The sequence below is a fragment of the Micromonospora sp. BS32 genome, from assembly GCF_059089345.1.
This window is the reverse complement of sequence record NZ_JBSSHR010000020.1, coordinates 1-55,660: the sequence shown is the minus strand read 5'-3', so window position 1 is coordinate 55,660 and position 55,660 is coordinate 1. Positions and strand designations below refer to the sequence as shown.

Below are 55,660 nucleotides of genomic sequence, written 5' to 3'. Positions count from 1 at the left end.
CACGGCGAACGCGCCCGCCCGGTTGATCAGGAGCCCGGCCCAGAGGTACCAGAAGGTGGCGGGAAGCCCGCCGGCCGTCTCCCGCCACCAGCGCCGCACCACTCGTACCCGCCCCTCCAGGAAGGTTTGTTAACTGCTCCTTCCGGACCCTAGGGAGTGGGGCCCTGTCGCGCCAGCGTGTTCAAGCTCACCGGCCGGGCCCCGGTAGCGGGCGGGCGGCTCTCGGCGCGTACTCAGGCGGGGGTGCGGGCCGGGACGGGCTCGGCCGGCGCGGTCGCAGCGGCCTCGGCCACCGCGGGCGCCGGGGGCTGGACGACGGCGGCCGGCGTGACCGGCTCGCTGGGCACCCGGAGCTGGGCGGCCCGCCGCTCCCGCGCCGGTCCGGAGACCAGGTGGGCCACCGCCATCAGGCCGCCGATCGCGGCGCAGGCCAGCCAGAGCGTGGCGTTGCCGCGCTGCTCGCGGACCAGGCCGCCGAGGACCGGGCCGACCGCGGCGGCGACCTGCCAGGAGAGCGAGAAGACACCCTGGTAGCGGCCGCGCAGCGCGGCGGGGGAGAGCTCGGCGATCAGGGTGGAGTTGGAGGGCGAGTTGAGCATCTCGCCGAGCGTCCAGATCAGCACGGTGAGGCCGTAGAACCAGGCGGCGTCGGCGAACGCGGTGAGGCCGAAGCCGACGCCCATCACGACCGACGCCAGCGCCAGCACGTGCGACCGGCTCCGGCCCCGGATCAGCCGGGGTACGAAGAGCTGGCCGACCACGATCAGCACGCCGTTGAGCGCGATCACCGAGCCGTAGGTGGCCGGACTCAGCCCGGAGTCGCCCATCGCGATCGGCAGCATCGAGATGTGCTGGAGGAAGACCAGCGCGCCGAACAGGTTGAGCACCACGAAGCCCAGGTAGACCCGGTCGGTGAGGATGGTCCGCAGCACGCCGCGCGGGGCCCCGGCGCCCTGCTGGGCGGTGGGCGCGGCGGCCGTCCGGGTCTCCCGGACCCGGGTGAAGATGATCAGCGCGGTGATCACCGTGGTGGCCGCGTCGACCACGAAGAGCAGCAGGTAGCCGGCCTGGGCGGCGAACCCGGCGAGCACCGCGGCGCAGGCGAAGCCCAGGTTGATCGCCCAGTAGTTCAGCGAGAAGGCACGCAGCCGGTCCTTCTCCGGCACCACGTCGATCATCATCGCGCCGAACGCGGGCCGCGCCGCCTCGGCGAACAAGCCCAGCAGCAACGCCCCCGCGGCCACCGTCGGCAGTTCCCGGGCGAAGCCGAGCGCCAGCATCATGGTGGCCGCGCCGAGGTGCGCGGTGAGCAGGGTGGGCCGGCGTCCCCAGCGGTCGGCGAGGGTGCCGCCGATCGTGGTGCCGACCGCGCCGCCGACGCCCCAGAGGCCGAGCACCAGGCCCGCCTGGGAGGCGGAGAAGCCGCGCTCCCGGGTCAGGTAGATGGCGAGGAAGACCAGGACGAACGAGCCGAGCCGGTTGATCAGGGTGCCGGTCCAGAGGTACCAGAAGGTCCTCGGTAGCCCGCCCGTGGTGTCCCGGAACCAACCCCGCATCGTCCGCACTCCGGCGCCCCCGCTCCCCGTAATGACCGCATCGGTCCAAGCGCCTTACAACCTAGTGCCGCCCCGGAGCGCGGGTCATCGGTTTTTCCACGTGGTGGTCGTCACGACCACTGCCCGCGTGTCCTCCGGCGACGTGCGGCAGGATGATCCGTATGACTGCGAGCGAGGGGCCCACCGTCGGGACGCTGGTCCTGTTGCGGCACGGCGAGAGCGACTGGAACGCGAAGAACCTCTTCACCGGCTGGGTCGACGTCGACCTGACCGCCAAGGGTGAGGCGGAGGCGCGCCGCGGCGGCGAGCTGATGCGCGAGCACAGCCTGCTGCCCGACGTGGTGCACACCAGCGTGATGCGCCGGGCGATCCGCACCGCCGAGCTTTCGTTGAACGCCGCCGACCGGCACTGGATCGCGGTGCGCCGGTCGTGGCGGCTCAACGAGCGGCACTACGGCGCCCTGCAGGGCAAGAACAAGAAGCAGACCCTGGAGGAGTACGGCGAGGAGCAGTTCATGCTCTGGCGCCGGTCGTACGACACCCCGCCGCCGCCGATCGCCGACGACGACGAGTTCTCGCAGGTCGGCGACGCGCGCTACGCGCTGCTGCCGACCGAGCTGATGCCGCGCACCGAGTGCCTCAAGGACGTCGTCGAGCGGATGCTGCCCTACTGGTACGACTCGATCGTGCCCGACATCCTGGCCGGCCGGACGGTGCTGGTGGCCGCGCACGGCAACTCGCTGCGCGCCCTGGTCAAGCACCTCGACCAGATCTCCGACGAGGCGATCGCCAAGCTGAACATCCCCACCGGGATCCCGCTGCGCTACGACCTCGACCCGCAGCTGCGCCCGCAGATCCTCGGCGGGACGTACCTCGACCCGGACGCCGCCAAGGCCGCCGCCGCCGCGGTGGCCAACCAGGGCCGCTGACCGGCACGACGAAGGCCCCGGGATCCCCGGGGCCTTCGTCATGCCCGGCTCAGTTCGGCGAGGCCGTCGTCTCCCCCGTGATCAGGTAGACCACGTGCTCGCCGGCGTTCACCGCGTGGTCGGCGAACCGCTCGTAGAAGCGGCCGAGCAGGGTGGCGTCGATCGCGGTCTCCACCCCGTACGGCCAGTCCTCGCCGAGGAGTACCCCGAAGAGACTCTTGTGCAGGTCGTCCATGGTGTCGTCGTCGCGGTCGAGCTCGGCGGCGAGGTCGGCGTCGGGCTTCGCCAGCACCTGGCCGATCTTCTCGGCCATCCGGTCGGCGATCGCCGCCATGTCGGTGAAGACCGGCCGCAGCTCGGCCGGCACGGCCGGGGACGGGTGCCGGCGCAACGCCGTCTTCGCCACGTGGTCGGCGAGGTCGCCCATCCGCTCCAGATCGGCGGCGACGTGCAGCGCGGTGATCATCGCGCGCAGGTCGGAGGCGACCGGCGCCTGGCGAGCCAGCAGGTCGCAGACCCGCTCCTCGACGTGCCGGTAGAGGTCGTCGATCTCGGCGTCCCGCGCGATCACGGCCTCGGACGCCTCACGGTCGGCGGTGAGCAGGCCGCGGGTGGCCTGGCGCATCGCGGCGCGCACCCCCTCCGCCATGTCCACCAGCAGCTGGCTGACAATCTGCAGGTCGGCCCGGAACTCGTCGCGCATCGTCACTTCCTGGGGTCGGTGGCCACCGGGGGGCCGGATGGCCGGTCCCGAGGGCACGTGTGGGCAGGTGCGCGACCAACCGTAGGCGCAGCGTGCGGACCGGGGATGAACCCGGGTGAACGACGCGGGGCCCGGACGTGAACATTGCCGTAAGTGAGAGTGGTTCGTCCCGTTCTGTGCGGTCGCCAGGTTAACAATGACCCTACGATCGCCGGGTGGAGTGGGCGGTGGCGATCGTGGTGGCCGTGGCGCTGGTGACCGGACTGGTCACCGGCCTGCTGCTGCCCCGGTTCGCCGGATCGCGGTGGCGCCGGAGGGCGTCCCCGGGGAGTGACGGCTCCCGCACGAGCATGGGGAGGCTCGCGATTCCCGACGACCAGCAGGGCGGGCCCCCCGGGCTCGGCCGCAAGACGATCGACTCGCTGCGCGCCGGCGTGGTGGTCCTGGACCCGGACGACGTCCCGGTCCTGGTCAACCCGGCCGCCCGCGCGATGGGTCTGCTCCGCACCGGCGCCACCCCGGGCTCGATCGCCGCGCACCCGCTTATCCGTACCCTCGCCGGCCAGGTCCGGCGCACGGGGGTGCGTCGCGAGATCGAGCTGGACCTGCCCCGTGGTCGCGACAACGCCGGGGAGAACCCACTCGGCGTGCACCTGCGGGCGATGGGGCTCGGCGCCGGATTCATCTCCGTCGAGGCGGCCGACGTCACCGAGTCGCACCGGCTGGCCCGGGTCCGCCGCGACTTCGTGGCCAACGTCAGCCACGAGCTGAAAACCCCGATCGGCGCGCTGCAACTGCTCGCCGAGGCCCTGCTGGACGCCACCGAGCCGGCCGGCGAGGGCGCACCCGACCTCTCCGAGGACCTGGTCGCCGCCCGCCGCTTCGCCGAGCGGATCCAGCACGAGTCGACCCGGCTGGGGCGGCTGGTGCAGGAGTTGCTGGAGCTGACCCGGCTCCAGGGCGCCGAGCCGCAGCCGGCCCCCGAACCGGTCGCGGTGGACTGGGTGATCGCCGAGGTGCTGGACCGGACCAGGACGACCGCCGCCGCCCAGCGGATCCAGGTGGTCACCGAGGGGCAGAAGGGGCTGACGGTCTACGGCAGCGACAGCCAGCTCGCCACGGCCGTGGCCAACCTGGTGGAGAACGCCGTCAACTACTCCGGGGAGGGCACCACCGTCCGGGTCACCACCCGGGCCGACGACGAGCACGTGGAGATCTCCGTCACCGACCAGGGCATCGGGATCGCCCCCACCGACGTCGACCGGATCTTCGAACGGTTCTACCGGGCCGACCAGGCCCGCTCCCGCGCCACCGGTGGCACCGGCCTCGGCCTGGCCATCGTCAAACACATCGCCAGCAACCATGGCGGACGGGTGGAGGTGGCGAGCACTCTGGGAGGGGGCTCGACGTTCACCCTCCGGCTACCCGCCCGCCCCCCGGAGGACCTGGAGACGATACTGCCGTCCGCTGGTATCGAGGCCGGCCCGGCCGAGCTCCGGCAGGTCTGACCGCGTAAGGAAAGGAAACACCCCTTGAGCCGCGTTCTGGTGGTCGAGGACGAGGAGTCGTTCTCCGACGCCTTGTCCTACATGCTCCGCAAGGAGGGCTTCGAGGTGTCCGTCGCCGCGACGGGCCCCTCCGCCCTCACCGAGTTCGACCGGACCGGCGCGGACATCGTGCTGCTCGACCTGATGCTCCCGGAGATGTCCGGGACGGAGGTCTGCCGGCAGCTGCGGCAGCGGTCGCACGTCCCGATCATCATGGTCACCGCCCGGGACAGCGAGATCGACAAGGTGGTCGGCCTGGAGATCGGGGCCGACGACTACGTCACCAAGCCGTACTCGCCCCGGGAGCTGGTGGCCCGGATCCGCGCGGTGCTGCGCCGGCAGAGCCCCGAGGTCACCGAGTCGGGCGCCCCGACCCTCGCCGCCGGCCCGGTCCGGATGGACATCGAGCGGCACGTGGTGACCGTCGACGGCGCCGCGGTGCAGCTCCCGCTCAAGGAGTTCGAGCTGCTCGAACTGCTGCTGCGCAACGCCGGCCGGGTGCTCACCCGGGGCCAGTTGATCGACCGGGTCTGGGGCGCCGACTACGTCGGTGACACCAAGACGCTGGACGTGCACGTCAAGCGGCTGCGCTCCAAGGTCGAGCCGGAGCCGTCCGCGCCCCGGTTCATCGTCACCGTGCGTGGGCTGGGCTACAAGTTCGAGCCGTAGGCCGTCAGCCCACCCAGCTGTACCGACGCTCCGGGCGGCCCGCCGAGCCGTACCGGAGGGCGACCTCGGCGCGCCCGCTGTCGGCGAAGTGCTCCAGGTAGCGGCGGGCGCTGACCCGGGAGATGCCGACCCGGTTGGCGCACTCGGCCGCCGAGAGCGTCCCGGTGTGCTCCCGCAGGGCGCGTTCCACCAGCTCGGCGGTCTCCGCGCTGAGCCCACGGGGCAGCGCCGAGGTGGCGATGTGCGCTGCGCTGCGGTACAGCACCCGGTCCACGTCGGCCTGGTCGGCCACGGTGGTGGCACGCGGCGCGTTGCGGCGGGCGGCGTACTGCTCCAGCCGGGTGCGCAGCTCGTCGAAGCCGAACGGCTTGAGCAGGTAGTTGACCGCGCCGTAGCGGACCGCGCGGCGGACCGCTTCCGCCTCCCGGGCCGCGCTGATCACCAGCACGTCGCAGTCGTGCCGGGCGGCCCGCAGCCGGGCCACCACGTCCAGGCCGAACATGTCCGGCAGGTAGAGGTCGAGCAGCACCAGGTCGGGGCGGAGTTCGTCGACCGCGGCGATGGCCTGCTCGCCGGTGCTGGCCGTGCCGACCACCCGGAAACCGTCGATCCGCTCCACGAAGCCCCGGTGGATCCGGGCCACCATGAAGTCGTCGTCGACCACCAGTACGTCGATCACCGGACCCCCTCCAGGGTGCCGGCCACCGACATCCGGGCCGTGAACATCGCGCCCTCCTCGGTGTTCGTCACCGCCACCTCGCCGCCGCGACGGTGACAGACCAGCCGGGTGAGTGCCAACCCGATGCCCCGCTCGCCGCCCCGGGCCGCCTTCGTGGTGAAGCCGTGGGTGAAGACCTCCTTGGCCAGCTCCGGTGCGATTCCCGGACCGCAGTCGCGGACCACGATCTCCACCGACGAGGCGTCCCGGCGCAGCTCCACCTCCACCCAGGCGGGGGGCTCCGGGTCACCGCCGGTCGCGCCCTCCCGGCCGGCGGCCACCGCCTCCACCGCGTTGTCGACCAGATTGCCCAGTACTGTCGCCACGTCCGCCGCGACCTCCGGCGCCAGCCGGTCCAGGCCGGTCCGCTCGGAGATCCGCAGCTCCACCCGGCGCTCCGCGGCCAACGCGGACTTCGCCATCAGCAGCGCCGCCACCGCCGTGTCGTGGATCCGGCTGGTCACGGTGAGGTCCAGCGACGCCCGGTGCCGGCTGAGCGCGTCGACGTAGCGGACCACCTCGTCGTGCTCGCCGATCTGGATCAGCCCGGAGATGGTGTGCAGCTGGTTGGCGAACTCGTGGGTCTGCGCCCGGAGCAGCTCGGTGGTGCTGCGGAACGAGCCGATCTCCTGCTCCAGCCGGGCCAGCTCGGTACGGTCCCGCAGGGTGGTCACCGAGCCGAGCCGGCGGCCGTCCTTGGCGACCGTCATCCGGTTCATCACCAGCACCCGACCGCCCCGGACCACCACCTCGTCGCGGGCCTCCGGGCCGTTGCCGACGCCGGCCAGCACGTCCCGCAGCCGACCGGAGATCCCCAGGGCGGTGAGGCTGCGGCCGAGGCAGTCCTCGGGCAGGTCGAGCAGCCGGCGGCCGACCGCGTTGACCAGGGTGACCCGCTGCTGCGGGTCGAGCGCGATCACCCCCTCGGCGATGCCGTGCAGCAGCGCCTCCCGGTGCTCGGCCAGGCCGGCGATCTCCCGCGGCTCCAGGCCCAGGGTCTGCCGCTTGATCCGCCGGGCCAGCAGCCACGACCCGGCCACCCCGAGCAGGCTGGCGATGCCCAGGTAGGTGAAGAGGTACGACGAGGCGCCGACCAGCCGCTCCGACCAGGGCGGCGCGGCCTCGCCGATCATCACCACCCCGAGGTGCTTGCCGACGTTCTTCTTCACGAGGCCGTCGCTGCCGATCACCGGTACCTGGGCCACCAGCTCCGGCGAGTCGCCGACCGCCAGCTCGCCGAACCAGCTCCCGCCCTGGGCCACCTCCGGCTCCCCGAGCGGGAGCGGGCCGCCGACCAGGGTTGGGTCGGTGGAGCTGACCACCCGGCCCCGGGCGTCGGCCACGGTCACCGAGGTCACCCCGGACTGGGTCAGCGCGGTCTGCACCAGCGGGGCGACCAGCTCCGCCGGCGCCGGCTCGTCGAGCCGGTCGCGCAGCAGCGGGTTCACGGCGAGCTGTTCGCCGAGAGCGGCCACCCGCCGCCCTTCGACCCGGTTGAAGGTCGCCTCGGACTGGGCCAGCGAGACGGCGGCCACCGCCACCAGCACGACCACGATGATCGCGAGCTGGAGTACGAGCAACTGCCCGGCCAACGTGCGGCGGGGCGTGACCGCGACCACAAAGACCTCAATTTCCGCTGGTGACAGAAGGCAGACAGGGGGTCCGCCCGGGGGTCATCATCTTGCCGCCGGACTCCTTCGAAATGGAAGAGAAACATGATGGCAACTCGGAGAAAACTGCTGGTCGTGGGGGTCGCCGCCGCCACGGCGCTGGCGCTGGGCGCGTGCGGCGCCACCGCCGACAAGAACGAGGGCTCGTCCGGCGGCGGTGACGGCAAGCCGGCCACCGGGCTGCGGCTGATGGTGCCGAACACCCCCGGCGGCGGGTACGACACCACCGCGCGCACCGCGGCCAAGGTGATGGAGGACGCCAAGATCGCCACCGGGGTGCAGGTCTTCAACCTGCCAGGCGCGGGCGGCACGGTCGGCCTCCAGCGCACCGTCAACGAGAAGGGCAACGGCAAGCTCGCCATGCAGATGGGGCTGGGCGTGGTCGGTGCCTCGTACACCTCCAAGTCCAAGGCGACGCTGACCCAGACCACCCCGCTGGCCAAGCTGATCGAGGAGGCCGGCGCCATCGTGGTGCCGAAGGACTCCCCGTACAAGACGATCCAGGACCTGGTCACCGCCTGGAAGGCCAACCCGAAGGGGTTCGCGGTCGGTGGCGGCTCCTCGCCGGGCGGCCCCGACCACCTGCTGCCGATGCAGCTCGCCAAGACCGTCGGCATCGACCCGCGCCAGGTCAACTTCGTCTCGTACGACGGCGGCGGCGAGCTGCTGCCGGCCGTGCTCGGTGGCAAGGTGGCCTTCGGCGCCAGCGGCTTCGGCGAGTTCCTCGACCAGGTCGAGGCCGGCCAGATCCGGGTCCTCGCGGTGACCAGCGAGGCGCCGATCGACGCGCTCAAGGACGTGCCGACGCTCAAGTCCGCCGGCATCGACCTGGTCTTCACCAACTGGCGGGGCATCGTCGCGCCGCCCGGTATCAGCGACGCCGACAAGAAGGTCTGGATCGACGCGCTGACGAAGATGCACGAGTCGGACGAGTGGAAGGCCGAGCTGACCAAGCGCGGCTGGACCGACGCCTTCATCACCGGCGACGAGTTCGGCACCTTCCTCACCGAGCAGGACAAGGCAGTGGCCGACGTGCTCAAGCAGCTCGGGTTGGCATGAGCGGCATGACCACCCGACCGGACCGGGGCGGCGACCCGCCGCCCCGGTCGGCGACCGGCGCCGGGTCGGGCGTTACCCCGGTGCCGGCCCAGCCGGCCGGCCCGGAGGAGACCACCCCGGTCGGCGAGTCCACGGCGGCGGGCGCGGAGCGTACTCCCGCGGCGCCGGCACCGGCGTCGGCCGGGACGGGCCCGGCCACGCCGGCCGACCCGGAGCCGGCGCGTCGGCCGGACCGCGCCCAGTACGGGGTCTGCGCGTTCCTCGCCCTGGTCGGCGGGTTGGTCATCGCCGACGCCACCCGGATCGGACACGCGGTGAGCAGCGCCGACCCGATCGGCCCGAAGCCGGTGCCGATCCTGCTCGGGGTGCTGCTGCTCATCGTCGCGGCGATCTACGCGGTGGACGTGGCCCGCGGTGGCACCGGTGAGCCGGAGGCCGGCGAGGACGTCGACCTGAGCAGCCCGATCGACTGGCGGACCGTGCTGCTGCTGATCGGCGCGTTCCTGGTCAACGCGGTGCTGATCGACCGGCTCGGCTGGGTGATCAGCGGGACGCTGCTCTTCTGGGGCTCGGCCTACGCGCTGGGCAACCGCCACTACGTCCGGAACCTGCTGATCGCCGTCGCGCTGTCGCTGATCACGTTCTACGCCTTCGCCATCGGGCTCGGGGTCAACCTGCCCGCCGGCGTGCTGCAAGGGATCCTGTAGATGGACAACCTCGGCAATCTGCTCGACGGGTTCGCCAACGTGCTGACCCCGATGAACCTGCTGTTCGCGCTGCTCGGCGTGACGATCGGCACCGCCGTCGGCGTGCTGCCCGGCATCGGGCCGGCGATGACGGTGGCGCTGCTGCTGCCGGTCACCTACGGGATGGAGCCGATCCAGGCGCTGATCATGTTCGCCGGCATCTTCTACGGCGGCATGTACGGCGGCTCGACCACCTCGATCCTGCTCAACACCCCAGGCGAGTCCTCCTCTGTGGTGACCGCGATCGAGGGCAACAAGATGGCGAAGGCCGGCCGGGCCGCGCAGGCGCTGGCCACCGCCGCCATCGGCTCGTTCGTCGCCGGCACCATCGCGACCCTACTGCTGGTGGTGGTCGCCCCGCCGGTGGTGCGGTTCGCGATCAGCCTCGGCGCGCCCGACTTCTTCGCGCTGATGCTGCTCGCGTTCGTGGCGGTCACCGCGGTGCTCGGCGCGTCCCGGGTGCGCGGCTTCGCCTCGCTGCTGCTCGGCCTGATCATCGGCGTGGTCGGGATCGACCAGACCGGTCAGCAGCGGCTCACCCTCGGCATCCCGCAGCTCGCCGACGGCATCGACATCGTCGTGGTGGCGGTCGGCATCTTCGCCGTCGGCGAGGCGCTCTGGATCGCCGCCCACCTGCGCCGCCGGGCCGCCGAGGTGATCCCGGTGGGCCAGCCGTGGATGGGGAAGGAGGACTGGAAGCGGTCCTGGAAGCCGTGGCTGCGCGGTACCGCGTTCGGCTTCCCGTTCGGCGCGGTGCCGGCCGGTGGGGCGGAGATCCCGACCTTCCTGTCGTACGTCACCGAGAAGAAGCTGTCGAAGCACCCGGAGGAGTTCGGCCGGGGCGCGATCGAGGGTGTCGCCGGGCCGGAGGCGGCCAACAACGCCTCGGCCGCCGGCACGCTGGTGCCGCTGCTCGCCCTCGGCCTGCCCACCAACGCCACCGCAGCGGTGATGCTGGCCGCCCTCCAGCAGTGGGGATTCCAGCCCGGTCCGCTGTTCTTCGAGCGGGAGTCCGCGCTGGTCTGGACGCTGATCGCCAGCCTCTTCATCGGCAACCTGCTGCTGCTGGTGCTCAACCTGCCACTCGCCCCGGCCTGGGCGCGCCTGCTGCGGATCCCCCGCCCGTACCTCTACGCCGGCATCCTCTTCTTCGCCTCGATGGGCGCGTACGCGGTCAACGCCTCGCCGTTCGACCTGTTCCTGCTGCTGACCCTCGGCCTGCTCGGCTTCGGCATGCGGCGCTTCGGGCTGCCGATCCTGCCGCTGATCGTGGGCGTCATCCTCGGCCCGCGAGCCGAGCTGCAGGGCCGCCGGGCGCTGCAGCTCTCCGGCGGCGAGCTGCACGGCCTGATCGGCGGCTGGGTGTCCTGGCTGATGTACGCGATCGTGCTGATGGTGGTGCTCTGGCCGGTGATCGGCCGGTTCGTCGTGAGACCGATTCGTGAAAGGCGGGTAGCCGCATGACCATCCTCGTCGGATACGTGCCCTCTCCGCTCGGCGAGGCGGCCCTGCACGCCGCCATCGAGCAGGCGAGGTTCCGCGACGAGCCGGTGCTGGTGGTGAACACCTCGCGCGGTGACGCGTACGTCGACCCGCGGCTGGCCCAGGAGGGCGACCTGGAACGGGTGGTCCGCGAGCTGGCCGCCGACGGGGTGCCGCACACCGTCCGGCAACTCGTCCGGGGCAGGGACGCGGCTGAGGAGATCGTCGAGATCGTCGAGGCGGAGAACGTGTCCCTGGTGGTGATCGGGATTCGACACCGTACCCCGGTGGGCAAGCTGATCATGGGATCGACCGCGCAGGAGATCCTGCTCCGGGTGCCCTGCCCGGTGCTCGCGGTGAAGGCCGACTGAGTGCCGCCCGGGGACTCGGGGATCCCCGGGCGGGCCCAGGTCGGTCTGCTACTCACGCACACCGTCGTGGTGCAGGCGGTCACCTTCATGCTCCGCCCCGCGTCGACCTACCGGGCGCTCGACCTGGACGTGCCGGCGGCCTGGCTGGGCGTGCTCGGGGCAAGCTTCGCCGTGGTTCCGCTGGTGCTCGCGGTGCCCTCTGGCCACGCCGTCGACCGGTTCGGCGAGCGCCGGATCGTGCTGGCCGGTTCGGGCCTGCTCGCCGTGGCCGCCGCCTGCTTCCTGCTGCTCGCCGACTCGGTCGTCGGGCTGGTCGTCGCCAGCATGGTGCTCGGCACCGGTCACCTCTGCGCGGTGGTCGGCCAGCAGGCCCTGGTAGCCAACCGCACCCCGGCGGACCGCTACGACGCGGCGTTCGGCTACTACACCTTCGCCGCCTCGCTCGGCCAGGCGCTGGGCCCCGGGCTGATCGTGGCCTTCGGCGGCGACCGGACGATCCCGGACACCGGCGCGATCTTCCTCGGCGCCGCCGCGCTCACCGTGCCGCTGCTGGCCGCCGCCGCCTTCCTCCGCCCGTCGCCCCACCACCGGCAGCCCGCCGGCTCGACCGCCGGGGGAGTGGCCGGCCTGCTCCGCCAACCCGGACTGGTCCGCGCCCTCGCGGTCAGTTGCGTCGTCCTCGCGGCGGTCGACATCACCCTGGTCTACCTGCCCGCACTCGGTGCGGAGCGGGGCATCGCGGCCGGCTCGGTCGGCCTCCTGCTGGGTCTGCGGGCGGTCGCCTCGATGGCCTCGCGGCTGCTGCTCGGCCGGCTGGTCGCCGCCGTCGGCCGTCGGGCGGTGCTGATCGGCACCGTCGCGCTCTCCGCCGCCGGCCTCGGGCTGCTGCTGCCGCCCCTGCCGCTCTGGGCGATGGCCGTGGTGGTCACGGTCGCCGGGTGGGGCCTGGGCGCCGGCCAGCCGTTGACCATGTCGTTCCTGGCCGAGACGGCCCCGCCGGGGCTGCGCGGCCGGGCGATGTCCCTGCGGCTCACCGGCAATCGGCTCGGCCAGGTGGTGATCCCGAGCGCGGCCGGCGCGCTCGCCGCCGGCGCCGGGGCGGCCGGCGTGCTCGCCTGCACCGCCGCCGGACTGGCCGGCGCGGCCGTCGCCGCGACCGGCCTGCACCAGACACCATCCGACTGAGAGAGGGACCACCATGCCGACCCCCACCGCCGACCTCTACGACCGGTACGGCGACGCGCTGGGCTCCTGCGACACCCAGCTGCGTCAGTTCGGTGCCGTCCGCGCCTTCGCCGGGCCGGCCGTCACGGTCCGCTGCTTCGAGGACAACGCCCTGCTCAAGTCGATCGTCGCCGAACCGGGCGAGGGACGGGTGCTGGTCGTCGACGGCGGCGGGTCGGTGCACACCGCGCTGATGGGCGACCTGATCGCCGGGACCGCGGCGGGCAACGGCTGGGCCGGCGTGGTGATCAACGGCGCGGTCCGGGACGTCACCGCCCTGGCCGGGCTGCCGATCGGCATCAAGGCGCTCGGCGTCAACCCGCGTAAGAGCGGCAAGACCGGCGCCGGTGAGCGGGACGTGCCGGTCTCCTTCGGCAACTGTGACTTCGCGCCGGGCGCGCAGGTGCACAGCGACGAGGACGGCGTGGTCGTCCTGCCGGTCGGCACCCGGGCGGGATAGCCCGGGGCGGGGTCAGGCCCCGCTGGCCGGGTGGGGGGCGATCTGGCCCTGGCGGAGCCGGGCCGCGCAGAGCTCGGCGAGCTTCGCGTACGCGGGGGTGCCGATCAGCGCGGTCAGCTCCGGGCCGTACGAGACGTACATCGGGTCGGTGCCGACGTGCGCGTCGGTGGAGGAGGTGCACCACCAGTCGAGGTCGTGCCCGCCGGCACCCCAGCCCCGCCGGTCGAACTCCGACAGGGTGGAGACCAGCACCTTGGTGTTGTCCGGGCGCTTGCTCCACTCCTGGTCCCGGCGGATCGGCAGCTGCCAGCAGACGTCCGGCTTGTACTCCAGCGGGTGCACCCCGTCCCGGAGCGCCTGGGCGTGCAGCGCGCAGCCGCCGCCACCGGCGAAGTCGGCGTCGTTGAGGAAGACGCAGGGCGCGTCGGGCCCCTGGGTGGCCGTGCGCCGGGCCGGGTTCTTGCCGTCGATGGTGTCGTTCTCGGTCCAGTTCTTGAAGCCGCGGCGGAAGTGCTGCCAGGTCGACGGGCTGAGCCGCTTGACCGCGTTGCGGACCCGCTTCTCGTCGTCCGAGTCGGTGAAGAACGCCCCGTGCGAGCAGCAGCCGTCGGCGGCTCGGCCGGCGACGATTCCGTGGCAGCCCTTGCCGAAGACGCAGGTCCAGCGGGAGAGCAGCCAGGTCAGGTCGGCGCGGACCAGGTGCTTCTCGTCGGCCGGGTCGGTGAACTCGATCCACTCGCGGGGGAAGTCCAACCCCACCTCGCGGCTGCGCGGGTCGTCGGGGTCGTCCACCAGCACCCGCAGTTCCACCTCGCTCGTCACCCGGACCAGCCTACGCGGGGTGACCGTCGCGGGCCGGCGAGCCGCGCAAACGTGTTGGCCCTAGGGTCGAAGGATGCGACTGGGTGTCCTCGACGTCGGTTCCAACACGGTGCATCTGCTGGTGGTCGACGCCCACCACGGCGCCCACCCCTGGCCGGCGCACTCCGAGAAGGTGGTGCTCCGGCTGGCCGAGCAGATCGGCCCGGACGGCGCGCTGACCGAGGCGGGTGCCGACGGCCTGGTCAAGGCGGTCGGGATGGCCCGCGCGGCCGCCGCCGGGCTGGCCGCCGACGACCTGCTCGCCTTCGCCACCTCCGCGGTACGCGACGCCACCAACGCGGCCGAGGTGCTGGCCCGGGTCCGCGAGGAGACCGGCGTACGCCTGAAGGTGCTCTCCGGCGCGGACGAGGCGCGGATGACCTTCCTCGCGGTGCGGCGGTGGTTCGGCTGGTCGGCGGGGCGGCTGCTGGTGATGGACATCGGCGGCGGTTCGCTGGAGCTGGCCGCCGGCATCGACGAGGGCCCGGACGTGGCCGAGTCGCTGCCGCTGGGTGCCGGCCGGCTGAGCCGGGAGCGGCTGCGGGTCGACCCGGCCGGCACCGCCCCACCCTCCGCCGACGCCGTGGAGGAGCTGCGGGAGTACGTCGACGCCCAGCTCGACCGGGTGGTGGAGAAGCTGACCGGGGTGGGTTGGGAGCGCCCGGTCGCCACCTCGAAGACGTTCCGGATGCTGGCCCGGCTGGCCGGCGCCGCGCCGTCGAGCGCCGGTCTGTGGGCCCGGCGCAGCCTCAGCCGGCCCGGGCTGCGGCAGGTCATCGGCTTCATCCGGCACATCCCGCCGGCCCAGCTCGTGGAGCTGGAGGGGGTCAGCGCGGGGCGCGCCCACCAGCTGCTCGCCGGGGCGGTGGTGGCCGAGGCGGTGATGCGTCGGCTCGACGTGCCGTCGCTGGACATCTGCCCCTGGGCGCTGCGGGAGGGCGTCATCCTCCGGCGGCTGGATCAGCTGGAACCGATGTGATCCGCGCCGGCCGTTCCGAGCGATTTGGGGATGCTCGTCCTGAAGTGGTGCGGGAAACCCGGCTACCCTGAGGGGCGTGACTTCCCGCGTCCCGGTGCTCCTCTCCAGTTCCTCGGTCTTCCCTGAGCGGACCGCGGCGGCGTTCCAGCTGGCCGCTGCGCTCGGCTACGACGGCGTCGAGGTGATGGTCTGGACCGACGCCGTCAGCCAGGACGCCGGCGCGCTGCGCGGCCTCTCCGAGCACTACGGCGTGCCGGTGCTGTCGGTGCACGCGCCCTGCCTGCTGGTCACCCAGCGGGTGTGGAGCCCCGACCCGTGGGAGCGGCTGCGCAAGGCGGCCGAGCTGGCCGAGACCCTGGAAGCGCCGACCGTCGTGGTGCACCCGCCGTTCACCTGGCAGCGCGACTACGCCCGGAACTTCGCCGAGGGGCTGGACGAGGTCGCCGGGCGGTTCACCGGGCTCCGCTTCGCGGTGGAGAACATGTACCCGGTGCGGATGGCCGGCCGGCAGTTCGTGCCGTACGTGCCCGGCTGGGACCCGACCGAGACCGGGTACGCCTCGTACACCCTCGACCTGTCGCACTGCGCGGCGTCGCACACCGACTCGCTGGCGATGGCGGACCGGATGGGCGCCGGGCTGGCGCACGTGCACCTGGGTGACGGCACCGGCGAGGGGCGCGACGAGCACCTGGTGCCCGGGCGGGGCGGCCAGCCCTGCGCCGAGCTGCTCCGCTCGCTGGCCGGGCGCGGCTTCACCGGCTCGGTGGCCGTCGAGGTGACCACCCGCGGCGCGAAGAGCCGCGCCGTCCGCGAGGCCGACCTCCGCGAAGCCCTGGCATTCGCCCGCGCCAACCTGACCGCCCCCTCCCCAGTCGACGCCTAACCCCCCGCGGGCCCCAGCGAGCCCTCCGCCCCCGTTGATCAAGGAGTTTGCGGAAAAATACGGCCCGATTCGTGCGCAAACTTCTTGATCAACTCTGTCCCGGGCGGGGGCGGGGGGTCAGGCTGGGGTTAGGGAGTCGGCGGGGGTGGAGAGTTGTTCGCCGATGGCGGCGCGCTTGCGGGCGCGGTGGGCGGCGACGTGGGATCGGGTGGCGCAGCGCTCCGAGCAGAACCGGCGGCAGCAGTTGGACGAGGTGTCCAGGTAGACGTTGCCGCACCGCTCGTCGGCGCAGACGCCGAACCGGGCACTGCCGTACTCGCACAGCCAGACGGACAGCCCCCAGACGGCGCCGGCCAGGTATTCCGCGCTCACCGAGGCGCCCCGGCTGGTGACGTGCATATGCCAGTCGCTGGAGTCGTGGCCGGAGATCCGCGGCTGGACCGGGAACGCCTCCAGCATGGCGTTCAGTTCGGCGACCGCCTGGCCGTCCCGCCCGGAGGTGCCGTACTCGAACACGTCGCGGAGGCGCTTCTGCGCCCGCCGGAAGATGACCAGGTCGCGTTCGGCGACCTCGTCGCGCATCCACGCGTTCTCGTCGGGGAAGAGGGCGCGCAGGTCGTCGAGGTCGTCCAGGCGGGAGTTGACGAGGTCAACGCCGGTCCGGGCGTACGCGTCGAAGTTCACGACACCAACGGTAGACGACTCACGGGGTGCGCGGCGCGTCGATGTAGTGCGGCACGAAGCGCGCGTAACCGTCGGTGATCAGGCTCTCGCTCTCCCGTACGCCCACGCCGGCCGACTCGCCGTCGACGATCCAGCTGCCGAGCACCGTCCGGTTGCCGGCGAACTCGGGCAGCGCCCGGAACTCCTGGTAGCAGAAGCCCTCGTCGCCGTAGATGCCCGGATTGGTGATCTCGGTGTCGCCGGTGACGATCCGCACCGATCCGCCCTCCCGGCCGAGCAGCGGCTTGGCCACGTATTCCGACATGCCGCGCGGTGAGTCCAGGTACGCCGGGAGCAGCAACTCGTGGCCCGGGTAGAGCTCCCAGAGCACGGCGAGCAGCGCCTTGTTCGACAGCAGCAGCTTCCAGGCCGGCTCGATCCAGGTGGTCGGGGTGCCCGGGTCCAGCGCCGGCGGCCCGTACGGCTCGGCCAGCATCCACTCCCAGGGGTAGAGCTTGAAGCAGGTGGTCACCGGGCGGTCGTCGGCGTCGACGAAGCGGCGGCCGTCCCAGCCGACGTGCTGGATCGGCAGCAGCGTGACGTCCAGCCCGGCCTGCCGGGCGGTCTCGGCCAGGTAGCCGGCGGTGATCTGGTCCTCGCCCGACTCCTCCTCGTTCGACCAGGCCACGTGCACCCGGCGGTCGTGCAGCCCGGCGCCGATCTTGGCCCAGGCGCCGACCAGCCGCTCGTGCAGGCTGTTCCACTGGTCGGCCTCGGGCCGGGTCTGCTCCAGCCAGAACCACTGGATGATGCTCGCCTCGACCAGCGCGGTGGGGGTGTCCGCGTTGTACTCCAGCAGCTTCGGCGGCCAGCTGCCGTCGTAGGCGAGATCGAAGCGGCCGTAGAGGGTGGGAGGCGTCTCGCGCAGCGACCGGGCGACCGCCTCGGCGGCCCACGCCGGGATGCCGAATTCGGCGTACCGGCCGCGGGCCACCACGTGCGCGGCGGCGGCCACCGACATCCGGTGCAACTCCTCGGTCGCCTCCTCCAGCCGGAGCACCTCGTCCAGGTCGAAGGCGTACGCCGCGGTCTCGTCCCAGTACGACATGATCCCGCCGTCGGGCAGCTCGGTGTCGACGTACACCAGGCCCTGCGAGCGGATGGTGGCGTCCCAGTCCGGCCGGGGGGTGGCCGCCTCGCGCCGCACCTCAGCCGCCGCAGGAGGCGAGGTGGGTGCCGAAGCCGCCCCGCTCGGGCAGCGCGGCGGCCACCGGTCGGGGCTCGGCGGCGCGGGCGCCGGTGGCGACCGCCGGGACCCGCATGGCCAGCGCCACCGTGTCGCCGCCTCCGCCGGCCGGGCCGAGGGCGCAGTCGTCATCGTCGTCGTCGGACGTCATGTTGCAGCCGGAGAGGGCGAGCGCCAGGGCGGTGAGCGCGCCGAGCTGCACGGAGGCCGACCGGAGCCGGCGGCGAGGGTGTGGTTGCACGTCATCGTTGTAACCGATGAACGCCAGCGTGGTGGCCCCCAGGTGCGGCCTGTGATGCGGTTGGGACCTGCCGCCGGCGCTCCGGCCGCCCCCCGGCGCGGGGCCGGCGACGGGCGTTACGCTCGGCTCATGCTCCGTTCCGTCATCCTCGCCGCCTCCCGGTCATCCCAGGTCGAGCGGCTCGTCGCGACGGCCCCGTTCACCCGGGACGTCGTCCGCCGGTTCGTCGCCGGCGCCGGTACCGACGACGCGTTGCGCGCGACCCGCGAACTCGTCGCCGACGGCCTCGCGGTCACCCTCGACAACCTCGGTGAGGACACCGTCACCCCCGAGCAGGCCAACGCCACCCGGGACGAATATCTCAAGCTGCTGAAGCTGCTCTCCGGCGCGGGGCTGACCCCGGCCGCGGAGGTCAGCGTGAAGCTTTCCGCACTCGGCCAGAAGTTCGACGAGCAGCTCGCCTACGACAACGCCCGGGCGATCTGCGCGGCGGCCGACGAGGCGGGCACCACGGTCACCCTGGACATGGAGGACCACACCACCACCGACTCGACGCTGGACCTGCTGGCGAAGCTGCGCAAGGACTACCCGTCGACCGGCGCGGTGCTCCAGGCGTACCTGCGGCGCACCGAGTCGGACTGCCGGGAGCTGGCCGGCGTCGGGTCCCGGGTGCGGCTCTGCAAGGGCGCGTACAAGGAGCCGGAGTCGGTGGCGTACCAGTCCGCCCGGGAGGTGGACAAGTCGTACGTGCGCTGCCTGAACGCGCTGATGGCCGGCGACGGCTACCCGATGCTGGCCACCCACGACCCGCGGCTGATCGCCATCGGCGAGGACCGGGCCCGGTGGTTCGACCGGGGGCCGGACCGCTTCGAGTTCCAGATGCTCTACGGCATCCGTCCCGAGGAGCAGGCCCGGCTGGTCGGCGAGGGCTACACGGTGCGCACCTACCTGCCGTACGGCGAGGACTGGTACGGCTACCTGATGCGCCGGCTCGCCGAGCGCCCCGCGAACCTGATGTTCTTCGGCCGGGCGCTGGTCTCGAAGAAGTAGCCCCAGCGGTCCCGGTACGGGCCGGCGGAGACCCTCGTGTCCCGCCGGCCCGTTCCTGTTTCGCGACCGGTTCGGCGCTTGACGAGTGAAGCTAATGCAGTTAGCTTTATGGCTATGACGATTAGCCAGATGGAGCGGGACGGCGGCACGATCGCGTACGAGGTGCACGGGGAGGGCCCGCTGGTGGTCCTCTCGCACGGGATGGGGGAGAACCGGCGGGCCTTCCGCCACCTGATCCCCCTGCTGGTCGAGGCCGGTTACCGGGTGGCCTCGGTGGACGTCCGCGGGCACGGCGACTCCAGCCCGCACTGGCCGACGTACGCCCCGGCCGAGGTCGGCGCCGACCTGCTCGCCGTGGTCCGTACCCTCGGCGGGCCGGCCACCCTGGTCGGCAGCTCGTCCAGCGCGGCGGCCGTGGTCTTCGCCGCCGGTGACGCGCCCGACCTGGTCAACGGCATCGTCCAGGTCAGCCCGTTCGTCGCCCAGCCCAAGCCGAACCCGGTCCTGCGGGTCGCCCAAGCGGCGGTGCTGCGCAGCCCCCGGCTCTTCGGGATGTTCCACAGGACGCTCTTCCCCGGCCCCCGGCCGGCCGACGACGCCGCGTACCGCCGGGAGCTGGTGGCCGGGCTGCGCGGCCGGATGGACGCGGTGCGTGGGGTGATCGCCCCGGTCGCGCCGTACTGGACCGACCGGGCCCGCGACGTGCGGCAGCCCGTGCTGATCCTGATGGGCACGAAGGACCCCGACTTCCCGGACCCGGGCGCGGAGGCGCGGGCGGCCCGCCGGCTCTTCGCCACCGCCGAGGCCCGCATGGTCGACGATTCCGGCCACTACCCGCACGCCGACCAGCCGGCGGCCACCGCCGCGCAGCTGGCGGAATTCCTGGCGGTGACCTCCCGTGCCTAGGGCCGGGCTCACCCCGCACACCGTCGTCCGGGAGGCGGCCCGGCTCGCCGACGAGGTCGGCTACGACAAGCTGACCCTCGCCGCCGTCGCCGGCCGGCTCGGCGTCGCGCTGCCCAGCCTCTACAAGCACGTCCGCGGCGCCGACGCGCTGGGTCAGCAGCTCGCCGCCCTGGCCCTGGCCGAGCTGGCCGCCGAGATGACCTCGGCGGCCGCCGGTCGGGCCGGCCGGGACGCGCTGCGCGCCGTCGCCGACGCCTGGCGGGGATACGCCCGCCAGCACCCCGGCCGCTACCCGGCCGCCCAGCAGGTGCCCGACCCCGACGACCCCGCCCACGTCGAGGCCGGCCGGCTGGCGCTCGACGCGGTCTACGCGATCCTGCGGGGGTACGGCCTGACCGGCGACGACGCGGTCGACGCGGCCCGGACCTTCCGCAGCGCGGTGCACGGCTTCGTCACCCTGGAGGCGAGCGGCGGGTTCGGCCTGCCCCGGGGCATGGACCGCTCCTTCGACCAGCTGGTGGCCGCCCTGGACACCGCGTTCCGCAACTGGCCGGACCCCGCAGGTGCGCGGTGAAGGCGCTGCTGCTCACCCTCGCGTTCCTGCTGGAGCTGGCGATGCTCGCCGCCGCCGGCTGGTGGGGGTTCCACCTCGACGCGGGGCTCGCCGTGCGGCTGCTCGCCGGGCTCGGTGCGCCGCTGCTGATCGCGGCCGTCTGGGGCGTCCTCTGCTCGCCGAAGGCCGCCGTGCACCTGCCCCCGGCCGCGAAGTACGCCGCCCAGGCCGCCTGCTTCGTGACCGCCGGGCTGCTGCTCGCGCTGGCCGGCCAGCCGCTGCTCGGGACGCTCCTGGTCGTCGGCTGGGCGGCCGACCGGGCGATACTGAGCCGCGCCGGCCACCCGGCCTGAGCCGCGCCGGCCCGGGGCCTGGACCGGGCCGGGCCACCAGGCGAGCCGCGCGTCCGCGGGGGCGGCACGCCCGACGCGCGGGTGGGTCTGGCCGGATGGTTCGGCTGGTCGTACCCTTCGCCGGTGACCGACGGGGTGGACGAGCCGCGACCGCGCCGACGCTGGCCGCTCTGGACGGCGCTCGCGGTGGTCGTGGTGCTGCTCGGCTGCGGCCTGCCGGCCGCGGTGCTGACCGTCGTGATCGACCGCGGCACCAGCGACGGCCCGACCTGGAGCCCGCCCTCCGCCGCATCCGACGACCCCGCCAACCTGGCCGCCCGCCGGCTCGGCGAACGGCTGACCGCGCGACTCGACGGGCAGGCCACCGCCCTGCTCGGCGGGGACCGGACCGGCTTCCTCGCCGTCGCCGACCGGTCCGCCCAGCCCGTCCTGGCCCGCCGGTACGCGGCGCTGCGGGCGCTGCGGGTCACCGTCTGGCGGGCCGAGCGGGACGGCCCGCCCACCCCCGTCCCGGGCCGGCCGGGCCAGTGGCGCCAACCGGTCACCTTCCGCTACTGCTTCGTGGTGCCGAACTGCTCCCCGAGCCCGGTGTCGGTCAGCACCCGCTGGCGGGTGGCGGGCGACGCTCCGGTGCTGCTCGCCGTCGAGGAGTCCCAGTCGGGGCAGACCGCCGCCCGACCCTGGGAGGTCAGCGAGCTGGTCGCGGCCGTCGGCCCGCGCACTGTGGTGGCCACCACCCCCGCGCTGCGCGGGAAGCTGCCCGCCCTGCTCGCGGAGGCCGAGTCGGCCGCCCGGGTGGCCGACCTGTACGCGGTGGCCGGCCCGCCACCGGACCGGTACCGGGTGTTCTACGCCGGCCCGGCCGAGTGGCGGCGCTGGTACGGCGGTGGTCGCCCGAAGTGGACGGCCGGCTACGCGGTCGGGATCGGCGGCGGGCAGCACGAGGTGGTGCTGAACGCCGAGACGCTCCCCACCGGCGGCGCCGGCGCGCTGCTGCGGCACGAGTTGACCCACGCCGCCTCGCTGCCCGACCAGAGTTCCCCCGGGCGGGCTCTCTGGTGGCTGAAGGAGGGGCTGGCCGAGTACGCCGGCGCGAACGGGGCACCCGTGGTCCGCTACGAGGGGCTGGACGAGGTGCGCGCGCTGCTGCGCGGCTGGGACGGCCGGCTGGACAGCCTGGCGCCGGCCGCCGACGACCCGGCGGACCGGGCCGGTGGCGCCTACGGCGTCGGCTACCTCGCCGTGCACCACCTCGTCGACCGCTACGGCGAGCAGCGGACGCTGGAGTTCTTCCGGGCTGTCGTGCACGACCGCCGGTCCCTGGACGACGCCGCCGAGCAGGTGTTCGGCGACCCCTGGGGGCCGCTGCACGACGAGTGCGTCGGGTACGTCCGCGCCACCGCCGGGTGACATCGACCGGGCTCTTGACGATCTCTCCCCGCTAGAGGACCGAGATTCCCTCCACGCTGCGCGTGGAACACGCGGCGTCCGGGTGGATTACCGCTTCGCCGCGCGGTGCCACCATCGCTGGTGGTCTGATCCGCGCTCCACGGTCGTTTTGAAACTGCACACCGGACAGTCTCGCAGTGGCGTATGACAGATGTCGTCACGTCCGCGCCATCTCTTGTTGAGATCACCTCACTGGCGTTGCTGGAACCGCGACCACAGTCGAAGTCATCATCCTGTGTATCGTGGTCTGCTCCTTCAATCCGAATATCGTCGGCGCTTAGCGCAATGAAGGAGGTGGGGGCCGTTGAGTGAACTGGGCGTTAGTCGTCCCCAGAAGCATTGGCCGTGCCGCTACTTCTCCGTATCGCTGCCTTTCGGCGAAGACCAGGGGGATGTGGCTGCTCTCTTGCGGCGTGCAGCTGACTCCATCGACCGGCTTGCGGAAGACGGGGAGCTTGAGATCATTGGGCTCACGTACACCGACGACGAGGTGAACGAAAACGGCGATTGGCCGTCCATCACCGTCTTCTACACGCTTGAGTCCTAGCGAGACGACACACGGCAGTTCCGGGTTGGGTGTGGCGCACTCGTACGATCGACGGGTGCGCCGCACCCACTCGCCGCGGCTGCCCGTAGCCCCGCGGCCCCGCCTGCTCACCGCCCTGCTCGCCGTCGTCGTCCTCACCGGTACCACCGCCGCCTCCTGCGGCGACGAGAAGTCCACCGTCGCGCTGGCCCCGGCCGGCCGGTCCGCGGTCGCCGAGGTGATCGACGCCCCGGCCACCGTCACCGCCCGGGCCGCCGCCACCCTGACCGCGCCCGCCGACGGCACCCTGGCCAGCCTGCGGGTCCAGCCCGGCCAGCGGGTGACCCGCGGTCAGGTGCTCGCCGTGGTCGCCTCCCCCGAGGCCCAGCAGCGGCTCCGGCAGGCCCGTGACGCCCTCCGGGCCGCCGACCGGGCCGGCCGGGGCGTCGGCACGGGCGACCTCACCGGCCGCCGGCGCGGCACCGACAAGGCCGCCGACGAGGCGTTCGACACCGCCCGGGACGCCGCTGGGAAGATCGCCGATCCGCAGGTCCGCGACGCCCTGCTGGCCCAGGTCACCTCCGCCCAGCAGCAGTACGCCGCCGCGGCGCGCACCGCCGACCAGGCGGTCCGGTCGGTGCAGCGCGGCGTGGCCGGGCTGAACTCCGCCGTCGGCGCGCTCTCGGCCGCGCAGCGCCTCCAGGCCCGCCAGGCGTACGACCTGGCCAGGGCGACCGTCGACGCGCTGACCCTGCGCGCCCCGATCGGCGGCGTGGTGCAGCCCGGCGGCACCCCCGCCGGCGGCGGGACGGATCTCGCCGGGCTGCTCGGTGCCTCCGGCGGGCAGCTGCCCGCCGGGCTCGACCCGTCGACGCTCACCCCGTCCCGGTCCGGCCCGCCGGCCGGGGTGGACGACGCGATCCCGGTCGGCGGTCGGGTCACCGCCGGCACCCCCGTCCTGACCATCGTGGACACCGCTGCGCTCGGGCTGTTCGCCGAGGTGGACGAGACCGACGTGCTGCTGGTCCGCGCCGGCCTGACCGGCACCGTCGAGCTGGACGCGGTCACCGGCGCCAGCTACGCCGCCACGGTCCGCTCGGTCGACGTGCTCCCCACCAGCTCGGCCCGGGGCGGCGTCAGCTACCGGGTACGCCTCGCCCTGGGCGCCGGCCGGCTCGGCGAGGGGGAGCCGGCTCCGGCCCCCCGCCCCGGCATGAACGCCGTGGTCCACCTGCGGGTACGCGAGGCGGCCGACGCGGTCGCCGTACCGGCCTCGGCGGTCTTCTCCGCCGACGGCCGGGACGCCGTCTGGCTGGTCCGGGACGGCCACGCCGACCAGGTGCCGGTCACCGTGGGCGTCCAGGGGCAGGACCTGGTGCAGATCCTCGACGGGGTGTCGGCCGGTGACCGGGTGGTGGTACGCGGCGCCGACCAGGTCCGCGACGGCCAGGAGGTCGGGTGACGCCGGCGATCGAGGCGGTGGACGTCTCCCGGACGTACCAGCTCGACGGCGTCTCGGTGCCCGCGCTGCGCGGGGTGTCGCTGACCGTCCAGCCCGGCGACTACGTGGCGCTGGTCGGGCCCTCGGGCTCGGGCAAGTCCACCCTGATGCACCTGCTGGGCGGGCTGGACCGGCCGACCGGCGGCCGGCTGGTCATCGGCGGGCGGGACGTCGCCAGCCTCTCCCCGCCGGAGATGGCCACCCTGCGCAACGAGACCATCGGCTTCGTCTTCCAGGCGTTCCACCTGCTGCCGCGTACCTCGGCGGTGGAGAACGTGGCGTTGCCACTGGTCTACCGGGGGGTGGCCGCCCGGCAGCGCCGGGAGCGGGCGGCGGCGGTGCTGGGCCGGGTCGGCCTGGGGCACCGGCTGGGCCACCGTCCGAACCAGATGTCCGGCGGTGAGCAGCAGCGGGTGGCGATCGCCCGCGCGCTGGTCACCGACCCGACGGTGCTGCTCGCCGACGAACCGACCGGCAACCTGGACACCGCGACCGGCCAGGCGGTGCTGGCCCTGCTGGAGCGGCTGAACGCCGAGTCGGGGGTGGCGCTGGTGATGGTCACCCACGACAACGAGGTGGCGGCCCGGGCCCGGCGGCGGATCGCCATGCGGGACGGGGTGGTGGTCTCCGACAGCGCCCATGATCGACCGCCGTTCGAGGCCGGGGAGGCACCTGACACACTGGATGGCGCTCCCAGCGCGGAGCCCCGGTCCGCGTCCGGAAGCGGCCCGGGGCACCCGTCCGGTGGCTCCGGTGGGCCCACCGGAGCCACCGGACGCCTTCCGCGCGACATCGGCGGTGCGTCGTGAGGCTGGCCGAGGCGTGGCGGGTGGCGCTGGACGCGCTGCGGGCCAACCGGATGCGCAGCGCGCTGACCATGCTCGGCGTGATCATCGGGGTGGCCTCGGTGGTGCTCCTGGTCGCCATCGGCACCGGCACCAAGCAGCAGGTGGAGCGCCAGGTCGAGGGGCTCGGCTCCAACCTGCTGCTGGTCGTACCGGGGAAGATCGATGTGGGAACCGCGCCGGTGGTCTCCCCGCTGACCCTGCGGGACGTGGACGCGGTCACCCGGGTGGTCGGCGATCCCGGCCGGGTCGCCGTGACGGTGACCTCCGGCGCGACCGCCCGGGCCGGCAACCGGTCCGACTTCACCACCGTCCAGGGTGTGCTGGAGACGACCCCGGCGGTCTTCACCCGCTCGCTCGCCCGGGGCCGCTACCTCACCCGCGCGGACGTCGACACCAGCCGGCGGGTCGCGGTGCTCGGCACGTCGGTGGCCCGGGCGCTCTTTCCCGACCGGGATCCGCTCGGCCAGCAGGTGTCGCTGGCCGGGGTGCGGTTCCGGGTGATCGGCGTGTTCGCCCCGCTGGGGCAGAGCCTGGGCGTGGACCGGGACGACGAGGTGCACGTGCCGGTCACCGCCGCGCAGCGGCTCTGGGGCACCCAGCGGGTGGACGGCATCGCGGTCAAGGCCCCGGACCGGGAGCGGATCGGCGAGCTGGGCGACCGGATCGTCGCCGAGCTGGGCCGCCGGCACCCGGACACCGAGTTCAGCGCGGTCACCCAGCAGCAGATCCTCGGCGTGCTCGGCGACATCCTGGGCGTGCTCACCGGGGTGCTGGCCGCCATCGCCGGGATCTCCCTGCTGGTCGGCGGGGTGGGGGTCTCCAACATCATGCTGGTCTCGGTACGGGAGCGGACCCGGGAGATCGGCCTGCGCAAGGCGGTCGGCGCCCGCCCGCGGGACATCGGGGTGCAGTTCCTGCTGGAGGCGGTGCTGCTCACCTCGATCGGCGGGCTGACCGGGATGGCGCTCGGCGTGGGCACCGCGCTGCTGGTCGACGCGTTCTCGCCGATCCCGGCGGCGATCACCTGGTGGTCGCTGGCGCTGGCCTTCGGGGTCTCGGCCGCGGTGGGCATCGTCTTCGGGGTGGTCCCCGCGCAGCGGGCCGGCAGACTCGACCCGGTGGTCGCGCTGCGCGCCGAGTGAGGACGGTGGCACCGGTCCCGGCAACGGGACGTCGGGCGCGGCCAGGCGTAAAACCCCTGCTCACGGTCGGGTGAACCGCCGGTCAATCATGATCAGTTGTACGAAGGGATCGCGCCGGTCACAGCGGCCCCGCTACCGTACTGGTAACACGCGCGTTCGCCGGCCCGGGTGGGACCACCCGTCGGGTGGCTCGCGCCGGGCATGGGATGGGTCGGGTGAGCCATGGCCGGGTCACAGTCCGACGGTCGGCTGTCGGATGTCAAGTTCCTGACCGTCGCCGAGGTGGCGTCGGTCATGCGGGTGTCGAAGATGACGGTCTACCGTCTGGTGCACAGCGGTGAGCTCACCGCCGTCCGGGTCGGCCGTTCCTTCCGGGTGCCCGAGCACGCGGTGCACGACTATCTCCGGGGCGCCTTTCAGGAATCCGCCTGACCCGTCCCCCGGCGGCCCGCCGAGTACGACGTAACGGGCATCGACGGGGGCGCGTTGGTCCTGCTGATGCTCTCCGGCTACCCTGGAGCCGACCGTGACCGCTCGCCGGTGCGCCCCACTGCCACCAGGCTGGTCCGGTCCGTTGTCCGCACGCGGTCACCGGCGTCACCGCAGTGACGTCGCCCGTCCGCCCCGCACGTTCCATTGAAAGGCTGTCGTATGGGCTCGGTGGTCAAGAAGCGCCGCAAGCGCATGGCTAAGAAGAAGCACCGCAAGCTGCTGCGCAAGACCCGCGTCCAGCGTCGCCGTCTCGGCAAGTGACCGATGCCGGGCCACGGCCCGGCATCCGGTACCACTTGCCAACTGTCGACCCTCGGAGGCTCAGGTGATCAGGCCGCGGACATCCCGGCTCGGTCCCTCCTGCCGGTCAGGGCGTGCGCGATGACCCCCGGTGGCACCTCAGGTGCTCCGGGGGTCGTCGTCGTGACCGGGGTCGGTCGCTACCTCGGCGCGCACGTCGCCGCCCGGCTCGCCGCCGACCCGCGGATCGAGCGGGTGATCGGGGTGGACCCGACCACTCCCGGCCCCGAGGTCACCGACCTGCTCGACCGGGTCGAGCGGATCCGGCTCGACCTCGGCTCGCTCGGCGGCCTCCTCGCCGACCTCGACGTCGACGCCGTCGTCCACCTCGCCCTGGTCAGCGCCCCCGACCCGCAGCACGGCGGCCGGGCGGCGATGAAGGACCAGAACGTCATCGGCACCATGCAGCTGCTCGCCGCCTGCCAGCGCGCCCCCCGGCTGCGCAAGCTGGTGGTCCGCTCCTCGACCGCCGCGTACGGCGCGTCGTTCCGCGACCCGGCCGTGTTCACCGAGGAGACCGAGCCGCGCGAGGTGCCGCGCGGCGGTTTCGGCCGCGACATCCTCGACATCGAGGGGTACGTCCGCGGCTTCCGCCGCCGACGCCCCGACGTCACCGCCACCGTGCTGCGCTTCGCGCCGTTCATCGGCTCGACCGCCGACACCACGCTCACCCGCTACTTCTCCCAGCCGGTGGTGCCCACCGTCTTCGGGCGCGACCCGCGGTTGCAGTTCGTGCACTTCGACGACGCCCTCGAGGTGCTGCACCGGTCGATCGCCGAGGACCACCCGGGGACGTACAACGTGGCCGGTCCGGGCGTGCTCTCCCTCTCCCAGGCGATCCGCCGGGCCGGCCGGGTGGCGATGCCGGTGCTGGAACCGGGCCTGTCCGGGGCCGCCGCGGTCGCCCGCAACCTCGGCTTCGGCCGGTACGGCCTGGACCAGGTCGACCTCTTCGTGCACGGCCGGGTGGTCGACACCAGCCGGCTGGAGCGGGAGTACGGCTTCACCCCGCGCTCCACCGCCGCCGCGTTCGAGGACTTCATCCGCGCCCACCACGGTGGCGTGGTGGTCAGCCGGGACAATCTCGCCGCCGCGGAACAGTTGGTGCTGGAGAGCATCCGGCAGGTCCGCACGGCCGTCCGGGAGCGCTCGTCGTGACCGCCGAAGGACCCGACTCCGGCGCGCACGGCCGGTACGACGTACCCCTGACCGTGGCCGGACCGGACGCGGAGCCGGTGCGGCGCAACGGGCACCGGCGCCGGACGGCCGCCGCCGCGAGACCCGCCGTCGACCCGGCGGCGCAGGACGAGCCGGACACTGCCGCGACCGACGAGCCGGACACCGCCGCGACCGACCAGCCGGTGGCGACGCCGACGGCCGGCGACCTCCCGGCCCTGCCGGACGGGGCGGCGGTGGCGGACCGGCCCGGTGACCACTGGGACCGCAAGGTCGCCTCCGGCCTGGCGTTCCTGCGCCGGCGGCTCTCCGGCGACTACGAGGTCGACGAGTTCGGCTTCGACCCGGACCTCACCGGCTCGGTCTTCCACCCGCTGCTGCGGGTGCTCTACCGGGACTGGTTCCGCACCGAGGTCAGCGGGCTGGAGAACGTGCCCGCCGACGGGCCCGGCCTGGTGGTCGGCAACCACTCCGGCACGGTCGCGCTCGACGCGCTGATCCTCTCCACCGCGCTGCACGACCAGCACCCCGAGCACCGCTACCTGCGGCTGCTCGGCGCGGACCTGGTGTTCCGGATGCCGGTGGTCTCCGAGATCGCCCGCAAGACCGGCGGCACGGTGGCCTGCAACCCGGACGCGGAACGGCTGCTCGGCAACGGCGAGCTGGTCGGAGTCTTCCCGGAGGGCTTCAAGGGCGTCGGCAAGCTCTACTCCGACCGCTACAAGCTGCAACGCTTCGGCCGGGGCGGATTCGTCTCGGCGGCGCTGCGCACCGGCACCCCGATCGTGCCGGTCGCCATCGTCGGCGGCGAGGAGATCTATCCGATGCTCGCCGACGTCAAGCCGCTCGCCCGGCTGCTCAAGCTGCCGTACTTCCCGGTCACGCCGACGTTCCCGTGGCTGGGGCCGCTGGGCATGGTGCCGCTGCCGAGCAAATGGCTGATCGAGTTCTGCCCGCCGATCCCGACGGCCCACCTGACCGACTCGGCCGACGATCCGCTGGTCGTGTTCAACCTGGCCGACCAGGTCCGGGAGACCATCCAGCACACCCTGCACAAGCTGCTGGAACGCCGCCCCGACCCGTTCGGCCCCTGACCTGCGGGGTCAGAGCGCGCGGCGGCGGCGGTGCGCCGCCAGGCCCGCGGTGACCGCGCCGGCCAGCAGCCCGGCCGCGGCGGTCGACGGTACGGCGATCTTGGCAGCCCGCCGGCCGGTACGGAAGTCGCGGACCTCCCAGCCCCGCTCCCGGGCCCGGCGCAGCAACGTGCCGTCCGGGTTGATCGCCACCGCCCGGCCGACCGCCGAGAGCATCGGCAGGTCGTTGGCCGAGTCGCTGTAGGCCGCGCAGCGGGACAGGTCGAGCCCCTCGACCGCGGCGAGCTGGGTGACCGCCTCCGCCTTCGCCGGCCCGTGCATCAGGTCGCCCACCAGCCGCCCGGTGTACGCGCCGTCGACCACCTCGGCGACGGTGCCGACCGCGCCGGTCAGGCCGAGCCGGGTGGCGATCACCCGACCGATCTCCACCGGGGCGGCGCTGACCAGCCAGACCCGCTCGCCCGCGTCGAGGTGCCGCTGGGCGAGGCGGCGGGTGCCGGCCCAGATCCGCGGGGCCATCAGCTCGTCGAAGATCTCCTCGGCGAGCAGCTCCACCTCGTCCACCCGCCAGCCCTGGATGAAGGCCAGCGCGGCCTCCTTGGCCTGCGACATGTCGCCGGCGTGCTCGGTGGCCAGCAGCCGGAACCGGGCCTGCTGCCAGGCGAACCGGGCCAGGTCACCGGTGGTGAAGTACTTCCGGGCGGCGAGCCCGCGGGCGAACCAGTAGATCGACGCGCCCTGCATCATCGTGTTGTCCACGTCGAAGAAGGCCGCCGCGGTCGGATCCGGCTCGACCGGGGTGGGCGGCGGCCGTTCCGCCTCCGCCCAACCGGCGGTGTGCCCGTGGACGTCGGTGCTGACCGTGACCTTGCGGGTGCGGGCCATGGCACCTCCCTCCGGTGAACCTGCCGCGCTGCCTACATCCCCGAGCCTAGTCGGGTGGTCGCGCGGGGTGATCGGCTGAAGGGAGAAGTGTGGCGGACTGCTCGCCGGGTCAGCGGTCGCCGGGGCAGGCGGCCGGGGCCGGCCCCAGCGCGTCGCTGCCGACCGGCCTGGGCAGCTCGCAGGCGATGGCGGCGCGCAGCCCGTCCGAACGCCTGCGGATCGCGTCGAGCAGGGCGAGCGACCGGCGGGTCCGGTCCCGCTCGGCGCGGCCGGCCCCGTCGAGCAGCCCGGTGACCGCCCCTCGCTGGCCGGTGACGAAGGTGTTCACCGCGTCCAGGCCAGCCGGGTCGGAACGCTCGACCGCGGTGGTGGTCAGCAGGCGTACGCCCTGGCGGGTGTCGGCGTCCATGTCGTCCAGCACCCCGCTGAAACCGGCCGGGTCGCCGTGCAGCGTGGCGGCCTCGTCCAGCCGGGTGCGGGCGAAGTCGAGGAAGAGCTGGCCCCGGCTCAGGTCCGAGCTGGCGAGCGCGAGCTGGGCCCGCTCCGTGGAGCGCTTCATGCCGTACAGCGCGTCACCGGGGACCGCGTTCTCGCTGGCGGCGGAGATGCCGGAGAGCGCGACCGCGCCAGCCGTGATGCCGACCAGGATGGCGCCGCGGGCTCGGGCCCGACGTGCGGTCACCCCGCCCAGCAGCGGGGTACGCGGGGCGGTGGCGGAGGACTGCGCTGCGGACTCCGTGGCGCCGGCGGTGCCCACCCCCTCCCGTACCGCCGTGGCCACGAGCATCGCCCGCAGCCCGCTGCGGAACTCGGGGTCCACCTGGACGTCCGGCCGTTCGGCGGTGAGCTGACGGCCGATCGCGACGAGGGCGACGAGCTGGTCGTCGGTCCGGGACCGGGCGTGATGGCGTCGCCCGCCGTTGGCCTCGTCGAGAAGCTGGGCGAAGCGTGTGGCCCGCCGACGGGAGAAGAGGTCGCTGTCCACCGCAGGCACCCCCTCTCGCTGGTCACGGCCGATCGGCCGCGGTGGTTCCCGGCGACCGGTGGCAGTGTGACGCCGACGGGCGGCGTGCGGTGACCACCCGTGCTGACCGGACCGGGTGGCCCGGGGGACGCCGGACAACCACTGGTCGCACCCGGAGAAACGGTTCGCGACGGGTGCCGGTTACGGGGGCAGCGGAGGCGAAATCACGAAGCGTGATCGCCGTCACTGGACGTGCGGTATCCTCGCCGGCCCGCCGCCGGCTGCACGAAGGCGCCCGATCAGGGCTGAAAGCCGTCCGGGAGCAGCCGGGCCAGGGCTCGCACCGCACGGTACTGGAGGGCCTTGATGGCCCCCTCGTTCTTGCCCATCGCGCGGGCCGTCTCGGCCACCGAGAAGCCCTGGAGGAAGCGGAGCACGATGCACTCCTGCTGCTCCGGGTTGAGCTGCTTGACGGCGGTGAGCAGGGCGACGTTGGTGATGTGCTCCACCACCGCCGCCTCCGGGCTGCCCTCCGGCCCGCGGTCCTCGCGGTCGGCGTCGAGCACGTCGCCGGTCGTCACCTCCAGCCGGTAGCGACCGGACTTGAAGTGGTCGGCGACCAGGTTGCGGGCGATGGTGACCAGCCAGGCGCCGAGGTCGCGGCCCTGCCAGGTGAAGCTGCCGATCCGCTTGAGCGCGCGGAGGAAGGTGTCCGAGGTCAGGTCCTCGGCGAGCTGCCGGTTGCCGACCCGGAAGTAGACGAAGCGGAAGACGGTGTCGACGTACCGGTCGTAGATCAGACCGAACGCCTCGGCCTCGCCGGCCTGCGCCCGCTCCACCAGCCCCCAGACCTCGGTCGCTGGGTCGGACGGGTCGGGCCGGCTGGGATAGCCGGTGGCGGGCGTGACGGAGGCCGGGACCGCGGGGAGCACGGCGGTGTCGCCGGCCGGCACCGCGGGGAGCACGGCGGTGTCGCCGGCCGGCACCGCGGGGAGCACGGCGGTCTCGGTGCCCGACGGGTCGGTTACCGGGGCCGGTTCGCCGGCCCGCCGGCTCTGCGCCGGCATGGTCGGGCGGGCCGGTGACGCCACCCGGCCGGCCGGCGCGGCGTTGCCGCCGGGCACCAGCGGGCGGGTCGGGGCCTCGTTGTGGTGCGGTCGTTGGTGGACCCGACGCCCGGCGCTGTCGGAGCGGCCGGCGTCCAGCCGCTCGTTGACAGAGCTGCGGGGGGCCGGGCCGGTCAGACCGGCGGGCCGCTCGGCGTAGCCGAAGGTGGTCACCGTGCCTCCCCGCTACGCTCCGCGGCCGGGTACGCGGGGCGACGCAGGGTCGCCGGTGCGTCCGGTCTGCCACGGGCGGGCAGGGCCGCGTGGGGGTGTGCCGACGTGCGGCAGATCCCCATGAGGTGCTGGTCCAATGCGCTCACAGGCACGGGGGCCTCCTCGGGCTGAGGGGTGTCGACTCACGGCAAATGGGGTGAGCCGACCCGAGTGATGATAGGGCCAACGTCACCCGCGTGTGGCAAGTCCGTTACACAGGGCAGAAGTATTTCCCTCGAGGTCGCACAGATGGCGGACCCGTTGTCCGTCGTGTGCGGTTGACTTTCACGTCGGTACTTGATCCCGAGTGGAACGTCCGAGTAGGTAGCGAATTGTTCCCGCGTTCGGCGTGTCGGGGACGGGGCGGGCCGGTTGCGTCCGGGCGCGGGCATGGTCCGTGGGGGTCCTGCTGTGCCAGACTCAGCCACCGTGCAGGATGCCGCCGACCGCGCCGCGCCCACCCTCGTCGACCGGCTCCGCCGGGCGGCCGCCGACCGGGGCGACCACCCGGCGCTGCACTGGCGGGAGGTGACCCTCACCTGGTCCGAACTGGACTCCCGGGTGACCGCCGTCGCGCACGCCCTGGCCCGGATCGCCGCCGGGGACGGTGACCCGCCGGCCCGGGTGGCCATCGCGCTGCCCAACTCGCCCGACTTCGTGGTCGGCTACCTCGCCGCGCTCCGCGCCGGGCTGGTCGTGGTGCCGGTCAACCCGGGCCTCACCGCCCGCGAGCTGCGGCACGTGCTGACCGACTCCGGGGCACGGATGCTGATCTGCACGACGGCGGTCCGCGACCGGGTGGCCGGGTTCGCCGCCGACCTGCCGGGGCTCACCGCCGTGCACACCGAGCTGCCGGTCGCTGAGCCGCCGGCCGGCGACGGGTCCGCCGAGACCCCGGCGGGGGTGGCGTTCCCGGCCCGGGGCGGCGAGGACCTGGCCGTACTGCTCTACACCTCGGGCACCGAAGGCTGGCCCAAGGGGGCGATGCTGCCGCACCGGGCGCTCGCCGCCAACCACGAGCAGGTCGGCCGGATCGACCCGCCGGTGATCGGCCCGGACGACACCGTGCTGCTCGCCCTGCCGCTGTTCCACGCGTACGGGTTGAACTCGGGGCTCGGAGCGGTCGTCCACCACGGCGCGACCGGGGTGCTCGTCGACGAGCCCGGCCCGACCTGCGCGCTCGACGAGATCGCCCGGCACCGGGTCAGCGTGCTGGTCGGCGTACCGTCGATGTTCCTGGCCTGGTCCACGGCGGACGCCGACGCGGTCGTCGCGGCGATGACCGCGGTCCGGGTCGCGGTCTGCGGCGCGGCGCCGCTCGACCTCGCCACCGCGGCGCGCTTCACCGAGGTCACCGGGCATCCGGTGCACGTCGGGTACGGCCTGACCGAGACCGCGCCGGTGCTCACCTCCACCCCTGGTCGGCGGGGAGCCGAAGCCGGGCTCGATCGGCCGGCCGCTGCCCGGCGTGGAGCTGCGGCTGGTCGGCGCGGACGGAGCCGAGCTGTGGCGGGACGGCGTCGCCGCGGCGGCGGACGAGGACGCGGACGACCCCTACCTGGCGGACTCCTCGCCCGGGACCGACCCGGGAGAGATCGTGGTCCGCGGAGCGAACCTCTTCACCGGCTACTGGCCGGACGGCCGGGGCGGCCCGGACGCCGACGGCTGGTGGGCGACCGGGGACGTCGGGTACGCCGACGACGACGGTGACCTCTTTCTGGTCGACCGGCTCGGCGAGCTGATCCTGGTCAACGGCTTCAACGTCTACCCGCACGAGGTCGAGCTGGTGCTGGACGCGCACCCGGGGGTGGCCAGCTCGGCCGTCCTCGGTGTGCCGCACCCGCGAACGGGCGAGACTGTCCGGGCGTACGTGGTGCCGGCGCCCGGGCGTCCGGTCACCGACGAGGAGCTGCTCGGCCACTGCGCGCGTAACCTGGCCCGGTTCAAGTGCCCGACCGCCGTCGAGTTCGTCGACGAGCTGCCGTACTCGGCGATCGGCAAGGTACGCAAGACGCAGCTGCGGTCGATCCCGGCCGCCCGCCCGACGGAGGTGCCCGATGTCCACTGACGCCCGGCTCGCCCTGATCACCCGCCCCGGTTGCCACCTCTGCGACGACGCCAAGGCGGCGCTGGACCGGGTGGTGGCGGTCACCGGCGACCGGTGGGTGGAGAAGGACGTCACCGGCGACGTGGAGCTGGAACGCGAGTACGGCGACCGGCTGCCGGTGGTGCTGCTCGACGGCAAGGAGCACGGCTACTGGCGGGTGGAGGAGGAGCGGCTGCTGCGGGACCTGACCACCCCGCAGTTGTGACCGGGCCTTATCGTGCTGTGATGACCCCTGCGCGCCACCACCTGGTGTGGGACTGGAACGGCACCCTGCTCAACGACCTCAGCCTGGTGGTCGAGGCCACCAACGTCGCCTTCGCCAGCGCCGGCGGGCCGTCGGTCGGCACCGACGAGCACCGGAGCCGGTTCCGTCGGCCGATCGCCGACTACTACGCCGAGATGCTCGGCCGGGCGGTCGACGACGAGGCGTTCGGCCGGCTGGACCGGATCTTCCACGACGCGTACCGGGCGGGGCTGGCCAGCTGCGCGCTGGCCGACGACGCGACCGCCGCGATCGGGGCCTGGCCGGGCAGCCAGTCGCTGCTGTCCATGTGGTTCCACGACGAGCTGGTGCCGACCGTGCACACGTACGGCCTGACCGGGCACTTCGCCCGGGTGGACGGGCTGCGGGCCAGCGTCGGCGGCGGTTTCAAGGCGCAGTGGCTGGAGAAGCACCTCGCCGAGCTGGGGCTGGACGGTCGCCAGGTGGTGCTGATCGGCGACTCGATCGACGACGCCGACGCCGCGGCGAGCGTGGGCGCGACCTGTGTCCTCTACACCGGCGGCCTGTCCCACCCCGCCCGCCTGCGCGCCTCCGGCCACCCCACCGCCGACACCCTCACCGAGGCGGTCACCCTGGCCACCACCCTCCCCTGAGGGTGGGCGTGGCGCGGTCGGCGGTGGGTCAGGGGCGCAGGTAGGCGAGGACCGCGAGGACCCGGCGGTGCTGGTCGGCGTCGGGGGGCAGGGCCAGCTTGGTGAAGATGTTGCGGACGTGCTTCTCCACCGCGCCGTCGCTGACCACCAGGGTCCGGGCGATCGCGATGTTGGAGCGGCCCTCCGCCATCAGCGCCAGCACCTCCCGCTCGCGCGGGGTCAGCTCCCGCAGCGGGTCGTCCCGACGCCGCCGGACCAGCAGTTGGGCGACCACCTCCGGGTCCAGCACCGTGCCGCCGCCGGCCACCCGGGTCAACGCGTCCAGGAACTCGTCGATCGCGGCCACCCGGTCCTTGAGCAGGTAGCCGACCCCGCCGCCGCCGACCCCGCCGGTGGTCGCCAGCAGGTCGTCGGCGTACGACGCCTCGACGTACTGGGAGAGCACCAGCACCGGCGTACGCGGCACCAGCCGGCGGGCCTCCACCGCCGCGCGCAGCCCCTCGTCGGTGTGCGACGGCGGCATCCGGACGTCCACCACGGACACGTCCGGCCGGTGCGCCACCACCGCCTCGACCAGGGCGTCACCGTCACCCACCGCGGCCACCACCTGGTGCCCCGACTCGGTCAGCAGCCGGGCCAGCCCCTCCCGGAGCAGTACGGCGTCATCCGCGATCACCACCCGCATGGTCCGGTGTCTACCACGCCGCCCCCGCCCCGTCCGCCCGCCCCGCCCGTCCCGCCCCGTCCGCCCGGCTCGTTCGGTGCGGCGGCGCGGCGGGTCAGCGGGGGAGGGCGGCGCGGATCTCGGTCGGGCCGCCGGCCGGGCTGACCACGTCGAGCGTGCCGCCGGTGGCCCGGACCCGGTCGGCGATGCCGGCCAGCCCGTGCCCCTTGGCCACGTGCGCGCCGCCCGCGCCGTCGTCGTACACGCTGATCAGGAGCCGGTCGCCGGTGCGGCCGACCGTCACCCGGCACTCGGCGGCCCCGCTGTGCTTGGCCACGTTGGTCAGCGCCTCGGCGACCACGAAATACGCGGTGTTCTCGACCGCCGGGTCGAGCCGGCCGTCCGGCGTGCCGAGCCCGGGGTCGACCAGCAGTTCGGTGGGGACCAGCGCGCGGCCGGCGAGGGCGGCCAGGGCGCTGGGCAGGCCGCGGTCGACCAGGACCGGCGGGGCGATTCCCCGGGAGAGTGCGCGCAGCTCGTCGAGGGTCTCCCGGGTCTGGGTGACCGCCTCGTCGAGGATCCGCCGGGCGGCTTCCGGGTCGGCGGCGAGCTGGTGCCGGGCCCGGCCCAGGTCCATGGCGAGGCGGACCAGGCGCTGCTGCGGGCCGTCGTGGATGTCCCGCTCCAGCCGGCGCAGCGCGCTGGCCTCGGCGGAGACGGCGGCCCGCTTCTGCTCCTCCAGCGTGGTGATCCGGTTGCGCATCTCGGCCACCCCGGTGAGCAGGGACCGGGCGAAGCCGGCCTGGAGCAGGGCGCAGGCCCGGACCACCAGGGGCAGGGTGAAGAGGCAGAACAGGCCGAGGGCGGTGTTCAGGGCGATCCGGGCGCCGGCCCCGTCACCCATCCCGAGGAGTTGGCTGAGGTCCTGGTCGTCGGAGCCGCGCGGGATCGCCCAGTCGTACGCCCCGTAGAGGGTGCCGGCCGCCGCCACCGCCCACCAGACGAGCGTCACCACGAAGGTGGGCAGGGTCGGGATCAGCTTGAACAGGCCGTGCACGAGGTCGAGCCAGGACTGGGCGTCGCGCATCGGCAGGAAGATCCGTCGCCACACCCGCGCGCCGGGCTCCGGCGTCCGGTACTCGGGGCGGACCCGGGGCTGGCGCAGCACGCCGGGCAGCCGTAGCCGCTCGATGTCGGCGAGGCCCCGGGCGGCGTAGAGAGTGCCGGCGAGGACCGGCAGGCCGACCACGGTCACCAGCAGGCCGGCGCTGAGCGAGATCCCGGCCACGGTGACCACGAAGCCGGCGATGGCCAGCGGCAGTCCGAGCAGCACGTAGCGGGTGTCGTGGAGGAGTTGGCGGACGACGCCGCGCAGCGGCGCCGGGAGCGTGGTGGCCTGGGGTACTGCGGTCATGGGTCGAGGCTATGGGCGTGGCGGCCTCGCTCCCATCCCGCTCACCGGCCTCTTCGGGGTGAGGTTCTCCCTACCGTCGGCCCGGCCGGAGAGTGAGCCTCGCCCCAGATCCACGGTGACTCAGCGCGACTGGGCGCGCGCGATTGGTCAGAGAAGTCGGGATTGAGCAATAATCGCCCAGCGGCGCCGGCGGAGGCCGCCGGATCGATCTTGCGGAATGGAGAAGCTGGTGGAGGGGCGTCGCGAGTCAGCAAGATCGCGATTTGTGCACGTCTTCACAAGCGCCTACTCTGTAGTTCCGACGCGCCCCGCTAGCACGACCGGCACTCTCGGTCGCGAGCGGGGGTCCCAAAATGGCCGGGCACCGGAGCTGGCCGAGGATCGCACCGCACGGAGTCTCATGAGTCAGCACCGTCACCCTGGCGCGCCCGGCCGCACCGGTGCCGTACCGGCGCTCCCGGACCTGCCGGAGGCGACCGTCGCGCGGCTCCCGGAATACCTCCGTGCCCTGCACAACCTCGCCGAGGCCGGCCACGAGACGGTCTCCAGCGAGGGGCTGTCCGGCGCCGCCGGGGTCAACTCGGCCAAGCTCCGCAAGGACCTCTCCCACCTCGGCTCGTACGGCACCCGGGGCGTCGGCTACGACACGGCGCTGCTGATCGAGCAGATCGAGTACGTGCTCGGGCTCACCCAGTGCCGGACGGTCGCGCTGGTCGGCGTGGGTAATCTCGGTCACGCCCTGGCCGGCTACGACGGTTTCGCCAGCCGCGGCTTCCGGATCGCCGCGCTCTTCGACGCGGACCCCACCCGGGTCGGCGAGGTGATCAACGGCCTGGCCGTCCGGCACGTCGACGAGCTGCCCCGGGTCGCCGCCGAGGAGTCGATCTCGATCGGCGTGATCGCCACCCCGGCCGGCGCGGCCCAGCCGGTGGCCGACCAGTTGGTCGCCGTCGGCGTGACGAGCATCCTCAACTTCGCGCCGTGCGTACTCTCGGTGCCGGAGGGAGTCGACGTCCGGAAGGTCGACCTCGCCATCGAGCTGCAGATCCTGTCCTTCCACGCACACCGCAAGGCGTCGTTGACCGCGCTCCCCGCCACCGGCGGGTCCGCCCTCACCGCTCTGCCCGGCGGGCGCGCGGCCACCGACACCCAGGAGGCGATCGGCACGTGAAACTGCTCGTCGTCGGCGCGTCCTACCGCACCGCTCCGGTCCCCACGCTGGAGCAGCTGGCGGTCGCCCCCGCAGACCTCACCCGCACCCTGGACCGCCTGGTCGCCCAGCCGTACGTCGCCGAGGCGGTGCTCGTCTCCACCTGCAACCGGGTGGAGGTCTACGCCGCCGTGTCCGGCTTCCACGGCGGCCTGGGCGACATCTGCGCCGTCCTCGCCGAGCAGGCCGGCGCCCCGCCCGCCGCGCTCGCCAACCACCTCTACGTGCACTACGACTCGGCCGCCGTCGACCACGTCTTCCGGGTCGCCGCCGGGCTGGACTCGATGGTGGTCGGCGAGGCGCAGATCCTCGGCCAGCTCCGGGACGCCTACCACTGGGCGAGCGGGGCCGACACCGCTGGCCGGCTGCTGCACGAGCTGATGCAGCAGGCGCTGCGGGTCGGCAAGCGGGCGCACGCCGAGACCAACATCGACCGGGCCGGGCAGAGCGTGGTGACCGCCGCGCTGGACCTGGCCGCTGGCCACCTCGACGGTGACCTCGCCGGCCGGCCGGCCATGGTGGTCGGCGCGGGCGCGATGGGCGCGCTGGGCGTCGCGACGCTCTCCCGGCTGGGGGCGGGGCCGCTCACCGTGACCAACCGCGGGGCCGACCGGGCGGTCCGGCTCGCCGAGTCGTACGGCGCCAGCGCCGTGCCGATGGCCGAGCTCGTCGACGCGCTCTCCACAGTGGACATCGTAGTGGCCGCCACCGCGGCCACCGAACCGGTCCTCACCCGCGACGTGGTGACCCGGGCCCTCGCCGACCGGGACGCCGACCGGGGCCCGCTGGTCCTGCTCGACCTGGCCGTCCCGCGCGACGTCGAGGAGGGGGTGGCCGCGCTGTCCGGCGTCGAGGTGATCGACATCGACCGGATGGCCACGCTGCTCGCCGACGGCCCCGCCGCCGCCGACGCCGCCGAGGTGACCCGGATCGTCACCGGCGAGGTCGAGGCCTTCCTCTCCTGGCTGCGCGGCGCGGACGTGGCGCCCACCGTGGCCGCGCTGCGCGGACGCGCCGACGACGTGGTCACCGCCGAGCTGCGCCGGCTCGCCCAGCGCCGCCCCGACTTCAGCGACGAGCAGCGCGCCGAGGTCGCCCGCACCGTGCACCGGGTCGTGCAGCGGCTGCTGCACCAGCCCACCGTGCGGGTCCGCCAGCTCGCCGCCGAGCCGGGCGGCGACCAGTACGCGGTGCTGCTGCGTGAGCTGTTCGACCTCGAGGTGCCACAGACCTCCCCGGTCGACACCGTCCCCGACGTCGTCGAGAGCGCCGACGGTCGCCCGTCGTTCGGCGCCGCCGAGGTGCCGCCGTCCGTCGGCGCCACCGACGTCCCGCCCACCGGAGGTGAGCGATGAGCACCCCCCTGCGCCTCGGTACCCGGGGCAGCGCCCTGGCGATGGCCCAGTCCGGCCAGATCGCCGAGGCGCTGACCGCGGCCACCGGCCGGGAGGTCGAACTGGTCGAGGTGGTCACCGCCGGCGACCGCTCGGCGGCCCCGGTGCACCGGCTCGGTGTCGGCGTCTTCGTCACCGCCCTGCGGGACGCGCTGACCGCCGGCACCGTCGACTTCGCGGTGCACTCGTACAAGGACCTGCCCACCGCCACGGCGGCCGGGCTGCACATCGCGGCGGTGCCGTCCCGGCAGGACCCGCGCGACGCGCTGGTCGCCAAGGGCGGTCGCACGCTCGCCGAGCTGCCGCCGGGCGCCGTCATCGGCACCGGCGCGCTGCGCCGCATCGCCCAGCTGCACGCCCTCGGGCTCCAGCTGGAGGTCACCCCCATCCGGGGCAACGTGGACACCCGCCTGCGGCGGGTGCTCGGCCCGGACGCCGATCTCGACGCGGTCGTCCTGGCCCGGGCCGGCCTGGCCCGGCTGGGGCGCACCGACGAGATCACCGAGACGCTCGACCCGATGCTGATGCTGCCCGCGCCCGCACAGGGCGCGCTGGCGGTGGAGTGCCGGGTCGACGACCAGGACCTGGTCGAGCTGCTCGCCGTGCTCGACCACGCACCGTCCCGGGCCGCGGTCACCGCGGAACGGGCGCTGCTGGCCACCCTGGAGGCCGGATGCTCCGCTCCGGTCGCCGCCTACGCCGAACTCGCCGAAGGCGAGACCGGTGACGAGATCTACCTGCGCGGGGCGGTGATCAGCCCGGACGGTACTCGTGATCTCCGGCTGTCCCGCACCGGAACGCCCGCCGACGCGGCGGAGATCGGCAAGGCACTCGCCGCCGAACTCCTCGAACTCGGCGCCGACTCGATCCTCGGCCACGAAGGAAGCACCGGCCCGGGGACCCAGCAATTTGGGAGCACAGAATGACCCGCACCCGTAAGCCCGTAGGCCGGATCGCGTTCGTCGGGGCCGGCCCCGGCGACCCGGGCCTGCTGACCCGCCGGGCGCACGACGCCCTGGTCGACGCCGACCAGGTGGTGTACGACCGGGGAGTCCCCGAGTCGCTGCTCGACGCCGTGCGTGCGCAGGCCAAGTCCGACGCCCAGTTCAGCCCCGCCGAGGGCGTGCCGGGCGACGTGGCGAAGGTGCTGATCTCCGCGGCCCGCTCCGGGCTCAACGCGGTGCACCTGGTCGCCGGGGACCCGTTCGGCCACGACTCGGTGGTCAAGGAGGTGCAGGCGGTGGCGCGTACCGCCGCGCACTTCGAGGTGGTGCCGGGAGTCGGCCAGGCCGAGGGCGTCGCCACGTACGCCGGGGTGCCGCTGCCGGGCGTCCGGACCGCTGCCGACGTCGAGGACGTCAGCACGCTGGACTTCGACGCGCTCGCCGCGGCCGTCGGCCGGGGCTCGCTGGCCCTCGCCGTGGACGCGGGTGACCTGGCCGCGGTCCGGGACGGCCTGCTCGCCGCCGGGGTGGACGGCACCACCGGCGTCGGGGTGACCGGCGACGGCACCGGCGAGACGCAGTACACCACCACGTCGACCGTCGACTCCTTCGTCGCGGCGGCGCTCGGCTTCACCGGCCGGGTCGTGCTCACCGTCGGCGAGGGCGTCGGCCAGCGGGACAAGCTCAGCTGGTGGGAGAACCGGCCGCTGTACGGCTGGAAGGTGCTCGTTCCCCGGACCAAGGAGCAGGCCGGCGCGATGAGCGCCCGGCTGCGCGCGTACGGGGCGATCCCGTGCGAGGTGCCGACCATCGCGGTCGAGCCGCCGCGTACCCCGGCCCAGATGGAGCGGGCGGTCAAGGGCCTGGTCGACGGCCGGTACGCCTGGGTGATCTTCACCTCGGTCAACGCCGTCCGCGCGGTCTGGGAGAAGTTCGCCGAGCACGGCCTGGACGCCCGGCACTTCGGCGGCGTCAAGATCGCCTGCATCGGTGAGGCCACCGCCGACGCGGTCCGCGCGTTCGGCATCCAGCCGGAGCTGGTCCCCTCGGGTGAGCAGTCCTCCGAGGGGCTGCTGGCCGAGTTCTCGCCGCACGACGAGATCCTCGACCCGGTCGGCCGGGTGCTGCTGCCGCGCGCCGACATCGCCACCGAGACCCTCGCCGCCGGGCTCACCGAGCGCGGTTGGGAGGTCGACGACGTGACCGCGTACCGGACCGTCCGGGCCGCCCCGCCGCCCGCCGAGATCCGGGACGCGATCAAGTCGGGTGGGTTCGACGCGGTGCTCTTCACCTCGTCCTCCACCGTCCGGAACCTGGTCGGCATCGCCGGAAAGCCGCACGCGCGTACCGTTGTTGCTGTCATCGGGCCCAAGACGGCGGAGACCGCGACGGAGTTCGGCCTGCGGGTCGACGTCCAGCCGCCGCACGCCTCGGTGCCCGACCTGGTGGAGGCGCTCGCCGCCTACGCCGTCGAGCTGCGCGAGAAGCTCGCCGCCATGCCGGCGAAGCAGCGCCGCGGCTCGAAGGTGCAGGGGCCGACCGCGCTGAGATTCCGGTAGTCGTACAGGAGGCTCCTCATGTCGTACCCCGAGATCCGGCCCCGCCGGCTGCGTCGTAACGCGGCCGTGCGGCGGCTGGTCTCCGAGACCCGCGTCGACCCGGCCGAGCTGGTCGTGCCGATGTTCGTCAAGGAGGGGCTGACCGAGCCGCGGGCCATCGCGTCGCTCCCGGGGGTGCTTCAGCACTCCCGGGACTCGCTGCGCAAGGCCGCCGTCGAGGCGGTCCAGGCCGGCGTGGGCGGGATCATGCTGTTCGGGGTGCCGGCGTCCCGGGACGAGACCGGCTCGGGTGGCATCGACCCGGCGGGCATCCTCAACGTCGCGATCCGGGACGTGGTCGCCGAGGTGGGTGACGCCACCGTGGTGATGAGCGACCTCTGCCTGGACGAGTTCACCTCGCACGGGCACTGCGGCCTGCTCACCCCGGACGGCGGCGTGGACAACGACGCCACCCTGGCCGCGTACGCCGAGATGGCGGTGGCCCAGGCGAACGCCGGGGTCGGCGTGGTCGGGCCGTCCGGGATGATGGACGGCCAGGTGGGCGTGGTCCGCCGGGCCCTGGACGCCGCAGGCCACCAGGACGTGGCCGTGCTGGCGTACGCCGTGAAGTACGCCTCCGCCTTCTACGGCCCGTTCCGCGACGCGGTGGAGTCGGCCCTGGAAGGCGACCGGCGCACCTACCAGCAGGATCCGGCGAACCTGCGCGAGTCGCTGCGCGAGGTGGCGCTGGACATCGCCGAGGGCGCCGACATGGTGATGGTCAAGCCGGCGCTGCCCTACCTCGACGTGGTGTCGGCGGTCCGGGCCGCGGTGGACGTCCCGGTCGCCGCCTACCAGGTCTCCGGCGAGTACGCGATGGTCGAGGCGGCCGCCGCGAACGGCTGGATCGACCGGGAACGGGTGATGCTGGAGACGCTCACCTCGATCCGCCGGGCCGGCGCCCAGATCATCCTCACCTACTGGGCCGTCGAGGCCGCCCAGCTCCTCCGCGACCGCTACTGAGCGGTCGCGGAGACGATCCGGGTCACCTCGGGCACCTGGTAGACCCGCGACCCGTCCGGCACCTCGGCCCAGGCCGCCCGCACGGTCCGCTCGTCCCGCCAGGCCAGACCGACGAGATCCGCCCACCGGCGCGGGTCGCGGGTCAGCTCGCCGACCGGCTCCTCAGCGAGCACCCGGCCCGTGGCCAGGTCGTGGATCGCCAGCCGGAACGCCCACCCGCGGGTGACCGGCCGCAGCTGCTCGCCGTACACCACGGCCAACCGGCGGCCGTCGGGGGAGAGCCGGAACCGGCATCGCGCCCCGGTGCTCACCCGCCCCCGCCGCTCCCGGTCGGACAGCCCGTACCCGTCCAGCCGGCAACCGGTCGGGGTGGCGTCGCCGCGGACCGCCAGCACGCCCCCGGCGACGTCCAGCTCGGTCGCCGTCAGGTCCACCCCGGCGGGCCCGGCGGGCAGCAGCACCCTCTCCCGCCCGGTCGCCAGGTCGTGCGCGACCAGGCCGGCCGGGCGGGCCAGGTAGGCGTACCGGGCGTCGGCGCCGGCCAGCTCGACCCGCTGCCGGGGGATCCGCACCTCACGGCGCCGCTCCACGCTGCCGTCCGGGCGGAGCACGATCAGCGCGATCGACTCTCCGGCCACGTCCGGCCGCCCGTTGGCCGGCTTGTCGTCGGACTCCACCCGGGACAGTCCGACCAGCCGGCCGTCGGGCAGCTCCATCCCCGGCTCGAAGTTCGTCACGTCGGCCGGGACCGGGTAGCGCACCACCGACCCGTCGGGCCGCATCTCGCCGGTGTAGCCCGCCAGCCCGTACTCCGGTCCCGCCCCGTCGGGCCGGATGATGCTGCCGTCGGTGTGGATCAGCAGGCGTTGCGCCGGCGCCGGGACCGTCGTGGCGGACGTGGCCGAGGCGACCGGCGCGGCCGGTGGGCCGACCGCCGGGTCGGCATCGTCCCGGTGCAGCAGCGGCAGCCCGCCGCCGGCCACGGCCACCAGCGAGGCCAGACCGCCGGCCAGCGCCGCGTGCCGGCGGCGTCGGCGGTCCCGCCAGCGCCGTCGGACACCCGCCAGATCACCCTGGTAGGGCGGCGCGGCGTCCGCGGCGCGCCGCACCAACGTCGTCAGTTCCTCCGGTACGGCGTTCATGCGTACTCCTCCTCGGTCAACGCGGCCCGCAGCCGGGTGAGCCCCCGCGACAGCCGGCTCTTGACGGTCCCCTCGCTGACGCCCAACGTCGTGGCGGTCTCCGTGGTGGAGAGCTCCAGCAGGATCCGGCAGACGACGACCGTGCGCTGCGCGATCGGCAGGCGGTCGAGAGCGGCACGGGCGGCCAGCCCCGCCGGGTCCGGCGCCGCGACGGCCAGATGACGGTCGTCGGTGACCGCCGGCCGCTCCCGGTGTACCTTGCGCCACCACGAGGTCGCCCAGTTCAGGCCGACCCGAAAGACCCAACCGGCCGGATTGTCCAGCCGCCGGACCCGGTCCCACCGGGCGTACGCCCGGGCCATCGCCTCATCGGTGGCCTCCCGGGCCAGGGCGTTGTCGCCCACCGCGAGGACGAGGGCCCGGTGGACCCGGTCGACGTGCTCGGCGTAGAAGCGGTCGAACGGCAGGGGCGGCGCTTCGGCCGCCGTCGGCCGAAGCGGCGTCAGCTCGTCGGGCCGGACGGACGCGGCCGGTTGGCTTCCCATACCCGGTACACGCCGCACCACCGCGGTCCGTTCCATCCTTCCTCCCGGATCGCCTCCCCGAGGCCCTACTGGGCCCTGGAGGCCGCTCAGCTGCTCCGCGACCGCTGCTGAGCGGTCGCGGAGACGATCAGTCCGACGAAGCGCCGGGGCGGACGCGGTGGCGGCGCATGACCTCGGGCACCTGGTAAACCCGGTAGGTCCGCCGTGGCGCGGGTCCGCCGTGGCGCGGGCCCGGTTTGCGCGGACCCACCGGGGCGCGGACCCACCGGGGCGCGGACCGGGGAGCCGTCTCCTGCGCACGCTTTGCTCTGCTACACCACAGGCAACACTGGGAGCGCTCCACTGTTGCCGTCGCTTCAGCAGAGCAAAGCGCGCGAGGGAGATGTCCGGTCCCGCCGGTGGCCGCTCCCGCCGGGCCGATCCGGTCGCGTCCCGGGCCGGCGGCGCGTTGTCCACAGGTTTGTCCACAGGGGTTGTCGTCGGTGGACCGTGCCCGGCAGGGTGCCGGCATGGCTTCCGCACTCGATCCGCCGCCCACCGGCCCGACCGTGGGGCCCTTCCCGATCGCGGGGCTCATTCGGAAGGCGCGACGCATCGCCGGTCTGGGCCAACGCCAGATGGCACGGTTCGCGAAGGTCGCGCCGTCGACGGTGGGCCGGGTGGAGAGCGCGGCGATGACCCCCAGCCTCGCGGTGCTGGAACGGCTCCTCGGCGCGGCGGGCCTCTACCTCGCCGTGGTCGACCACGACGGTCGGGTCATCCAGCCGATGGCCGACTGGGACGACACTCGGGACGGGGCCGGGCGACGCTACCCGTCCCACCTGGACACGATCCTCGATCCGGAGCCCGGGGAATGGTGGGGCGACGTCTACGGCCTGGCCCGCCCACCGGAGACCTTCCACCGCTGTCCGGTCGACCGGGAGGCGCGCCGACGGCGCAGCCAGTGGGAGGTGCGGGTGGCGCAACATCGGCACCTCCCGCCGCCCAGGAACATGCGGGAGCGGTACTGAGACGGCCCGCCACCGTTCAGGCCGGAGCCCGGGCGGTGGCGGGCCGTCGCCCGCTGAACGGAACGGTCAGTCGTCGTTCGAGATGGTGCCGATCGCGACCGGGTCCGCGAGCCGCAGGTTGGGCACCCCGGCGACCGCGATGGTCAGCTTCTCGTCCGCCTCGACCCGCCGGTCACCGCGGACGGCCACCGGGAACGCCAGCGTGGTCTGCCCGGCGGGCAGCGTCCGGCAGCCGAGGTACGAGTCGAAGTCCGACCCGGCCTGGGCGGTCAGACCCCCCGTGGCGGCGCAGATCAGCGCCGGCTCGGAGAGCGGCCGGGAGACGGTCACGGTGAAGGTGAGCGGGCTGGTGCCCTGGTCGCCCTCCACCATCGCCGCGTCGCCGATGCTCAGCGACGCCTGGGACCGGAACCGGGCGACCTGCGGGTCGTGGTCGCTGGCCGCCCGATCCCCGAGGCCCTCGGTGTCGGTCGGGTAGTCGGCGTTGATGTGCGCCACCCGGATCTGCACCAGGTCGTCGTGGAGCCTGCCGTTGACGAACAGGTTGTCCAGCGTCTGCGCCTGACCGCTGAAGGTGTACGAGTAGGCCGCGGCCGGCACCTCGGCGACCAGGTCGTCCCAGAGGTTGCGCATCCCGGCCTGGTACAGCGGGCCGAGCTGATCCGACGGGGTCGGGTTGGTCTCGGTGGCGATCGGGTCGTCCGGACGCGGGAAGACGTTCAGGTCACCGCCGTAGATCACCCGGGCGTTCGGGTCGCTCGCCTCGATGGCCTTGACCAGCATGGCGCCGTACCCGGCCTGCTCCCGCCGCTGCCCGACCTTGGTGTCCGGGCCGGACGAGTAGTGGTTGCTCAGTGCCCAGAGCGTGTAGTGCTCCGTCGAGCCGGGCACCGCCGCCACGGTGAACTTTCCGAGCTGCGGGGCCCGGGTGTACACGTTCTTGCCGTCCACCCCGGTGGACCGGTCCACGTCGTCCGGCAGCAGGGCGTTGAGCGCCTTCGGGTTCTGCACGTCGGCGTTGCTCGGCAACCCCGCCGCCCGGTACTCCACCGCCGGGGCCGAGCCCAGCAGCGGGTCGGTGGCGGTCGCCTCGGCCAGCGTCAGCCGGTCCGTGCGGTAGAGGAACGCCGAGGTGATGCCGCGGGCGTCCGCGCCGGTCCGGTCGTACGCGGCGGCGTAGCCGGGACCGCCGTTGGCCGCGATGGCCAGCGCCAACTCCTGGAGGGTGTCCGGCGCGCCGTCGGCGTCGTTCGTGGTGCCGCAGACCAGCTTGCCGTCGGCCACCGCGCAGATGTCCTGGTCCTCGGCCTCCTGGACCATCACCAGGTCGGGGCTGTGCAGGGAGTTGACGATCTGTCGGGCCTCCTTACCCAGCCGCTCGGTGTACGCGGCCTCGCTGGCCGGTACGTAGTCGAACGGCGGGGTGACCCCGGTGCAGCCCGTGTTGCCGGCGAAGTCGCAGCCGTCGAACGGGTCGTCCCGGTAGTCGTAGAGGTTCTCCAGGTTGTAGGTGGCCACCGCTAGCTCGGTGCCGCGGTCCGCCGGCCGGGGCGGGTTGTTCGCCGACGGGTCGGCGCCCCCGGTGAAGACGATCGCCGGCGGCTGCACGGTGTACTTGCTGAACGCGTACGACACGGCCCCGGGGGCGTCCGCGGTGAGCGTGTCGAAGGTCCGGGCCGGGGGCAGCAGCGCGGTGGAGTCACCGGCGGTGGCCTTCACGCCGCCGGCGCCGATCAGGATCCGCTGCGGGTTGCCGTTGTCGAAGAGCTGGCCCGGCACGTCGTCCAGCGGGTGCGCGTCCCGGAAGGACCGGCGGGCGTACGGGTCGGTCCGCTTCATCAGCGGGTCCTCGCGGTCCAGCAGGTAGATCTCCGAGTCGGCGCTGGAGGCGTAAATGTGCCGGGGGGCGGTCACGCCGCTGCCGGCGCGGACCCGCACCCGGGCCCCCTCGTGGCGCTCCCAGAACCGGTCGACGTCCGCCTGGTCGGCCGAGGGCGCCGCGTCGTCGACCTGCACGACGGCGTCCACGTCGAGGCCGGAGTCCACCTTGCGCACCAGCGAGGCGCCGGAGAGCTGGGTCTGGTTGAAGTACTCCGACACCCGCGCGCGGACGACGACCTCGTCGCCGACGGTCGGCGCGTAGCCGCCGATCAGGGTGGTGAACGAGCCGGTGAAGACGAAGACGCCGTCCGAGCTCAGCGGGTCGCCGTCCCCGGTGCCCTGGCGGCTCTGCAGGTAGAAGCCGTTCTGCTCGACCCCGGCGGAGGTGCGGGTGAGCGACTTCTGGGTGATCACACCGCGGACGTCCCACAGCCGGGTGCTGGTCCCGGTGCCGGTGGCTGGCGCCAGCGGCGACCGGTCGGTCGCACCGGCCTCGGCGTCGGTGGTCGGGCCCTGGACGGCGCCGACGGTGACCTCCTCGACCGCCTGCACGGTCAGCTTGCAGGTGGCGGTGCCGCCGCCGGCGTCCGTCGAGGTCACCTCCACGGTGTAGATGCCGCCGGCCAGGTCCGCGCTCGCGGTGACGGTGGCCCGGGCGGTGCCGCCGGTCGCGTCGGCCGGCGTCAGGGCGGTGCGGGCGATCGAGCCGGTGGCCGGGGTCGGCGTGACGGACGCGACGGCGAGGTCGACGATCGTGTCGTCGGGGTCGACCGCGGTCACCTCACGGCTGGCCGCGGTGCCCACGGCGGTGACCAACTGGGTGCCGCAGGTCAGCACGGCCGGCTGGTCGACCGGCCCGCCGCCGTCCACGGAGTGCGCGCCGAGGCCGTCGAAGCTGTCGGTGGCGAAGCCGGCCCACTGGGTGGCCGGGTCGAACGCGTCCGCCGGGTCAAGGTCACCGGAGGAGACCGAGGCCAGCCGGCGCAGGGTGTTGTCGGCGGTGCTGGTGAGCCCGGCGCCCCACTCGGTGCCCGGGTCGACGCCGACCTGGCCGATCGAGTCGAGCACGGTGGTGCCCTTGCGGAGCACGATCGCGTCGTCGCCGTTGAACAGGCTGGCGCCGGTGGTCTGGTCGGCCTGGGCGAGGACCGCCTGGGCGGCCGAGGCGGCGGCGAAGACGAAGACGTCGCCGGCGGCGACGGTGCCGCTCAGCGCGATGCTGGTCGGGCTGGTGCCACCGTTGAAGTAGAGCTGGAGCTGGTAGCCGCCGGCCGCCAGGTCGACGGGGGCGCCGGTGCCGTTGAACAGCTCGATCGCCTTGTTGTTCGACGAGCCTTCGACGTACTCCGAGATGAACAGGTCGGTGGGCGCGGCGGTGGCCGCGGTGGGTGCGACGCCGATGACCGGAATGGTGACGGCGGCGGCGGTTGCGAGCGCGGCGAATCTGCGGCGCGGGCGCATGGGGCCTCCACGATGGGTGGACGGGAACCTATGCACGTTAAGTGTCGATACTGGCCGCCGTCCATCCTCCGGGCGGCGGTGTGGTGAATAACCGTTAAGGTCAGCGGGCGGAATCGAGCCGGTGCACCAGCTCAGCGACGTCCACGCTGTATTCGCACCAGTCCCGGTCGGGGCGGTAGCCCAGCTCGGCGTTCACCTTGAGCATCGCCTCGTTCGCCTGGGCGTTCCAGGTCTGCACCTCGGCCAGCTCCGGCTCGGCGGAGCGCAGCTCCAGCAGCATCCGCGCCTTGATCGCCCGATCGATGCCGTAGCCCCGGTGGTCCTGGCCCACGATCGTGTCGTACTGGTCGGCCCGGGTGGGGTGCTGCGCCGGCACCACCACCTCGGTCAGCCCGGCCACCTCACCGGTCTGCTCGTGGGTGGCCAGCACGATGTAGGGCTTCATGCCCCGCCGGTGCAGCGTGTCGAGGCTGTCGCGCAGCCGCTGCGGGTCGTACGAGCTGGGGCGCAGCTCGCCGTCGTCGACGTCGCGCACCTCGGCCTTGGCCCGCGCGTACGCCTCGATCAGGTCGTCCGGCGGGCCGCCCGGGCAGAACTCCAGGTGGTAGCCCGCGCCGACACCGGTGGCCATCTCGGTCAGCGACGGCCAGTCCACCGCGCGCAGCTCCAGCACGCTGCGGGTCTCGACGTACTCCCGGGTGAAGCCCAGCGACTCGTAGAAGGCGACGGCGGGGGTGTCGCCGACCACCTCGACGCCGATCGACTGGAAGCCCTCCTGGTAGACCCGGCGGGCGGCGAGCAGGACCAGGTCCCGGCCGAGGCCGGTGCGGCGCACCGAGGGGTGCACCAGCACCTCCAGCACGCCGATGTCGCCGAGCAGCAGGATGTGCACGTGGCCGACGATCTGGCCCGGCTCATCGGCCGACCCCTCCTGGGCCACCCAGGAGATCCGCCGTTCGCCCGGCATCACCTCGGAGAGATATTCCCGCAGGGAACTCTCCCGCCAGGGCGGGTCCTGCGGGAGGTCCACCGCCAGGACCGCGTTCAGCGTGTCCAGCACGGACGCGACCTCGTCGGACGACGCGGTCCGGGGATCCCACTCGCGCACCATCACCCGTCTAGCTTGCCGTCATTGGCCGCCCGGGGGAAGTGTCTGGCCCGCCAATGTACGCGGACGATCACGTCACGTACGGCTGGCCTGGCCGTAGCGGTTCGCGGTGTCGAAGACGGCCTGGGCGTACCGGCGCACGTCGTTGTAGGAGAGGATGGCCCCCCACCAGTCGCCGGGGATGGTCATGTTGCGCCCACCGGCGCAGAGGTAACGGCCCGCGGCGAGGGCCGCGTCGTCCAGGTCGTGCGGGTCCTTGCGGCCGTCGTTGTCCGCGTCCGCGCCGATCTCCTGCCAGGTGGTGGGGATGAACTGCATCGGCCCGATCGCCCGGTCGTAGACGGTGTCCCGGTCGAAGAGGCCCCGGTCGGTGTCGGTGATCCGGGAGCGTCCGCCCTGGCCGTCGAGGGGGTCGCCGATGATCTCCGGCTCGGCCCGGCCGTCCGGCTCGAGGGTGGCGCCGTTGGCCTGCCCGTGCCGGGACTCGACGTACCCGATCGCGGCCAGCGTGGTCCAGCTCAGCTGGCAGCTCCGGTTGGTCTGGGCGAGCACCAGCTCGGCGTAGCCGTACGCCTGCATCGCGACCGGGGCGATTCCCACCTTGGCGCCGGTGGTCCGCGCCCAGCCGGCGAGGGCGTCGGCGGGGCGCCCGGTGGCGGGCGCGCCGACCGGCGCGGTGGGCGCCACCCCGCCGGGGAGCAGGGTGGCGGGCGGCAGGCCGGGCAGGCCGGTCCCGCCGGGCAACACGGGCGCTCCGGAGAGGCCGGGCAGGCCGGGCACCGCGGTCGGGTCGACCGGGGGGGTGCCGAGTGCCGCGCCCGCGGTGGCGTCCACCGCGGCCGGGCTGGGCGTCCGGACGGCCGCGGGCACCACCACGGCGCCCACCACCGCGGTGGCCGCGACCAGCGCGAACCCGAACACCGCTGGCAGGGTCAGCCGCCCGCTGGGGCGGCGGGACCAGGCCCGGGTGGCCGAGGCGGCGTTCCGCATCGGGGGGAGCCGGAGGGCGCGCGTGAACGGCACCCGTCGCCGCCGGCCCGAGGTCGGCCCGGTAGCCGGGTCGCCGGTGGAAGGTCCTTCGATGGCCGGAGTGTCGGTGGCCGGGGTGTCGGTCCCGTCGCGGCCGTCCGCACCGGGCGTGCGGTCGGCGTCGACGCTCGCCGACTTCGCGCCGCCGTTCGGGTCGGTGTTCGCCAGCTTCGCGCCGCCGTCGGTGTTCGCCAGCTTCGCGCCGCCGTCGGTGTTCGCCAGCTTCGCGCCGCCGTCGGTGTTCGCCAGCTTCGCGCCGCCGTCGGTGTTCGCCGGCTTCGCGCCGGCGTCGGCGGGCGGCGCGTCGGTGCGGGCGACCGTCGCGTCGGTCGGGGCGGGCGGGTCGAGGGCCGGGCGGGGCCGGGGGAGCGCCGTCCGCTCCGTAGCCGGCCCGGCTTTCGCGAGCGCGCCGTCGGGCGGTGCCGCCGGTCGCAGGGGCCGCACCGTCGGTTGCTCCTCGCCGCTCGCCACCCGTCGAGTATCACCCATGCCCGGCTTGGCGTCGGGGCCGGTCGTACGCTGGTTCCATGCCCCGCTACGAGTTTCGGTGCCGCGCCTGCGGCGACACCTTCGAGGTCAACCGTCCGATGTCCGAGGCGGCTGCGCCGGCGTCCTGTCCACAGGGTCACGGCGACACCGTCAAGCTGCTCTCCGCCGTCTCGGTCACCGGCCGCGGCGGGGCCGGGTCGGCGGGCGGCGCCCCGGCGGCCCCGGCGGGCGGCGGCGGCTGCTGCGGTGGCGGCTGCTGCGGCTGACCGGACCGCGCCCGACCACGTCGCGGCCGACCGCTGGAGGATGCCGCCCTTGCCGGGAATGGGGTCCGGTGGCAACTTTGGGTCGGAAGCCGCCCGGCCGTTCTCACGATGCGTGACGGCCTGACCATAGGGCAGCATGAACCCGATGTCAGGGGCGGAGGTTCCACGCATGTCGCCACGGATCCACCTCCCGAGCGGGTGGGTGACCTTCGTGTTCACCGACATCGAGGGTTCGACCCGGCTGGCCCAGCTGCTCGGTACGGGCTACCGCCCGGTGCTGCGGGAACACCGTCGACTGCTCCGCGACACCCTCGCCGGGACGGACGGGGCGGAGCTGCTGACCGAGGGCGATTCGTTCTTCCTCGCCTTCCCGGACGCCTCGGCGGCGCTGACCGCCTGCCTCACCGCCCAGCGGGCACTGTCCACCCACGACTGGCCGCACCCGGACGCCGTGCCCCGGGTACGGATGGGCCTGCACACCGGCTACGCGGAAGCGCGCGACGGCGAGTACGCCAGCCCCGAGGTGCACCGGGCCGCCCGGGTGGCCGCCGCCGCACACGGCGGGCAGGTGCTCTGCTCGGCGTCGACCGCCCGGCACGCCGACCCGCTGCCGGCCGGCGCGTCCCTGCTCGACCTCGGCCTGCACCGGCTGCGCGGCTTCGACGACCGGGAACGCCTCTTCCAGCTCGTCGCGCCCGGCCTGGAGCGGCAGTTTCCGCGGCCGCGTACCGCTGACGCGGTGGCGCACAACCTGCCCACCCAGGTCACCGCGTTCATCGGCCGGGAGACCGAGCGGGTCGAGCTGGACCTGCTGGTCCGGCGGCACCGGCTGGTCACCGTCCTCGGCGCGGGCGGCGGAGGCAAGACCCGGCTGGCGGTCGAGCTGACCGCCGGGGTGGTCGAGGAGTACCCGGACGGGGTGTGGTTCGTCGACATCGCAACGGTCACCGATCCGGGGCTGGTGGCGTTCGCGGTGGCCGCGGTGCTCGGGCTGCGTCCGGAGCCGGGCCGCCCGATCCTGGACACCCTCGTCGAGTACGCGGCCGCCCGCCGGATGCTGGTCGTCCTGGACACCTGCGACGCCCAGCCGGCGGCTTGCGCCGAGGTGGCGTCCCGGCTGCTCGCCGGCGGGGGAGGGGTGCGGGTGCTGGCCACCAGCCGGGAGTCCCTCGGCCTGCCGGGCGAGGTGGTGTGGCGGATCCCGCCGCTGTCGGTGGAGCCCCAGCCGGGGCGGGAGGCCGACGCGGTCGCCCTGCTGCTGGACCGGATGGCGGCGGCCCGGGGCGGCCGGCCGCCGGACTGGGCGGAGGCCGCCGACCTGCGCCGGGTGGTGCAGCGGCTGGACGGGCTGCCGCTGGCGATCGAGCTGGCCGCCGCCCGGCTGCGGGTGCTCTCCGCCGGTCAGCTCGCCGCCCGGCTGGACGACGTGCTCGGCACCCTGGACGCGGGGCGGTCCGCCCCGGAGCCGCCCGCGGAGAAGGGCTGGACCGGGAACCAGCAGGACACCGTGGACCTGGCCGCCGCGGCGATCGGGAACACCCCCGCGTCGCCGGCGCACCGGGCGGTGCAGCGTTCCGCCCTCGAACGGCACCTGACCATGCAGGCCACGGTCACCTGGTCGTACCGGACGCTGGGTCCCCGGGCGGCCCGGCTGCTGCGCTGGCTGGCGGTCTTCGCCGGGCCGGTGGACCTGCCCACCGTGGAGTGGCTGCTCGACGACGACCCGTTGGATCCGCTGTCGGTGCTGGTGGACAAGTCGATGGTGCTGGCCGAGCCGCACGCCTCGGGGAGCACGTACCGGATGCTCGACCCGATCCGGGCGTACGCGGCCCGCCGGCTGGCCGAGGCGGGCGAGGAGCGGACCGCCCGGGACCGGCACGTGGCCTGGTCGGCGCACGCGTTGGCGCAGGCCCACCTCGGCCCGGACGGGCGGCCGGTCACCCTCTCGCTCTACGCGCTGGACCCGCTCGCCGGTGAGCTGCGCGCGGCGCTGCGCTGGTGCGCCAACGGCGGCAGCGCCCGGACCGGGTTGCGGCTGGCCGGCGGGCTGGACCAGTGGTGGCGGGAACGCGGCCTGTCCCGGGAGGGCCGGCTATGGCTGTTCCGGTTGTACGGCCGGATCGCGGAGACCGGCGAGGCGATCCCGGAGGCGGAGCTGGCGGCGGCGTACCACCTGCACTCGCTGCACGCCGGCGCGGACGGCGAGTTCGCCGAGGAGCTGCGCTTCTCCCAGCGGGCCGAGGCGGCGGCCCGGCAGGCCGGCGATGCGGGACTGCTCGCCCGGGTGCTCGCCGGCCGGGCCGCCCCGCTGATCGACATGGGACAGTTCGCCGAGGCCGAGCGGGTGTGCCGGGAGGTCATCGACTGGGCGCAGGAGCAGCAGGTGACCGGCGACGCGCTCTTCGCCATCTACAACCTGGCGGAGCTGCTCTGGCGGCGGGGCGCGCTGACCGAGGCGGCGGAGCTGCTCGGCGCGGCCCGGCCGGTCGAGGCGTCCCGGCTGGCGGAGCGGGGACGCCGCTCGGTGGACATGCTGCTCGGCATGGTCGCGCTGGCCCGGGGTGACCTGGTCGCCGCGCACGAGCACCTGCTGGTGGCGCTGCGGTCCCGGATGAGCCACGGCTACCACGGCCGGGCCTGCGACACGGTGAACGCGGTGGCGGTGCGCTGCGCGGCCGGCGGCGACCCGCTGACCGCCGCCCGGCTCTTCGGCGCGGCCCAGGCGACCCGGGCGCAGCTGCGGGGCACGCCCGGCATCTACGGCAGCTACTGGCTGGAGCAGCAGGCGGAGCTGCGCCGGACGCTCGGCGACGCGGCCTTCGACGCGGCGTACGGGGAGGGTGGCGAGCTGGGTCTCGAGGAGGCCGCAGCGGTGGCCCTGGCGGTGGAGCACCCGGACCTGGCGGCCGACTCGGCGCGCTTCGGCAGCGCCCCCGCCCCCCGCCAGCCCGACCCCGACCGCCGCCCCGCGAACCGCCGCGAACGCGCCTAACC

The 55,660-nt window shown here is 74.1% G+C and carries 55 protein-coding genes (1 of these 55 cut by a window edge); 36 read left to right on the top strand and 19 right to left on the bottom strand.

Annotation, left to right across the window (positions count from 1 at the left end):
• Together AC5RWQ_RS24620 and AC5RWQ_RS24615 are read right to left on the bottom strand one after the other, a co-directional pair.
• Positions 1-99 carry the 5' end (the start) of an MFS transporter gene (locus tag AC5RWQ_RS24620; protein WP_494285064.1) on the bottom strand. Its footprint begins 1,146 nt before the window's first position, so the window shows 99 of its 1,245 coding nt (coding positions 1-99); it begins with the start codon at positions 97-99; the stop codon falls past the left edge of the window.
• A gap of 134 nt (positions 100-233) precedes the next feature.
• The gene (locus AC5RWQ_RS24615; protein ID WP_494285019.1) at positions 234-1,565 is read right to left on the bottom strand and encodes an MDR family MFS transporter; all 1,332 of its coding nucleotides are present in this window, start codon (positions 1,563-1,565) and stop codon (positions 234-236) included.
• Positions 1,566-1,717: 152 nt separating this feature from the next.
• Between AC5RWQ_RS24615 and AC5RWQ_RS24610 the strand changes: the two genes are divergently transcribed.
• A complete protein-coding gene (locus AC5RWQ_RS24610; RefSeq protein WP_494285018.1) occupies positions 1,718-2,485 on the top strand; it encodes a phosphoglyceromutase in 768 nt (255 codons plus the stop codon).
• A 49-nt stretch (positions 2,486-2,534) separates the two neighbouring features.
• On the opposite strand, the gene phoU is transcribed toward AC5RWQ_RS24610, so the two are convergent.
• Positions 2,535-3,188 (bottom strand): phosphate signaling complex protein PhoU, encoded by a 654-nt coding sequence (gene phoU / locus AC5RWQ_RS24605; RefSeq protein ID WP_494285017.1) that lies wholly within the window; start codon positions 3,186-3,188, stop codon positions 2,535-2,537.
• 236 nt (positions 3,189-3,424) lie between these two features.
• On the opposite strand from phoU, the gene AC5RWQ_RS24600 reads away from it, so the two are divergent.
• Both AC5RWQ_RS24600 and AC5RWQ_RS24595 read left to right on the top strand, forming a co-directional pair.
• Positions 3,425-4,696, top strand: a complete 1,272-nt coding sequence (locus tag AC5RWQ_RS24600) for a sensor histidine kinase (protein WP_494285063.1) — start codon at positions 3,425-3,427, stop codon at positions 4,694-4,696.
• 24 nt (positions 4,697-4,720) lie between these two features.
• Positions 4,721-5,404, top strand: coding sequence for a response regulator (locus AC5RWQ_RS24595; RefSeq protein ID WP_154941669.1), 684 nt, complete (start codon positions 4,721-4,723; stop codon positions 5,402-5,404).
• A gap of 4 nt (positions 5,405-5,408) precedes the next feature.
• On the opposite strand, the gene AC5RWQ_RS24590 is transcribed toward AC5RWQ_RS24595, so the two are convergent.
• Together AC5RWQ_RS24590 and AC5RWQ_RS24585 are read right to left on the bottom strand one after the other, a co-directional pair.
• The gene (locus AC5RWQ_RS24590) at positions 5,409-6,083 is read right to left on the bottom strand and encodes a response regulator (RefSeq protein WP_494285016.1); all 675 of its coding nucleotides are present in this window, start codon (positions 6,081-6,083) and stop codon (positions 5,409-5,411) included.
• Positions 6,080-7,741: a sensor histidine kinase gene (locus AC5RWQ_RS24585; RefSeq protein ID WP_494285015.1), complete on the bottom strand. Its 1,662-nt coding sequence runs from the start codon at positions 7,739-7,741 to the stop codon at positions 6,080-6,082. Before AC5RWQ_RS24585 ends, AC5RWQ_RS24590 begins: the two co-directional genes overlap by 4 nt.
• 99 nt (positions 7,742-7,840) lie before the next feature.
• Here AC5RWQ_RS24585 and AC5RWQ_RS24580 point away from each other — a divergent pair, with 99 nt between their 5' ends.
• The 6 genes from AC5RWQ_RS24580 to rraA are packed head-to-tail and all read left to right on the top strand — an operon-like array spanning position 7,841 to position 13,134.
• The gene (locus AC5RWQ_RS24580; RefSeq protein WP_494285014.1) at positions 7,841-8,851 is read left to right on the top strand and encodes a Bug family tripartite tricarboxylate transporter substrate binding protein; all 1,011 of its coding nucleotides are present in this window, start codon (positions 7,841-7,843) and stop codon (positions 8,849-8,851) included.
• Between the two features lie 5 nt (positions 8,852-8,856).
• Positions 8,857-9,558, top strand: a complete 702-nt coding sequence (locus AC5RWQ_RS24575; protein WP_494285013.1) for a tripartite tricarboxylate transporter TctB family protein — start codon at positions 8,857-8,859, stop codon at positions 9,556-9,558.
• Entirely contained in the window at positions 9,559-11,061 is a 1,503-nt protein-coding gene (locus AC5RWQ_RS24570) for a tripartite tricarboxylate transporter permease (RefSeq protein WP_494285012.1), read from the top strand.
• Positions 11,058-11,450 (top strand): universal stress protein, encoded by a 393-nt coding sequence (locus AC5RWQ_RS24565; RefSeq protein WP_494285011.1) that lies wholly within the window; start codon positions 11,058-11,060, stop codon positions 11,448-11,450. The genes AC5RWQ_RS24570 and AC5RWQ_RS24565 overlap by 4 nt, the downstream gene beginning before the upstream one ends.
• The gene (locus AC5RWQ_RS24560; RefSeq protein WP_494285010.1) at positions 11,451-12,635 is read left to right on the top strand and encodes an MFS transporter; all 1,185 of its coding nucleotides are present in this window, start codon (positions 11,451-11,453) and stop codon (positions 12,633-12,635) included.
• Positions 12,636-12,648: 13 nt separating this feature from the next.
• The gene (gene rraA / locus AC5RWQ_RS24555; RefSeq protein ID WP_494285009.1) at positions 12,649-13,134 is read left to right on the top strand and encodes a ribonuclease E activity regulator RraA; all 486 of its coding nucleotides are present in this window, start codon (positions 12,649-12,651) and stop codon (positions 13,132-13,134) included.
• A 12-nt stretch (positions 13,135-13,146) separates the two neighbouring features.
• On the opposite strand, the gene AC5RWQ_RS24550 is transcribed toward rraA, so the two are convergent.
• Positions 13,147-13,956, bottom strand: coding sequence for a DUF3109 family protein (locus AC5RWQ_RS24550; RefSeq protein ID WP_494285008.1), 810 nt, complete (start codon positions 13,954-13,956; stop codon positions 13,147-13,149).
• 73 nt (positions 13,957-14,029) lie between these two features.
• Here AC5RWQ_RS24550 and AC5RWQ_RS24545 point away from each other — a divergent pair, with 73 nt between their 5' ends.
• Positions 14,030-14,974 (top strand): Ppx/GppA phosphatase family protein, encoded by a 945-nt coding sequence (locus tag AC5RWQ_RS24545; RefSeq protein ID WP_494285007.1) that lies wholly within the window; start codon positions 14,030-14,032, stop codon positions 14,972-14,974.
• Between the two features lie 76 nt (positions 14,975-15,050).
• Positions 15,051-15,857, top strand: a complete 807-nt coding sequence (locus tag AC5RWQ_RS24540) for a sugar phosphate isomerase/epimerase family protein (RefSeq protein ID WP_494285006.1) — start codon at positions 15,051-15,053, stop codon at positions 15,855-15,857.
• A 117-nt stretch (positions 15,858-15,974) separates the two neighbouring features.
• Here the strand turns inward: AC5RWQ_RS24540 and AC5RWQ_RS24535 are convergent, their stop codons facing one another.
• Genes AC5RWQ_RS24535 through AC5RWQ_RS24525 form a run of 3 tightly spaced genes read right to left on the bottom strand, consistent with a single transcriptional unit; the run spans position 15,975 to position 18,007 of the window.
• Entirely contained in the window at positions 15,975-16,541 is a 567-nt protein-coding gene (locus AC5RWQ_RS24535; protein WP_494285005.1) for a CGNR zinc finger domain-containing protein, read from the bottom strand.
• Positions 16,542-16,560: 19 nt separating this feature from the next.
• A complete protein-coding gene (locus tag AC5RWQ_RS24530) occupies positions 16,561-17,727 on the bottom strand; it encodes a glutathionylspermidine synthase family protein (RefSeq protein ID WP_494285004.1) in 1,167 nt (388 codons plus the stop codon).
• A 1-nt stretch (position 17,728) separates the two neighbouring features.
• Positions 17,729-18,007, bottom strand: coding sequence for a hypothetical protein (locus tag AC5RWQ_RS24525; RefSeq protein ID WP_494285003.1), 279 nt, complete (start codon positions 18,005-18,007; stop codon positions 17,729-17,731).
• Positions 18,008-18,136: 129 nt separating this feature from the next.
• Here AC5RWQ_RS24525 and AC5RWQ_RS24520 point away from each other — a divergent pair, with 129 nt between their 5' ends.
• The 13 genes from AC5RWQ_RS24520 to AC5RWQ_RS24460 all read left to right on the top strand — a co-directional run bounded on the left by AC5RWQ_RS24520 (position 18,137) and on the right by AC5RWQ_RS24460 (position 29,397).
• Positions 18,137-19,057 (top strand): proline dehydrogenase family protein, encoded by a 921-nt coding sequence (locus AC5RWQ_RS24520; RefSeq protein WP_494285002.1) that lies wholly within the window; start codon positions 18,137-18,139, stop codon positions 19,055-19,057.
• Between the two features lie 114 nt (positions 19,058-19,171).
• Entirely contained in the window at positions 19,172-19,963 is a 792-nt protein-coding gene (locus AC5RWQ_RS24515) for an alpha/beta fold hydrolase (protein WP_494285001.1), read from the top strand.
• On the top strand, positions 19,956-20,537 hold the full coding sequence (locus tag AC5RWQ_RS24510; RefSeq protein ID WP_494285000.1) for a TetR/AcrR family transcriptional regulator: 582 nt from the start codon (positions 19,956-19,958) through the stop codon (positions 20,535-20,537). Before AC5RWQ_RS24515 ends, AC5RWQ_RS24510 begins: the two co-directional genes overlap by 8 nt.
• Complete coding sequence (locus AC5RWQ_RS24505) at positions 20,534-20,869, top strand: DUF2568 domain-containing protein (protein ID WP_494284999.1); 336 nt, start codon at positions 20,534-20,536, stop codon at positions 20,867-20,869. Before AC5RWQ_RS24510 ends, AC5RWQ_RS24505 begins: the two co-directional genes overlap by 4 nt.
• 123 nt (positions 20,870-20,992) lie before the next feature.
• Positions 20,993-22,279: a hypothetical protein gene (locus AC5RWQ_RS24500; RefSeq protein WP_494284998.1), complete on the top strand. Its 1,287-nt coding sequence runs from the start codon at positions 20,993-20,995 to the stop codon at positions 22,277-22,279.
• 343 nt (positions 22,280-22,622) lie between these two features.
• The gene (locus tag AC5RWQ_RS24495) at positions 22,623-22,865 is read left to right on the top strand and encodes a hypothetical protein (protein WP_494284997.1); all 243 of its coding nucleotides are present in this window, start codon (positions 22,623-22,625) and stop codon (positions 22,863-22,865) included.
• Positions 22,866-22,920: 55 nt separating this feature from the next.
• The gene (locus AC5RWQ_RS24490) at positions 22,921-24,306 is read left to right on the top strand and encodes an efflux RND transporter periplasmic adaptor subunit (protein ID WP_494284996.1); all 1,386 of its coding nucleotides are present in this window, start codon (positions 22,921-22,923) and stop codon (positions 24,304-24,306) included.
• Positions 24,303-25,154 carry an ABC transporter ATP-binding protein gene (locus tag AC5RWQ_RS24485; RefSeq protein WP_494284995.1) on the top strand — a complete coding sequence of 284 codons (852 nt, stop codon included), beginning with the start codon at positions 24,303-24,305 and terminating at the stop codon, positions 25,152-25,154. Before AC5RWQ_RS24490 ends, AC5RWQ_RS24485 begins: the two co-directional genes overlap by 4 nt.
• On the top strand, positions 25,151-26,335 hold the full coding sequence (locus AC5RWQ_RS24480) for an ABC transporter permease (RefSeq protein ID WP_494284994.1): 1,185 nt from the start codon (positions 25,151-25,153) through the stop codon (positions 26,333-26,335). The genes AC5RWQ_RS24485 and AC5RWQ_RS24480 overlap by 4 nt, the downstream gene beginning before the upstream one ends.
• A gap of 222 nt (positions 26,336-26,557) precedes the next feature.
• Positions 26,558-26,767, top strand: a complete 210-nt coding sequence (locus AC5RWQ_RS24475) for a helix-turn-helix domain-containing protein (RefSeq protein WP_334487057.1) — start codon at positions 26,558-26,560, stop codon at positions 26,765-26,767.
• Positions 26,768-26,986: 219 nt separating this feature from the next.
• Positions 26,987-27,088, top strand: coding sequence for a 30S ribosomal protein bS22 (locus AC5RWQ_RS24470; protein ID WP_007465623.1), 102 nt, complete (start codon positions 26,987-26,989; stop codon positions 27,086-27,088).
• 120 nt (positions 27,089-27,208) lie between these two features.
• On the top strand, positions 27,209-28,285 hold the full coding sequence (locus tag AC5RWQ_RS24465; protein ID WP_334487059.1) for an NAD-dependent epimerase/dehydratase family protein: 1,077 nt from the start codon (positions 27,209-27,211) through the stop codon (positions 28,283-28,285).
• Between the two features lie 236 nt (positions 28,286-28,521).
• Entirely contained in the window at positions 28,522-29,397 is an 876-nt protein-coding gene (locus AC5RWQ_RS24460) for a lysophospholipid acyltransferase family protein (RefSeq protein ID WP_494285062.1), read from the top strand.
• Between the two features lie 9 nt (positions 29,398-29,406).
• On the opposite strand, the gene AC5RWQ_RS24455 is transcribed toward AC5RWQ_RS24460, so the two are convergent.
• From AC5RWQ_RS24455 to AC5RWQ_RS24445, 3 genes are all read right to left on the bottom strand, one after another.
• Complete coding sequence (locus AC5RWQ_RS24455; protein WP_494284993.1) at positions 29,407-30,282, bottom strand: HAD family hydrolase; 876 nt, start codon at positions 30,280-30,282, stop codon at positions 29,407-29,409.
• A gap of 109 nt (positions 30,283-30,391) precedes the next feature.
• Entirely contained in the window at positions 30,392-31,267 is an 876-nt protein-coding gene (locus AC5RWQ_RS24450; RefSeq protein ID WP_494284992.1) for a DUF5667 domain-containing protein, read from the bottom strand.
• A 278-nt stretch (positions 31,268-31,545) separates the two neighbouring features.
• Positions 31,546-32,526, bottom strand: a complete 981-nt coding sequence (locus AC5RWQ_RS24445) for an ECF subfamily RNA polymerase sigma factor, BldN family (RefSeq protein WP_494284991.1) — start codon at positions 32,524-32,526, stop codon at positions 31,546-31,548.
• 468 nt (positions 32,527-32,994) lie between these two features.
• Between AC5RWQ_RS24445 and AC5RWQ_RS24440 the strand changes: the two genes are divergently transcribed.
• From AC5RWQ_RS24440 to AC5RWQ_RS24425, 4 genes are read left to right on the top strand one after another with little or no spacing between them, the layout of a single operon-like run.
• The gene (locus tag AC5RWQ_RS24440) at positions 32,995-34,275 is read left to right on the top strand and encodes an AMP-binding protein (RefSeq protein WP_494284990.1); all 1,281 of its coding nucleotides are present in this window, start codon (positions 32,995-32,997) and stop codon (positions 34,273-34,275) included.
• Entirely contained in the window at positions 34,163-34,633 is a 471-nt protein-coding gene (locus tag AC5RWQ_RS24435; RefSeq protein WP_494284989.1) for an AMP-binding enzyme, read from the top strand. The genes AC5RWQ_RS24440 and AC5RWQ_RS24435 overlap by 113 nt, the downstream gene beginning before the upstream one ends.
• Positions 34,623-34,877, top strand: coding sequence for a glutaredoxin family protein (locus AC5RWQ_RS24430; RefSeq protein ID WP_334487073.1), 255 nt, complete (start codon positions 34,623-34,625; stop codon positions 34,875-34,877). Before AC5RWQ_RS24435 ends, AC5RWQ_RS24430 begins: the two co-directional genes overlap by 11 nt.
• Before the next feature lie 20 nt (positions 34,878-34,897).
• Complete coding sequence (locus AC5RWQ_RS24425; RefSeq protein ID WP_494284988.1) at positions 34,898-35,548, top strand: HAD family hydrolase; 651 nt, start codon at positions 34,898-34,900, stop codon at positions 35,546-35,548.
• A 28-nt stretch (positions 35,549-35,576) separates the two neighbouring features.
• Here the strand turns inward: AC5RWQ_RS24425 and AC5RWQ_RS24420 are convergent, their stop codons facing one another.
• Together AC5RWQ_RS24420 and AC5RWQ_RS24415 are read right to left on the bottom strand one after the other, a co-directional pair.
• On the bottom strand, positions 35,577-36,233 hold the full coding sequence (locus AC5RWQ_RS24420) for a response regulator transcription factor (RefSeq protein ID WP_494284987.1): 657 nt from the start codon (positions 36,231-36,233) through the stop codon (positions 35,577-35,579).
• A gap of 94 nt (positions 36,234-36,327) precedes the next feature.
• Positions 36,328-37,626, bottom strand: coding sequence for a sensor histidine kinase (locus AC5RWQ_RS24415; RefSeq protein WP_494284986.1), 1,299 nt, complete (start codon positions 37,624-37,626; stop codon positions 36,328-36,330).
• Positions 37,627-38,026: 400 nt separating this feature from the next.
• Here AC5RWQ_RS24415 and AC5RWQ_RS24410 point away from each other — a divergent pair, with 400 nt between their 5' ends.
• The 5 genes from AC5RWQ_RS24410 to hemB are packed head-to-tail and all read left to right on the top strand — an operon-like array spanning position 38,027 to position 43,735.
• A complete protein-coding gene (locus AC5RWQ_RS24410) occupies positions 38,027-38,797 on the top strand; it encodes a redox-sensing transcriptional repressor Rex (protein ID WP_494284985.1) in 771 nt (256 codons plus the stop codon).
• Positions 38,794-40,191, top strand: coding sequence for a glutamyl-tRNA reductase (locus tag AC5RWQ_RS24405; protein ID WP_494284984.1), 1,398 nt, complete (start codon positions 38,794-38,796; stop codon positions 40,189-40,191). Before AC5RWQ_RS24410 ends, AC5RWQ_RS24405 begins: the two co-directional genes overlap by 4 nt.
• Positions 40,188-41,156, top strand: a complete 969-nt coding sequence (gene hemC, locus AC5RWQ_RS24400) for a hydroxymethylbilane synthase (RefSeq protein ID WP_494284983.1) — start codon at positions 40,188-40,190, stop codon at positions 41,154-41,156. The genes AC5RWQ_RS24405 and hemC overlap by 4 nt, the downstream gene beginning before the upstream one ends.
• Entirely contained in the window at positions 41,153-42,733 is a 1,581-nt protein-coding gene (locus tag AC5RWQ_RS24395) for a bifunctional uroporphyrinogen-III C-methyltransferase/uroporphyrinogen-III synthase (protein ID WP_334487087.1), read from the top strand. The genes hemC and AC5RWQ_RS24395 overlap by 4 nt, the downstream gene beginning before the upstream one ends.
• Positions 42,734-42,751: 18 nt before the next feature.
• Positions 42,752-43,735, top strand: coding sequence for a porphobilinogen synthase (gene hemB / locus AC5RWQ_RS24390; protein WP_494284982.1), 984 nt, complete (start codon positions 42,752-42,754; stop codon positions 43,733-43,735).
• Here the strand turns inward: hemB and AC5RWQ_RS24385 are convergent.
• Positions 43,729-44,877, bottom strand: a complete 1,149-nt coding sequence (locus tag AC5RWQ_RS24385) for a hypothetical protein (RefSeq protein WP_494284981.1) — start codon at positions 44,875-44,877, stop codon at positions 43,729-43,731. The genes hemB and AC5RWQ_RS24385 overlap by 7 nt on opposite strands.
• The gene (locus AC5RWQ_RS24380) at positions 44,874-45,422 is read right to left on the bottom strand and encodes an RNA polymerase sigma factor (RefSeq protein ID WP_494284980.1); all 549 of its coding nucleotides are present in this window, start codon (positions 45,420-45,422) and stop codon (positions 44,874-44,876) included. Before AC5RWQ_RS24380 ends, AC5RWQ_RS24385 begins: the two co-directional genes overlap by 4 nt.
• A 509-nt stretch (positions 45,423-45,931) precedes the next feature.
• Between AC5RWQ_RS24380 and AC5RWQ_RS24375 the strand changes: the two genes are divergently transcribed.
• Entirely contained in the window at positions 45,932-46,432 is a 501-nt protein-coding gene (locus AC5RWQ_RS24375; protein ID WP_494284979.1) for a helix-turn-helix domain-containing protein, read from the top strand.
• A gap of 66 nt (positions 46,433-46,498) precedes the next feature.
• Here the strand turns inward: AC5RWQ_RS24375 and AC5RWQ_RS24370 are convergent, their stop codons facing one another.
• The 3 genes from AC5RWQ_RS24370 to AC5RWQ_RS24360 form a co-directional block, all read right to left on the bottom strand.
• Positions 46,499-49,774 carry a lamin tail domain-containing protein gene (locus AC5RWQ_RS24370; protein WP_494284978.1) on the bottom strand — a complete coding sequence of 1,092 codons (3,276 nt, stop codon included), beginning with the start codon at positions 49,772-49,774 and terminating at the stop codon, positions 46,499-46,501.
• A 100-nt stretch (positions 49,775-49,874) separates the two neighbouring features.
• On the bottom strand, positions 49,875-50,885 hold the full coding sequence (locus tag AC5RWQ_RS24365) for a GNAT family N-acetyltransferase (RefSeq protein WP_494285061.1): 1,011 nt from the start codon (positions 50,883-50,885) through the stop codon (positions 49,875-49,877).
• A 72-nt stretch (positions 50,886-50,957) separates the two neighbouring features.
• Positions 50,958-52,382, bottom strand: a complete 1,425-nt coding sequence (locus AC5RWQ_RS24360) for a lytic transglycosylase domain-containing protein (RefSeq protein ID WP_494284977.1) — start codon at positions 52,380-52,382, stop codon at positions 50,958-50,960.
• Positions 52,383-52,438: 56 nt separating this feature from the next.
• Between AC5RWQ_RS24360 and AC5RWQ_RS24355 the strand changes: the two genes are divergently transcribed.
• Entirely contained in the window at positions 52,439-52,666 is a 228-nt protein-coding gene (locus tag AC5RWQ_RS24355; protein ID WP_494284976.1) for an FmdB family zinc ribbon protein, read from the top strand.
• 169 nt (positions 52,667-52,835) lie between these two features.
• The gene (locus AC5RWQ_RS24350; RefSeq protein WP_494284975.1) at positions 52,836-55,658 is read left to right on the top strand and encodes an ATP-binding protein; all 2,823 of its coding nucleotides are present in this window, start codon (positions 52,836-52,838) and stop codon (positions 55,656-55,658) included.
• Positions 55,659-55,660: the final 2 nt, after the last annotated feature.

Excerpts from the sequence above, each read along its gene's own strand:
- AC5RWQ_RS24565 (WP_494285011.1), top strand. The coding sequence starts at position 11,058 with ATGACCATCCTCGTCGGATACGTGCCCTCTCCGCTCGGCGAGGCGGCC.
- phoU (WP_494285017.1), bottom strand. The coding sequence starts at position 3,188 with ATGCGCGACGAGTTCCGGGCCGACCTGCAGATTGTCAGCCAGCTGCTG.
- AC5RWQ_RS24545 (WP_494285007.1), top strand. The coding sequence starts at position 14,030 with ATGCGACTGGGTGTCCTCGACGTCGGTTCCAACACGGTGCATCTGCTG.
- AC5RWQ_RS24430 (WP_334487073.1), top strand. The coding sequence starts at position 34,623 with ATGTCCACTGACGCCCGGCTCGCCCTGATCACCCGCCCCGGTTGCCAC.
- AC5RWQ_RS24385 (WP_494284981.1), bottom strand. The coding sequence starts at position 44,877 with ATGAACGCCGTACCGGAGGAACTGACGACGTTGGTGCGGCGCGCCGCG.
- hemC (WP_494284983.1), top strand. The coding sequence starts at position 40,188 with ATGAGCACCCCCCTGCGCCTCGGTACCCGGGGCAGCGCCCTGGCGATG.
- AC5RWQ_RS24520 (WP_494285002.1), top strand. The coding sequence starts at position 18,137 with ATGCTCCGTTCCGTCATCCTCGCCGCCTCCCGGTCATCCCAGGTCGAG.
- AC5RWQ_RS24395 (WP_334487087.1), top strand. The coding sequence starts at position 41,153 with ATGACCCGCACCCGTAAGCCCGTAGGCCGGATCGCGTTCGTCGGGGCC.
- AC5RWQ_RS24475 (WP_334487057.1), top strand. The coding sequence starts at position 26,558 with ATGGCCGGGTCACAGTCCGACGGTCGGCTGTCGGATGTCAAGTTCCTG.
- AC5RWQ_RS24465 (WP_334487059.1), top strand. The coding sequence starts at position 27,209 with ATGACCCCCGGTGGCACCTCAGGTGCTCCGGGGGTCGTCGTCGTGACC.
- AC5RWQ_RS24410 (WP_494284985.1), top strand. The coding sequence starts at position 38,027 with ATGAGTCAGCACCGTCACCCTGGCGCGCCCGGCCGCACCGGTGCCGTA.
- AC5RWQ_RS24455 (WP_494284993.1), bottom strand. The coding sequence starts at position 30,282 with ATGGCCCGCACCCGCAAGGTCACGGTCAGCACCGACGTCCACGGGCAC.
- AC5RWQ_RS24380 (WP_494284980.1), bottom strand. The coding sequence starts at position 45,422 with ATGGGAAGCCAACCGGCCGCGTCCGTCCGGCCCGACGAGCTGACGCCG.
- hemB (WP_494284982.1), top strand. The coding sequence starts at position 42,752 with ATGTCGTACCCCGAGATCCGGCCCCGCCGGCTGCGTCGTAACGCGGCC.
- AC5RWQ_RS24365 (WP_494285061.1), bottom strand. The coding sequence starts at position 50,885 with ATGGTGCGCGAGTGGGATCCCCGGACCGCGTCGTCCGACGAGGTCGCG.
- AC5RWQ_RS24610 (WP_494285018.1), top strand. The coding sequence starts at position 1,718 with ATGACTGCGAGCGAGGGGCCCACCGTCGGGACGCTGGTCCTGTTGCGG.
- AC5RWQ_RS24580 (WP_494285014.1), top strand. The coding sequence starts at position 7,841 with ATGGCAACTCGGAGAAAACTGCTGGTCGTGGGGGTCGCCGCCGCCACG.
- AC5RWQ_RS24370 (WP_494284978.1), bottom strand. The coding sequence starts at position 49,774 with ATGCGCCCGCGCCGCAGATTCGCCGCGCTCGCAACCGCCGCCGCCGTC.
- AC5RWQ_RS24575 (WP_494285013.1), top strand. The coding sequence starts at position 8,857 with ATGACCACCCGACCGGACCGGGGCGGCGACCCGCCGCCCCGGTCGGCG.
- AC5RWQ_RS24470 (WP_007465623.1), top strand. The coding sequence starts at position 26,987 with ATGGGCTCGGTGGTCAAGAAGCGCCGCAAGCGCATGGCTAAGAAGAAG.
- AC5RWQ_RS24415 (WP_494284986.1), bottom strand. The coding sequence starts at position 37,626 with ATGACCGCAGTACCCCAGGCCACCACGCTCCCGGCGCCGCTGCGCGGC.
- AC5RWQ_RS24515 (WP_494285001.1), top strand. The coding sequence starts at position 19,172 with ATGACGATTAGCCAGATGGAGCGGGACGGCGGCACGATCGCGTACGAG.
- AC5RWQ_RS24570 (WP_494285012.1), top strand. The coding sequence starts at position 9,559 with ATGGACAACCTCGGCAATCTGCTCGACGGGTTCGCCAACGTGCTGACC.
- AC5RWQ_RS24425 (WP_494284988.1), top strand. The coding sequence starts at position 34,898 with ATGACCCCTGCGCGCCACCACCTGGTGTGGGACTGGAACGGCACCCTG.
- AC5RWQ_RS24375 (WP_494284979.1), top strand. The coding sequence starts at position 45,932 with ATGGCTTCCGCACTCGATCCGCCGCCCACCGGCCCGACCGTGGGGCCC.
- AC5RWQ_RS24420 (WP_494284987.1), bottom strand. The coding sequence starts at position 36,233 with ATGCGGGTGGTGATCGCGGATGACGCCGTACTGCTCCGGGAGGGGCTG.
- rraA (WP_494285009.1), top strand. The coding sequence starts at position 12,649 with ATGCCGACCCCCACCGCCGACCTCTACGACCGGTACGGCGACGCGCTG.
- AC5RWQ_RS24355 (WP_494284976.1), top strand. The coding sequence starts at position 52,439 with ATGCCCCGCTACGAGTTTCGGTGCCGCGCCTGCGGCGACACCTTCGAG.
- AC5RWQ_RS24350 (WP_494284975.1), top strand. The coding sequence starts at position 52,836 with ATGTCGCCACGGATCCACCTCCCGAGCGGGTGGGTGACCTTCGTGTTC.